The following is a 57169-nucleotide window of genomic DNA, read 5'->3' as shown; positions in this document are numbered from 1 at the left end:
ATCGTCGCCTTGGTAGGCCGTTACCCCACCAACTAGCTAATGCGCCGCAGGCCCATCTGTAAGTGATAGCTTGCGCCATCTTTCCGTATCTCCTCATGCGAGGTGACACCCTATCCGGTATTAGCATAAGTTTCCCTATGTTATCCCAGTCTTACAGGCAGGTTGCCTACGTGTTACTCACCCGTCCGCCGCTAGGGTCCGAAGACCCTCGCTCGACTTGCATGTATTAGGCACGCCGCCAGCGTTCGTCCTGAGCCAGGATCAAACTCTCCAATAAAGTTGAGTTGATTCTAAACTTCAAAACAGTTTTGCTTGGCTAGTGATTCTATCTAGTTTTCAAAGAACTATTCTATCAAGTCGCTCTCGCTTGTGTGTTGTTGCCTTGAGGCGACTTTATTAATATAGCACAGGCGATTCAGAAAAGCAACAGTAAATTTTTATTGAAAAAGTTCACTTTCGCTGAAACGACCGGAAGATCATCGTAACACAATTATCTAACCGAATTCAATAGAAAATCAAGGAAATACTGTTTAATAAATACTACTATCTTTTTTACATAAACAAATCGTTAATTGAAATCAGAAAGGACTGCCCACATGTTGCGGATTATCAGTTACAACATTCATAGCGGAAAAGACTTCTTTTGGAGAAAACGGCTAAAGGCAATGGCAACGACCCTTGTAGAGCTAAAAGCTGATGTTATTTGTCTGCAAGAAGTTCATCAAAATAAGCGATTTGGTTTTCAAGCGGATTTTTTTCAAGAGGAATTGGCTATGAAATCCGTTTTTTCACCCTCTATCCCTTTCGAAGGAGGAGGTTATGGAAATGCACTTTTTACAAATTTAACACTTGAGGAAGTGGTGATGAAAAAACTGCCCGCCCAAATCGAAGGGAGAAGCCTCTTGCAAGTAAAGCTGACAAAAGAAGCTTCCCGTTTTCATATCTGGGCTACTCACTTAAGCTTGGATAAGAGAAGTCGAGAATTGCAGATGCGATATCTTTCGAATGAAGTGAGTATGCAATCAGAGCCGCTCCTGCTTCTTGGCGACTTCAATACAACGAAGCTAGCGTTGCCAAACAACTTATCGGATGCAGCCAAAATTGTCGGTAAAGCCTTGACACCAACTGTCCTCGTTCCACCGTTACGATTTGATTACATCTTGGCTTCAGCCCATTGGAAGGTACAGGATTACCATGTAATTGATGTTAGATGGTCGGATCATCGGCCGATTCAAGCTACACTAACACTGTCTGATGGGTCAGTTCTTGAAGAATAAGTGGTTTGAGATCGATTAATCTAACTGGCTGTCGGATCGGTTGCGTGGCACCAACCACGAGAAGAGGGACAAGCGAATCTTGCCTGTGCAAGGAACCATGACTTCCCCCATTCAGATGGGTTGGGGAACAATCACTTTTGAATTCGTACATGGGAGCAGCCGTAATCACGATCAGGGGAATCTCCTGGGAAAACAAACTTCCGTAAAGCCTTGAGAGCGCATCCGGATAATTGTCAAACCAGATCGTTCCTTGAGTATCTTGTTTCAAGTCTAAGACGTCCCAGTTTCCCGAGATACTCCATGTTTGTCCGTAGCAATCTTGATAGGGACCTTGTTTCGTGAACGAAAGAATTTGTTGTGTAGCTGTGCTCATTACACAAGCTCGTTTGTCTTCCTTCCATGCGATCAAATCGATTCGTGTTTCCGAAGACAGGCTTCTAATGATTCGGTTCTGCAAATTTTCATGAAGCGGATAAACGTAAGTCATCCGTTCATTATTACATATCACAATTTCATGGTGTTCACGAAGCTCTTCACCCAGTGGATAAATCGAAAAGTCGGCCAGTAATTGTTCTAATGGGATATTATGATCCTCAGTAGGGCCAATTAATGTCTGCCCGTGATCAGATATCACCAAGATGATATTGCGCTCAATTGCTTGCTGCCAGGAATCAAACGAGTCCAGAAAGCGTACAAATTGCTGATCCACATCCTCCAAAAAGCTCTCCGCCTCTGCTGGGTCTTTATGTAGCATATGATCATTATCAGGAAGATAGACAAACGTAAAATCAGGCTGCTTCCCGCTTTTTATCACTTCCAGCAACACGTCAATCGCATACCTGTCATTAATGCCTAAGGACTCCATAGCAGAATGAGCCCAGCTCCACGGGGATTGGCGAAAGATTGCGGGAGAAACGAGCTTTCCTAAGCTCATAATACTTGGGCCACTCACCTTCTCCTTCAAACAAAAGTTCGTTGCCATGTTCAACACAGTGGGAAGCTTTGGCGTATAATATTGATGCCCTCGGTGTGCGATTACATTGATGGATCCCGCGGTGAGTCCACGTTCCTCTATTTCTTCATAAATGGTTTTGATTTTTTTACTAAGGTGTTTTTCATTCAACCCATATAATACGTTGTGCGCACATTTATCCAAGCCGACCGCCATAACAGGGGACATTCCATTGAAGTAATTCACGATGGTTTGCTCTTCTGGATCATACCACACAAGACCTGGTACTTTATGCACATCCGGGTATTCTCCAGTTACAATTGAACAGTCAATGGATGCGGTCATCGTAGGAAATACCGTCACACAATCACGGATATATTGCCCATGGTCCATTAGAAACTTTAAGGCTCGCGTTTTTTCTTTGGCCACACAACTTTCCAGGACAGCTGGCATCATGGCGTCAACGAGAAACATGATGATTTTTTTCACAGTTCACCGCCCCACTCTCGATTTCTTGTACTTTTTAGTCTTGGCGAAATGCTCGCTTCTATTCGCAACGGCAATAATCACCAGTGATTCTCATTGGGTGCCGATCGTGTAAAAAAAAAAGCCCTTACCTTTTAAAAAAGGCAAGAGCTCTCTGTTAACTTACTTGATTGACAAATAACTGAATCACATAATCGCTAAGACGCTGCATTTCTTCACTGGATTGCTCGCTTGGATTGATTACCCATTTAAACATGGCGCCTTCGTAAAAGGATACCAGTAGCTGGCTATGGCTCCACAAATCAATATCCCCTTTTATCTGCCCCGATTCTTTGGCAAGAAGAAATTGACGGTAGATATAATCCAAGCGCTCTCGATGAATTTTGACGAGAAAATTCTGCAATTCGGGATACAAAAAAGTCAAAGACCAGATTTCTCGATGAATTCGATTTTCCACGAGCGCTTTCAAGCTGATTCCAATTGCTTCCCGAATTCGTTCAAGTGGATCATTGAGCTGATTCAGGTTATGAAACGTAATGTTAGACACCTTCTGATGAAAATGCGTCGCGACTCGGATGAGCAATTCTTCTTTATTCTTGAAATACCAGTAAAAAGAACCTTTGCTGACCCCAATCTTTTCGCAGATTTTGTCAATGTGGACCCCAGTCACGCCGTCTGTATTAATGGCATTCGTGGTTTCCATGATAAAAGCATCGATTAATTCGGGCCTTGCCTTTGGCATCCTTTTGGCTTCCTTTCTTATTTGGCTTGATAGCTCAGAGCAGTCTGCCCATCAGAAGAATGAAGACTCATTTGTTTCCCTAAATAAGGAGCTAGGTTTATATAGCCGTCACCTTCTAATTCTGGTTTGCCAAGCAAGCTGGCCAGAACTCCTTTGCGAATGCTTACCCCTTGTTTGCCCTTCTGAAAAATCGGCGATGCCGAATAGAAATCCACACCGTTAATGGAGATGCCCTCGCCTAGAATCTCGCGAATGTCAAAGCGTTTGACGTCCAAAGAGCGAAGAGCCTCGATGACTTGGGCTGTATCATCCTTCACCACGATATCGGGAGTAAGTCCGATATGATTCACTTCCGTATGTTTCGGTGTGAAGTACTCTTGCAAGGTGATCTTCAAGGCATTGCCATCTTCAAATGGAATAATTTGTTGAGCGACTCCTTTACCAAACGTCTTGGAGCCAACCAGCTTCGCCTTTCCATTGTCACGAAGGGCACCACTGAGCAATTCGGATGCGGAGGCTGTTCCTTGGTTAACCAAAATGCGTACAGGGAAGTCGACCGTACGTCCATTATGAACCCACGTCTCAATTTGAATACCGCTTCGGTCCTCTGTATACATCAAGAGCCCATCTTCCATGAATAGACTCGCTACATCTCGAGCGGCAGACAAATACCCTCCGCTATTGTCTCGAAGATCTATTATCAACCCTTGAAGTTGTGGATTTTGGGACATGATCTTGTTTAAACCATCGCGAAACTGAGTTCCCGCTTCCGAACCAAAGGTGGTTAAACTAATGTATCCGATTGACTGCTGGAAGCGCTTGGCGGATACCTCCGGCAAGACAAGAGCCTCCCGTGTGAGCATAATGTCCATGTTCTTTTTAAGGGAAGGTCTGTAGATGTGAAAAATGGCTTTCGTCCCTTCCTCACCTTTTAATCCCTTATAGACCTCCTCGAGCGTTTTACCACTCAATCGAAAGCTGTCTACACTAAGAACAATGTCCCCTGTCTTCATCATCGCTTTGGCCGCCGGAGAATCCGGTATGACTTCTTTTACGGCAAATTCCCCATTCACGATACGGAAACGAACCCCAAAACCAACAAACTCATTTTCCACAGCTGACTGGAAGCCTTTCAGCTGTTCTTTTGAAAAATAATTGGTGTAAGGATCGTTCAATGTATCAATCATCCCGTCAATGGCCCATCGATTCAGCTCGTCCCAATCCAACCCTTGTTTGGTGTGCCAGTCTAACAATCTGGTTTCCAACTCGCCCATGGTGTCATCCTCCGCGACACTTGTGAGCGTGATGTGTTTGACTTTGGCTGCCTCCTCCGTTACTCCCTTTAGGGCTCCTTTAACCAGTTGAGGTTCTTGGGGACGACTCAGATGATTTTCTGTTAAAAACTGGTAGACCTTCTCTGTCGGTTCCAGCGGAAAAGTCTCCGCGGCTTGTACGTTGGAAATACTAAGCAATAACACACAGAGGGTCCCAGCTATACTTTTGGTCCAAAATTTCATGGATTGTTCACCGTCCCGCTTACAGCCTCTTTTGGTAGACGAATCGTTTGATCGTATGGCTGGTATGATTCATATCCCACGTAGGCGACATATTCTTGGGTATAGGTTTCCTCGTAGCGCCATGTACGAGAGTGCAGCATTCCTGACTTGCGATCAATATAATATTTCGTGATAAAAGCAGGAATATCCTTAACTGTCTGGATGTTTAGCTTTTCCTGATTGATTCGATCTTGCAGCTTTTTGCCAGGAATCCATTCGGTTATGACGTCGTAATCGCCAATGGTTTGCAAGGAATAACGCGCGCCCAACCGTTGAAGCCTGAAATCAACATCTTGCTTTTGGAGCCATTCATGGACATAGTCCATCTTGCTCTCTTTTGGCCCGCTCCACTTATTTTCGTCGAAATCGTACGAATAGTAGCGCTGGGCTCTATTATCGGAATACATCTCAATCTTATCGAAGACGAGCTTTTCAGGAGATTTATAATATCCGTTAGTGTGTGTAATTTGTGATCGGTTGTCCACCTGATCCGTATAGTGAAAGAGATAACCGCTTAGATTCGATTCTCCGGTTGCTTGATAGCCTGGAATGGCATCCAGTTTTTGCATGGCGCTCTGGAGTTTGTCAGCGTATTGTTTTTGCTGGTCAAGCATTTGCATCTCATCTTGGAGCGTTTGATACAGATGTTGATTTGCGATTGTATTCTCTTCTGTCTTCAATCCTTCAACCATCTGTTTGGCTTGATCGATATGGTTGGTCGCAATGAGATAATAGACAGCATTCAGTACAGCAGATTTATCACCTTTTATGGCTTGATAACGAGTGATGGCCTCCGGAACTTTACCGCTTCTGGTTTCCAGAGCTGCAAGATAAATGGCAATCGTTTCTTTGCCCTTTTCATCCAGTTTATCCTCGTAGGAAAGCAGTTTGGTTAGAACCTCTTGAAAAACCGAAGGGTCATTGGGCTCTATTTGCAGGGACAAATCATATAGATTGGCAGCAAGCAAACGAAGCGTCTCTTGGGATTGCTTGTCTGGTTTCAACGTCAGGTATTGATCCAGCGCAAGGAAGGCATGGACAAGGTTTTGAGACAAAGGCTCGTATTGATTCCAGCTTAAGTAATATTGAACGCCAAGCTGGTTCGAAAAATTGGAGTTTGCCAGCTTCTGCAGTTCCTCGAAGGTTTTCTTCTCATCCTCATGATCCGCGATCAAATTCACGTTGTTGACGTACGTATTTTCTGCATCTGTGAGGGTACTTCCGTAATCTTCAAACAAAGGATAAATCTCCGTAATTTCTGGAACTAGCGGAAATTTGGAATTATTGTAATCCAAGAGAGGTAGAATCGGATGCTCTTGCAGATACTCGTTCAATCGATTTACGACGACAGCCGCTTCTCCACGTTTCAACTTGCCATCGAGGGAACCGGTAAACAGCCCCCATTTATGCATAAGCTCCTCTGTGGATTGATCCTTCTGGTTGACGATGAACAAACGCATGAGATCAGCCGCTTCCGAACGAGAAATCGGCTCTTCAGGATGCAGCTTCTCAGTTGGGAAAATTCGTTGAAACGCGTGATCCCCGAAAAGACTGTCGTATACGAGCGCAACCCGTAAAACCGATGGATATACCCAGGTCATACGATCAACATCCGTGTAAGGGAGGTACGGCTGACGAAAACCATCTCCCCACCCGATCTCATCTTCTTCCGTTAGCAAGGTAAGGGAAAATAAATCTTGCTCTGATTTCAAATAGCATCGGTCAATCAATGTCAAAAACTCTCCGCGTGTCATATACCGCTCAGGCTGGAATTGTCCCGTTTTACCCATTCCTGAGATGAGCCCGTTTTCTTGGTTTTCGAGAATCGCTTTTTTTGCCCAGTGATTCTCGATATCTGTAAAAGTCGTTTTCGATGGCTCATTCGCTTTCGCTACGCCAGGGAACGTCAGCACGGCGCACAACAGGAATGCAGAAACAGTTTGTACAGTCTTTTTAGACGAGAATCCGCCCACATTCGTCACAATAAACCAATCCTTTCGCCCGACGCCATTCATCTACTTTTGCAAGTGACAACGGAAGAAAACATCCCGTGCACATTTTTCTTTTTACTTCCACTATCGGATTCTTTTTGTTTTCTTTTATGCGGTAATATTCGGCAAGATGCGCTTGCTCAAGTTCTTGCTCCAAGCGAACCCGCTCAAATTGTTGCTCTGAGATTCGCGAGTCCAGTTCAAAGCGTGTCCCTCCCGCTTCCTCCTGAAACCGTTCGTACGCCTTTTGCGCCATCCACAACTCCTGTTCAGCCAACATTCTTGCGATTTGATCATCCGGGGTGTCGGTTACGGGCAGCGCCTCCAGCTTGGAAGTCAGCTGTTGAATCGTATTCACATGTACTTGTTCCTGCTTCGTTAGCTCGTCGAGTTCTTGATTGGCGTGTGCAATCGTCTCGTTAACCTTATGCCATTCGAATAGCTTCTTCGCTGGCAGCATCCTATTCACCTACTTCATTCACGATCAGACTCATCTAGACAATAAACTTGAACGGGTCTGTATGTATTGTTGAGGAAATCACTTCTGTCTCGCTGCCAGCTTCCCGAAGCTTCTCGATCAAATAGCTGGCCACCTTCTGCTTCATGATTTTCTCGATGTTATGTCCGGCATCAATGATGTGAAGGCCATCCGCTTGAGCGTCATGAGCCATATGGTAGTAAACATCACCTGTAATCATAACGTCTGCCCCGCGGAATTTTGCTTTTCCAAGGTAGGAATTACCGTCTCCGCCGACAACCGCTACTTTTCTCACCTTCGCATCAAGCGGTCCTACTACCCGAAGTCCGGTAAGCTCAAAGCGTTCTTTTACCAAAAGGGCTAGTTCATGAAGGGTCAAAGATGAAGGTAGCTTGCCAATTCGACCGATCCCTAGCTTCTTACCAGGCAGATCCAACGAATAAATGTCATAGGCGACCTCCTCGTAGGGGTGAGCCTTCTTCATCGCCTGAATCACCGCGTTCTGTCTAGATGCTGGCAAGACAGTCTCCAAGCGTACTTCCTCAACACGCTCCAGCTTGTCAATTTCGCCAATGAATGGATTCGTTCCTTCCCCAGCCATGAAGGTTCCGGTTCCCTTCGTCTGGAATGTGCAATGACTATAATTCCCGATAGCGCCAGCGCCAGCACGAGAGACCGCCTGAAGCACTGCCTCCGCGTGATCAACAGGCACGTAGACAACCAGTTTTTTGAGTGGATCGTGGGTATGTTCATCCAACACTTCCACGTCCGTCAACCCAATAGCCTCAGCCAGCCAATCATTAATGCCGCCTTCTGCTGTATCCAGGTTGGTGTGAGCCGTGTAGACGGCGATATCGTGTTTGATCAGCTTCTCGTACAGTTTGCCGGCAGCAAGATCAGTTCGGAGGTGCTTCAGCGGACGAAAAATAACCGCATGATGAGCAATAATCAAATCGACCCCTTCCGCAATCGCCTCATCAACGACCTCATCAAGGACATCCAGCGCGATCATGATCTTCTTCACTGGTTTTTGTACTGTGCCGATGTGCAGACCGATTTTGTCGCCTTCCATTGCCAAATGCTTGGGGGCTAGTTGTTCGATGTATTGGATGATGGTTTGTCCATTTGCAAGCATTGAATCACCTCATTAAGCCAATTGATTTCTTGTTGTACTTCTTGCAGTCGTTCTTGTGTCTCGGCACGTTCGGATTGAGAAATCTGTGTTTGAATTTTATGCCACTTGTCGCGTTCTCTTTCTAATTTTTTCAAAAGAACAGGAGATTTCTCTTGCCAGAGCATTGGTCCCAAACGCATAAGTTCTGATTGTGAACGGGATTGATTCCGATACGGAAGATCCGGATCTCCAAGATCAGCTACCAAAACCTCGTAAATAATCCCATCCTCCTCCAGAATTCGTTCATGAACCAGTTGCCATCCGTTAGCAATCAACCACTTGCGGACCATATCTTCTCCTACGTTCGGCTGAAGAATGAGGCGGCTAACACCTTCCAGTTTCTCTTTGCCCGCTTCCAGAATCGAAGCGATTAACTGGCCCCCCATTCCTGCAATACATACCACATCTACTTCGTTCTTATGTATAACGGCTAGCCCGTCTCCTCGGCGAACCGAAATCCTGTTGGTCGCTAGAATTGATTCTACCTGTCGCTTGGCGGCAAGGTAAGGGCCTTCGTTCAACTCCCCAGCCACTACCGATGAAGCGATGTTATTGAGAACCAGATAGGAAGCAAGAAGAGCGTGATCAGAACCGATGTCTGCCACTTTCGCCCCCTCTGGGCAATAACTCGCAATGGTTTGTAATCTGTCTGAAATCATTATGGATGCCATGTGTTTTTCACCTTCCGTACCCTCTATAATATCCTATTTGGGGGGAAAAGCCCAAGAAAAGACTTCGTCTCTTTTCGCTCTGTGGAAGTTCGCAATGAAGTTTGAAAGTCCGCTCTCTCAATCCGAAAGGGAGTCGCCAAACGCTTCGCGCCCCTAAAGGGGTTGGATGACGACTCTTTTTCCTTTCTCCTTTCCTTCGCTAGGCGTCACTTCCAAGGAGGCTGTAAGTAGACGAAGTCTTTTCTTTACTTAGCTTACATAATAGGAAGAATTCCAATGACCTTACGTAGGTAATGTCTTTGGAATTCTTGATTTAACTAATGAAAAACCCCCTGCCTTTCTGAAAAAGACAGAGGGTTATCAATCTTAACAGCCAATCTCGCGCGCAATTACCGTACGAAGAATCTCGGAGGTTCCTTCCCCGATTTCCAACAAACGGGCATCACGGAAGAATCGCTCCACTTGATATTCACGCATATAGCCATATCCACCATGAATCTGGATCGCTTGATGCGTTGCATTCATCGCGATTTCAGAAGCGTACAATTTTGCCATAGCCGCTTCCTTCGTAAATTTGCGTCCATTATCTTTCAACCAGGCCGCTTTATAGACCATCGTACGAGCTAATTCAATCTGCATCGCCATATCAGCCAATTTGAACTGAATAGCCTGATATTTGGAGATTGAGTTCCCGAACGTTTGACGTTCCTTTGCGTATTGCAGGGCCTTGTCGTAGGCCGCTTGAGCGATCCCTACCGCCATTGCGCCAATTCCAATTCGCCCGCCATCCAAGGTAATCAGGAACTGCTTGAACCCTTCTCCTTCTTTTCCAAGGATGTTCTCATGCGGTACCGTGACGTCATCAATTACCAGTTCAGTCGTGTTGGAGCTATGCAGTCCAAGCTTCTCATAGTTATTGATGACACTAAATCCGGGAGCGTCAGTCGGTACGATAAAGGCAGTGATTCCTTTTGATCCCTTGGACTTATCCGTCACAGCGGTAAGCGCCAGGAATTTCGCATAGGAAGCATTGGTGATAAAGCATTTGGAACCATTAATTACCCATTCATTCCCCAACTGCACGGCACTGGTACGAGTTCCGCCAGCGTCAGACCCCGCATTAGGCTCCGTCAATCCAAAGGCTCCCATACTTTGACCCGAACAAATCTGTGTCAAATAGGTGCGCTTCTGTTCTTCTGTCCCAAATAACGAAAGCGGTGCTCCCCCCAGGGAAATATGAGCGGAATACGTAATTCCGGTCGATGCGCAGGCGCGACTGAGCTCTTCAGTTACCGTGGCAAAGCTAATGTAATCTGCGCCACCGCCACCGTATTCCTCGGAGAACGGTAGACCCAAGAGATTCAAATCAGCCATCTGTTTCATGATATCGGCAGGAAACTGCTTCGTTTTATCCCGTTCATCCGCTCCCGGAGCCACCACTTCATTCGCAAATTCACGGATCATTTTCTGCAACATTTTTTGTTCCTGATTCAAATCAAATTGCATAGACATACGTCCTCCTTCAAATTATTGAAAGCGTTTGCCAAAACACCATCCATGACTGAGCGCTTGCTCAGTTTGATTATTTACATTATACACTATTTTAGGATTTTTCGGAAAAATATTTTTTCAGAAAAAAGAAAAGACTTCGTCCCTTTTCCCCTCTCATCGGGGGACTGAAACGTCGCTCTGTGGAAGTTCGCAGTGTAGAAATTAAGGTCCGCTCTTTCACTACGAAAAGGGAGTCGCCAAACGCTGCGCGCCCCTAAAGGGGTTGAGTGGCGACTCTTATCCCTTACTCCGTTCCTTCGCTTTGTATCACTTCCAAGGAGGCTTCAAGTGGACGAAGTCTTTTCTCGATCGGGCTTACGCGAATGGAAGGAAAGTTCAATCACTTTACCTCTGTAAAGCAATTAAACTTTCCGATATTATAAAAAAGCTTCACCCTCTTTAAAGGCGAAGCCAGCGAAACCAGTATGACCGTGTAAAAAAGATAAAACCTGAATTAAGAAAGACCTTAATAAACAACAGAAGCTGGATGACGTCGTGTTTGGCAGTCGTTACATACAGCGAGGAAATCTCTGATCCATAAAAGTAGAAGAGTCCACAAAAAGCGAGGACGGATGCGATCTGACGATTTCGATCGCTGAGCAAAAATCCTAAACCAATCATTAAGATCGCGATTGGCACCCAGTATAATTCCGCCATCCACCACGTGTAATTTCCTTCTAGACGATCAGTCGTCACATAGCCGTATAGCAGACCAAATCCCAATATTCCGATGTAAAGCAAATACGAGAACCTGAAAATCAGCCCATTGATACACCATAACAGACAGATTAAGACCATAAACAACATAAAAGCCGTCCGAGAAATGTTAAATTCCCTGATAAAATAACTACCTGCCAATATCAACAAAATGAAGGACAGCGAAAGAAAAATATGCGTAAGGAACGGCGATCTTTGTCTAAATATTACGGCTAACATGTACAATATCAGGATAAAAATGGAAGAAGTGGCAATTTGCATTAGTGGACTAAAACCGCTAAAATGAAAAGCAAGCAAGATCAATCCAGCTATCAGAACTGCTCCAAGGAGCCAGTACCCTACCATTTTCCACGAGATAGAAGGCTGAATGACGACTCCATTCTCAAGGTACGCATAGTTGGAAGCGATTTCTTCATTACCAGTTCCTTTTAAACTTCCTCTCCCATAAGATGCGGTTGGAGCAGACTGATTGGTGACTATACTCCCCTTGTTCGATGAGAAAAAGCCTTTCTTCTTTTTGGGTGGTTGTCGATCGTGTTCTCCTTCACCTTCTGTATAGAGGTTTAACAAAAAAATACAATAATGCTCTGGTAATAGATGATTTTTTCTCCAGTTTTCAATTTCAGCGATGATGATCTTCTTTTTCTGATCACTCAAATGTTTTTCCTCCTTGATACAGCCGACAGCAACACGCTATCTGAAAAAGAAACGCCTACGCAGCGTAGAAAAGCAAAACGTAGGCGAATCCAACACTTATTCTTTTTATCGGCTATTCAAGAAAATCTTTTAAGCGTTTGCTGCGACTTGGATGACGAAGTTTGCGAAGTGCTTTGGCTTCAATTTGGCGAATCCGCTCACGAGTAACGCCAAAGACCTTCCCTACCTCTTCCAACGTACGTGTACGACCGTCGTCTAGACCGAAACGCAAGCGAAGAACATTTTCTTCACGATCCGTCAGTGTATCCAGAACATCTTCCAATTGCTCTTTTAACAGCTCATAGGCAGCGGCGTCTGATGGAGCGAGCGCATCCTGGTCTTCGATAAAATCGCCAAGATGCGAATCGTCCTCTTCCCCGATCGGCGTTTCCAATGATACAGGTTCTTGAGCAATTTTCATGATCTCCCGTACTTTTTCCGGAGTCAGATCCATTTTCTCCGCAATTTCCTCTGGAGCAGGTTCGCGACCGAGCTCTTGCAGCAGCTGGCGGGAGACGCGAATCAGTTTGTTGATGGTTTCTACCATATGCACCGGAATACGAATCGTTCTCGCTTGGTCGGCAATCGCACGAGTAATCGCTTGACGAATCCACCAAGTTGCATAGGTACTGAATTTATAGCCTTTGCGGTAATCAAACTTCTCTACCGCTTTAATCAGACCCATATTTCCTTCTTGAATCAAATCCAGGAACAACATTCCGCGTCCGACATAACGTTTGGCGATACTGACAACCAGTCGCAAGTTCGCTTCAGCCAGGCGGCGTTTTGCTTCCTCGTCCCCTTGTTCAATCCGTTGCGCCAGTTTGATTTCTTCTTCAGCAGAAAGCAGAGGAACGCGTCCAATCTCTTTTAAGTACATCCGAACAGGGTCGTTGATCTTAATCCCAGGCGGTACGGAGAGATCATCATAGTCGAACTCCTCGTTGTCCTCATCCTTAATCATCATCTCATCGGTATCTTCTTCGTTGTTGGATACTTCAACGCCTTGATCCCCGAGATATTCGAAAAATTCATCAATCTGGTCAGAGTCTTGATCAAATCCAGAAAGTCGCTCCATAATTTCCTTATAGGTAAGTGAACCTCTCTTCTTGCCAAGTTCAACGAGTTGTTCTTTTACCTGTTCAATTGATGAAGCTTCCATGTCTGAAGTGATGTTTTGTTTGTTCATCTACTTTCCCTCCTTCCCCGGGAATGTGTATGGATTCTACCCTTCTTTTAAAGCATTTTCCAATTCAACAATCTTCATCCCTACGATGGCAGCTTGCTTGGCGAGCTGTTTACATGCATCTTCGTCTTCGGCCATTGTCGTCTGCATGTTTAACCTGCGTTGTTCTTCACGCAGCTGTTCCAACTCTAAACGCTTGGGGTAGTTGTTCACTTGTCTGATGTAGTCACCGATCTCTTGTTCAGTTACGTTCACGTTGTGCTCCATCATGGCCAATCCCGAGGCTAATTGCTTACACTTTCCATCTTCCACATAATGAATAAATCGTCCTGGGTCCTCAGTGTTCCCTTCCGCATAATAGGCAAACAAATAAGCGGCTAAAGCGTTATGCTCATCAACTTGAAACTCAGCTGTACATTCACGTTGTACCCGATCAGCGACGGTTTGATCTCGCATCATGTAGTACAATAGCATGCGCTCAGCGTTCAAATGAGCGGGAAGTAACGATTTGGTAGCCGTAAATTTGCCATTATTTATACTATTATTCCATGCAGGAGTAACTTTATCCCTTGGAGCATGGAATTTTTGTTGTTTGAACACTTTTCGTGATTCCAGTTTAATCGCATCAAGCGACAGGGAGAATTCCTCCGCCAGTTGCCGTTCATACATATCACGTTCCACGGCATTGCTTAACTGCGTAATAATTTGCAAAGCCTCTTGAATATATTTGGCTTGGTCACTTTCATCTTGTATTACGTGCTTTGAGCGTAAATGTTTCAGTCGAAACGCCGTAATCGGCATTGCCTGAAGAAGAACCTGTTGCGAAAACGCCTCCGAACCGTTCTGACGGATATACTCATCCGGGTCAATCCCTTGCGGAAGCGGAGCAACACGTACGGTACAGCCAACTTGTTGCATGAGGTCGATCGCTTTGGCTGTCGCTTCTTGCCCTGCGTTATCTCCATCATAGGAGATGATCACTTGAGCTGCGTTACGGCTGATTAATCTCGCTTGATATTCAGTCATAGAGGTTCCAAGTGTGGCTACTCCATTCCCAAAACCAGCTTGCCATGATGAGATGACATCTAGGTATCCTTCGTATAAAACGATTTGGTTTCGTTTTCTTGCGATAGGTCTAGCCCGATGGAGATTGTATACCAGCTTGCTCTTTTGAAACAGTGGAGTCTCAGGGCTATTCAGATACTTAGGTTGTCCATCCCCTAACGCCCTGCCACCAAATCCGACGACTTCTCCTTGAGTATCTTGAATAGGGAACATAATGCGCCCGCGATATCGATCATAATATCGTTCAGATTGCTCATTCACGGAGATCAGCCCCGCTTCTACCATCAAGGGTAGAGGGAACTCTCGTTTCTTCAAGAACTGTGTTGTAAAATCCCAAGAATCCGGAGCAAAGCCTATCCCGTATTCTTCGATGGTCTGGTCTGTAATACCGCGTTTTTTCAGATACCGTAATGCTTCCTGCCCATAAGGTGTAGCCGTTAAGACATGATGGTATAGTTTCGCCACGAGGCGGTGCGCTTCATACATTTGAACCTTAGAAGCGTTCTTGGAACCATCGTCCTTTTTCTGGTTAGGGAGCTCAATACCCGTACGACTGGCTACTCTTTGCAAGGCTTCCGGAAACGTGAGCTGATCAATCTGCATCAAAAAGCTAAACACATCTCCGCCCGCTTTGCAGCTGAAGCAGTGGTAAAACTGACGCTCGGGACTTACATGAAATGAAGGGGTCTTTTCCGAATGAAACGGGCAAAGACCAACTAAGCTTCGCCCGCTTTTCTTGAGTTGAACATATTCCCCAACAAGATCGACAAGATCTACTGAAGAACGAACACGATTTACAATTTCTTCCGAAGTGGAATTCATGATTGGTTTCCACCTTTTAGCCTGAGGCATTGGAACTACGAAATTCTTAACAGAAAATCACAATGGAGTAATTTAATTCGTCAAATTTCGGCAAAATCCTTCTGGAAAGTTTTTGTTTTTTTCTAATGTGCCACTCTTGCCCTCTTGTTAAACAAGATCGGCTTAAATCGCTACATGAAAAGGTTTGCTAAAGAAATTTCGACAGTTGGAGTCAAATTCCTTTTTCCTTTTTCTACTTTTTTGTATTTTTAATTTGATTATGTCGAATAATCTCCAGAATAATATTAGCAGTCTCTTCCACCGCTTTATTGGAGACATCGATGACCGGACACCCAATTCGATCGATGATCTTTTTGCAGTAATCCAGTTCCACTTTTATCCGGTCGATTGTCGCATAATTCGCTTGGGTAGTTAGGCCTAGCGCTTTTAAACGTTCTGAACGAATCCCGTTCAATTGCTCCGGTGTGATAATTAAGCCGATACAACGTTCTGGCGGAAGCTCGAACAGTTCTTCCGGCGGTTCTATCTCCGGCACAATTGGAACATTGGCTACTTTCAAGCGCTTATTGGCGAGATACATCGATAACGGAGTTTTGGAAGTCCGCGATACGCCGATCAATACGACATCTGCGCGCAAGAGACCACGTGGATCACGTCCATCGTCGTATTTCACGGCAAACTCAATCGCATCAACCTTGCGGAAGTATTCCTCGTCCAATCGACGGACTAATCCCGGTTTCCCTGTCGGCTGTATTTTCAGCGACTTCTCAAAAGAACTTAAAAGCGGTCCCATTATATCAATGACCGGAACCCCTGCATTTGCGGCCTTTTGCAGAATATAGGCCTTCAAATCGGGTACTACCACTGTAAAGACAACCATAGCATTCAGTTCTTTGGCCGATGCGATAATCTCGTCAACCGCTTCTTTGTCTTCGATATACGGGAACTTTTGAACGTGTATCGTACTCTGGTCAAACTGGCTGGCAACCGCTCTTACTACCAGTTCTGCCGTTTCACCGATTGAATCAGAAACGACATAGACAAGCTGTTCATCCTGATTGGGTTGCATTCGTTCCCCTCCTAAACAACAGGCTCTTGACCAAGTTCAACAAACACTTTGGCAATTGTTGTTTTGGTCACACGCCCCAATAATTCGTAGCTTCGCTGATCATCCTGTAGTTGTCTGACTACCGGCATTGAGTCAATTTGAAAATCAATCAGTTTCTTAGCCGCCTGGAATAAACTTTCCTCCGGCGAGCAGGTAACGATATTCGGCATCCGTGTCATAATAATACTGGTTGGAATATCCTCCAACGCCTTGTTCCCCAAGGAGGCGCGCAAGAGATCCTTACGAGACACGACCCCTGCCAAGTACCCTTTCTGATTGACTACGTACAAGGTCCCCACATCTTCAAGAAACAAGGTAACAATCGCGTCATAGACGGAGGCTGATTCTTGAACAACAATGGGAACGGCTTTGTAATCATTGACAATAAGCTTGTGTATCTGTTCACTCATGACTGAGTTGGCCGGCCTTCCCGCATAGAAGTAGCCGACTCGAGGCCTGGCATCGAGATAACCCGACATAGTCAAGATTGATAGGTCAGGACGCAGGGTAGCTCTTGTCAGATTTAGACGCTCGGCAATTTGCTCCCCTGTAATCGGTCCTTTATCCTTCACAATCTGCAGAATCAATTCTTGTCGTTTTGTCAGTTCGATGATGGATCACCACCGGTTCGTTAGCATTACTATCCCTAGTATTACTCTATCAATGCGTATTTTCCTGCAAATAAGTTAAGAAAAGCGAAAAAACCCCCGAAATTCAGAGGCTGGTGTCAACTTCTAACCTTAAAGCTTTTCCACCTGGTCAAGAAAATTCCTGCTTTTTAGCCGAAAATCCAAATGTTCATCCATAAATCGTCTAAGGACATGCTTCAATTGATTGCGCGTCGAATCCTTCACTTCAATCTCACCAAGTCGCTCGAGGTCAAATATCTGAAATAATCGCAATAATTTCCATACAGCGGGAGTTATCGTCATCGCATAAGGATCCTGAGAAAGACAATTCGGACAAAGAATCCCGCCCTGCGAAATACTGAATGAGTAAGGCTCCCGTTCTTCACCACAACTTGCGCAAACGTTAAGCTCTGGGCGAATACCTGCGATAATCAACATCTTACTCTCAAAAATTCGGCAAAGAATCTCAGGATCCCGTCCCTCATCCAGATATTGCAAGGTGAGTTGCAACAATTGAAACAGGTAGGGATTCGACTCTCGTTCGGACGTGAGCCGATCCAGGAGTTCCGACAGATAAGCAGCATAGGCGGTCTTCCACAAATCCTGCCTGAGATCCGAATAGGAATCGATTATGTCACCCTGGGTCAGCTCAGGCATTCCCGTTCCTGGCCCTTTTTTACACAAATAGTATCCGTAAGTAAAAAGTTGAGACACGGCAGCTAGGCGACTCTTAGGTTTTTTGGCACCTCGAGCCATTACTCCTATCTTGCCGTGTTCTCTGGTAAAAATGGTAATCACCTTACTTGCTTCTCCGTAGTCGACACTACGGAGAATAATGCCTTCCCATTTTACAAGCATGCAGTTGATTCACCCGCATCTGATGGTACAGATTCCAGTGGTTCCTCTTCCAAGAAGCCGACAGAGTCGGAATGCTCCCGATAGAGGAGGTATGCATGGATATCACCTGTTGAAGCGAAATAACTCCAAGAAAAGTTGCGAAGCATCGTGCAACATCCTTTCCATTTCGGATTTATCCACTTCCACTCTTAGAATCTGCCCGAATCTAGTATTCTATCCCTTGGAATTTTTAACACGAATAAACCTTATTCTTCGTCGTAAAAACCGAAATTGCGAAGCATACGTTCCTGATTGCGCCAGTCTTTTTTCACTTTGACCCAAATCTCCAGGAACGTTTTGTTGCCAAGCAATCGCTCAATATCGTGACGGGCACGCTTGCCAATTTCTTTGAGCATCTCGCCTTTTTTCCCGATCAGGATGCCTTTTTGCGAGTCACGTTCAACGTAAATGGCCGCATAGATGTACAAGGTCTGCCCATCGTCTCGACGTTTCATTTCCTCAACCGTAACGGCGATGGAGTGAGGTATTTCCTCGTGTGTGAGATGAAGGACTTTTTCACGAATCAGCTCAGCCACCACGAAACGTTCTGGGTTATCCGTTACCTGGTCAGCCGGATAGAACATCGGCCCTTCTTCCATCTCTTCATAAATGGAATCGAGGAGCGCTCCGGTGTTGTTTCCTTCTCGAGCTGAAATCGGAACAATCTGTTTGAAATCATACAACTTCCGATAGTCATCAATGATCGGAAGAAGCTGTTCCGGATGCACCTGGTCGATCTTGTTGATTACCAGGAATACTGGGGAATTCTTGACTTGCTTCAAGCGCTCGATAATGAAATCGTCGCCTGCGCCGCGTTTCTCTGTCGCATCCACAACAAACAGAACCAAATCCACCTCGTTTAAGGTGTTTTCCGCAATCTCCACCATATAGTTGCCTAATTTGGACTTAGGCTTGTGAATTCCGGGGGTGTCGATAAAAATAATTTGTCCGCGTTCCGTTGTATGTACGGCCCTAATTTTGTTGCGGGTTGTTTGCGGCTTATTGGACATAATCGCTATTTTTTGACCGACGATATGATTGAGTAAGGTTGATTTTCCTACATTCGGTCGTCCAACGATGGCAACAAAGCCAGATTTGAACGGTGCTTTGGTTTTACTTCGATTATCCACGTAAATCCTCCTTGGTAAATGCCCCTGGAAGAAGCTCTTTTACCGTTGTCACGGTGATATCTCCATGCAAGTTGGTCAGGATCACTTTCATGTCTGGCGGGCATAGTTCCACCATGACTTGACGGCATGCTCCACAAGGCGGGACAGGCTGATCGGTATCTGCCGCAACTGCCAACGCCTGATACTTCTGATCCCCCTCGGAAAAGGCTTTAAACAACGCTGTCCGCTCCGCGCAGTTACATAGCGGATAAGCGGCATTCTCAATATTGCATCCCTTGTAAACCTTGCCTGATTCACTTAACAAGGCAGCCCCGACGGCAAATTTGGAATAAGGTACATAGGCCATTTTTCTTGCTTCCAGTGCTTGTTGGATTAAATCCTGGTCGTTCATTTCGCACACCTCACTTATGTATCCCTCATTTCAATCTCCGGCAGGGCTGTTGAATCTCAGGCGGTCTTCTCACCGGAAATGACAAAAACGCAAGACTTCTTCAAAAGGTAGGTCAAAATATTGTACTTCTTTTCAGAGTACCAGCGCAAGCCATCCGTCAGTAGGATTCGAAGATTACATCAAAAGGGTTATTTTTTCCCATAAAGGCTTGGCAAACACACAACACCCAATAATCACCGCAAAAACCACCGACATCAGGACGGCTCCGGCTGCGACATCTTTAGAGATTTTGGCTTTCTCCTGCCATTCCGATGTAACAAGGTCGACCACAGTTTCGATGGCGGTATTCACCAGCTCCAAGGAAAGGACGAGTGAAATACAAAAAAGGACCAGCAGTACATCTCCACGCGGGATCTTGAGCCACCATGACAACAGGAGGACAATGAACGTAACCCAACCGTGGATTTGCATATTTCGCTGAGTCCTAAAGGTATATACAATTCCGCTCCATGCAAAACGAAAGCTTCGAATTAATCGCAGCCACTCTTTCAACGGAATTCCCCTATCTGGTCAAACCGATTTTGGCCAAAATTTCTTCTTGTCGTCCAAACATTTCTTTTTCTTCCTCTGGGGAACCGTGATCATAACCCAACAGGTGCAAGAACCCATGTACGGTTAAAAAGCCCAATTCACGCTCGAAGGAGTGCCCATATTCTTCCGCCTGTTCCTTAGTGCGGGGAATGGAGATAATGATATCCCCCAATGCATTCGGGAAATCATCCAGGTCTTCTTCATCGATAAAAATATCTGGCTCCCCTTCTGTGGACTCATTCATAGCGAACGAAATCACATCAGTGGGACGATCAACTCCGCGGTATTCACGATTGATTTCATGGATGCGCGCATTGTCGACAAGCGTGACGACCACTTCTCCTTTTACCTCTTCCAATTCCGCCGCGGCAATAAGGCAGCGCTTGATCAATTCTTCCTGCTGTTCAGTAAGGATTTCGGACTGTTCATTGATGACTTCAATCTCTAATGCTGCCACAACAACTTCCCTCATTTACTTTAATATTGGTGATGACTTGTTATTTAACTGATTTATTTATAGCCGTGATCTGCTTCCTCACGGGCGTAAGCTTCGATAATTTTTTGTACAAGCGAGTGGCGCACTACGTCAGATTCTTGGAAACGAATAAAAGCAATATCCGGAATCAGCTTTAGGATGCGCTCCGCTTCCCTGAGACCTGATTTCTTTCCTTTGGGCAGGTCAATTTGCGTAATATCGCCGGTTACGACCATCTTGGATCCAAACCCAAGTCGAGTCAGGAACATCTTGATCTGTTCAGGTGTGGTGTTTTGCGCCTCGTCCAAAATGACAAAGCAATCCTCCAACGTGCGTCCGCGCATATAGGCGAGCGGAGCAACCTCAATCAAACCGCGTTCCAGCATCTTGGCTACCTGCTCTGTCCCCAGCATATCGTACAATGCGTCATAGAGAGGACGAAGATACGGATCAACCTTCTCCTGTAAATCCCCCGGCAAAAATCCCAAGCTCTCCCCAGCTTCTACTGCTGGACGAGTGAGCACAATCCGTTTGACGCGACCGCTCTTTAAGGCATTCACAGCCATGACAACAGCCAGATAGGTTTTCCCTGTACCAGCGGGACCAATTCCAAAGACAATATCGTGTCGCTTAATCGCAGAAAGATAGTGCCGCTGTCCCAGTGTCTTGGCTCGAATAATTTTGCCGCGTTGCGTACGGGCAATTTCTTCGTCATACAGGTGCAGAAGCTCTTCCGCTTTATTCTGATCGGATAACTGCATTGCATACGATATGTCCCGTTCGGACAAGGTGATGCCGCGCCGAATCAGTTGGAGAAGAATGTCAAACAGCGCCGCCAATTTCTCCACTTCTTCTTTTTCGCCACTGATCGCTATTTCCCCACTTCTCGTACTTATCTTTGCATTGGTGCTTTGCTCGATTTGCTTGAGATACGTGTCATGTGGACCAAACAACAACAGTGCTTCGGATGCATCAGCAAATTGGATTCTTACCTCATCTTGAACGTGCAAAAGGTCTCCATCTCCTTACGATCAACTTAGTTGGGTTTGTCCGCTCCCTCGTTCGGGTCGGGCGGAAGTTGAGTAATCGGCTGTTCTTCGGCAATGTCTTCGATGACTGAATAATGAATACTCAAATAAACTTTACCATTCTCTTCTTTTGCGTGCAAAACTTTTTCTTCTTTGATCGTCGCATCTTTCCCAGCTCGCTTCAACACATCTTGACGGCCCATCTCTTTGGCAATTTCAATTGCCTTCTCCTGAGTCAACTGAAACTGCTGCTCCTCGACTTCTTGTCTAGTCTCTACCTTCCAGCCAAGCGGAAACTGGAACCCTTTGAACGAAAAATCATACTTCTCTTCTTTCGTATCAAAGTGTTGGAACGGTTGGATTCGAAACGGCCAGATTCGAACAGCGTAATTGCCAGCGCGTAAAAAGTGATTGTCTTCTGTCAGCCCCGTATAGGAGAAACGTTTTTGCGCGAGGGGAACCGTTACGTCCGAGAGATACCATACCTCCCCTTCCACCTTCCCTTGAGCAGGCACAATTCCCTGGCGCGTGTCATTGCCGATAATACCCGAGATTAATATCTGTCCTTTATTGACATACTGATTGACGTTGACCACAATCTTGCCTGCTTCTGCCAACACACTGTGAACCACCGCTTTTTTGCTGGCGACAAGATGACGGGGACTTAGCGCCTGCGGCTTTTCTTGCTTCTCCTTCTCCACCACCTGGATGATGGCCTTGGTTCCCTTGAGTTCCACACCAATCCACGAGGCTTCCGGGAGGGCTTGCAAGAGCTCGCGTTGCAAAGCTTGTGGTTCACTTAGTTTGACCTTCCACGCCCCTGGTTTAATCCCGATTTTTGCGGCAGCGAGATTTACTTCTGTGGGTGTCATTTTGTGGACGCCTATGACATCAACACTCCAAATAAAGCTGGAGAGCATGTACACTCCGAGAAAAAAAAGAATAAACCCGATAGCTAGTCCGGCGCGCAACCTCATTTTCACCAGCCAAAAGGGGAATCCTCCACGATGTAACACATGGCAGCGACAGCCTGTCTGACGCAGCAACGGACGCAGTCGAAAATAATCGCGAATCAAAATATCGCATTGGCCCACCTCCGTTCCTTGTCGTGTGATATTCCACAGATGCAAGCCATCTCGAATGGCAAGGTTGATCAATCGCTCAAACCTTTTGCCCCGAACGATAATCGTAACATGTCCTTCCATCCAGTCTCGCAATGTATTGCGCATGCGTACGTCCCCCTAAACCTTAATTACTGCTCCAAGAATTTCACTCCCGATATTCTCCCTTCGAGCAATACCTCTTCAGGAAGAATCGCTCGTATCACCAATTGTTCGCCAACAACCAGAAGTTGCCCGTTGGTTAGAAGCAAACGAAGTTCCTTATCACTGAAGTGAAGAACTCCGCGGTGGTTTTCTATATACATTTGCAAATGACCAATCATCGTAATACGCGGGACTTCTAGCACTACATCTTGGGGTAGGTCCAACACGCCCACAGCCAGTCGGCGCAGTCGGCGGCTCCATCGTTTCATCTACAAGCCCCCTTCTTGCTGGCGCAATGACGCCATTTACTTTCTCTTATAACCCTATGCGGGAAGGGGGCAAACTCATGCGCAATACGCAAAAAAACTCTGATCAAATAGACCAGAGTTTCTTTATAAAACTAATTACTGGCGGCGCCCTGGTGAATAGGGCTGCTTGGAACGAGGCGGCGAAAAAATAATCGACCACTTCATCGCTTCACGCGGATCAAGCTTCTGTGTTGAACGCTCTTGAGTCGTTTCTTTTGACTCAATTTCATGGAAGCGCTCCGCTGATACGCTCATTACTTCACTTGATTCTGTACTGACCTCTTGTGAAGGAGTAAACGGATTATCTAGATTTTCATCTAGGGGTGTGTCTGGTGTATAGGTCTGAGACGGTTCGTATGTCCCTCCTTGTCCCGCAGACGGTGTAAAAACAGGCGTGAATACAGGCCGCGGGATTGGACGACGGGAATTCTTTGGCTTCTTGCGGTTTTTACCAAAAAAGAGATATCCCAGAGCAACCAATATGACCGTCCCGAATTTACCGAATATGGCGAACACCAAACCCAAAAGGTCGAACAACAGGTCGAATACATCCATGGTATCCGCTCCTATCGTTTATCGTCTTCGATATCTTTAGCTATATCGTTCGTATGTCCAAAAGATTGACGCATAGAGGTGTCTGCTACAATATTTTGCAGGTTATAGTAGTCCATAACCCCTAGTTTGCCTGCTCGCAGCGCTTCGGACATGGCAAGCGGTACTTCCGCTTCTGCTGCAACTACATTGGCTTTCATCTCTTGAATCTTCGCTTTCATCTCCTGCTCAAGCGCAACGGCCATTGCACGGCGTTCTTCCGCTTTAGCTTGGGCAATTCGCTTGTCCGCTTCCGCTTGGTCGGTTTGGAGTTGCGCCCCGATGTTTTTACCTACATCTACATCGGCAATATCGATTGACAAGATTTCAAAGGCGGTACCTGCATCCAACCCTTTATTCAAAACAGTTTGGGAAATTCGGTCTGGGTTTTCCAGAACGTCTTTGTGCTCCTTGGAGGAACCAATCGTCGTAACAATCCCTTCACCGACACGGGCAATAATGGTTTCCTCACCCGCACCACCGACAAGACGATCGATGTTGGCGCGAACAGTTACTTTGGCTTTGGCTTTCACTTCAATCCCGTTCATAGCAACAGCTGCAACGATCGGGGTCTCGATCACTTTGGGATTAACGCTCATTTGTACAGCCTGCAATACATCACGACCCGCAAGATCGATTGCCGCAGCACGCTCGAAGCCAAGCGGAATCTCCGCACGCTGAGCAGCAACGAGGGCGTCTACGACACGGTCGACGTTACCTCCAGCCAAATAGTGACTCTCCAACTGATTCTCATCCAGTTCCAACCCTGCTTTTCTTGCTTTAATCAGCGGATTCACAATGCGGGCTGGAATAACTCGACGAAGCCGCATAGCGACTAGTGTGATAATACCGATTCGCACCCCCGAAGCTAATGCGGAAACCCATAACATTACCGGCACAAAAGAGAAAAAGATACTTAATACCACGATTCCTATTGCAATTAATAATATAACGGGAAGTAAGCCTGCATCCATTCGTTATCTACTCCTTCATATTCATTTCTTGCTCTTGCACGACGACACGGTTCCCCTCCACCTGTACCACAACGATAGGGGTTCCTGCCGCAATAAATCCACCTACACTCACCGCATCGACTCGATCCGTATGAATCCGAACGATTCCCGCTGGACGAAGCGGAGTTAACGCGATGCCTTGTTGATCGATTAAGCGACGTTGGTCTTTTGGAGCCACGTATCCTTCTGCATTGTGCTGTTCGGTTTGAAGAATAAACTTGTTCCAAAGTCCCCTGTGACCGAAGTATTTGGCCAAGACATACCCGACAATTACCGCGATGATGACAGCCATGCCTAGGGAAATCAACCCTTGCTCGGTGTTGTAAGCGGAGAGCACAATTCCAGTAACCAAGCAGACAAAACCAATGATTCCGATAATTGCACCCGGTAGAAAAATCTCGAGAATCATCAGCAGAATGCCTAACACAAACAATCCAATGTCAAGCCAGCTGGCAAACCCAGCAACGAAGTGACCGAAAAAGTAGAGTCCAAACGAGAGAATACTTATGGTTCCAAAAACTCCGAAGCCAGGAACAAACAATTCAACAACCATTCCTACCAACCCTATAATAAATAGCACACTCATCACAGCTGGGCTGGTAACGAATCGGGCTACTTTTTCGCTGAGTGTCGGATCAATCTCCTTCACTTCATTCTCATGAACACCTAAGAATTGATATAGCCCTTGTTTGTCTTTTACAATTTTGTCAGCATACCCTACTTCCAACGCTTTCGTCGCATCAAGGGAAAGCACGGACCCTTTGCTCTTCACACCAGGGATTTCCTTGTCCAGTTCGACCATCGCCCGAGCGATATCTGGATCGCGGTGATTCATCTTGGCCGCTCCAGCCATCATTTCTGACCAGGCTGAGATGACCTTGACCCCTGCTGTATTCCCTTGAAGGTTAATTGGCGCCGCTGAACCCATGCTGCTTCCAGGCGTCATCACAATTTGATTCGCATTGAGAGCGATGTACGTTCCCGCGGAAAACGCCTGATTGTCAATATAGGCAACCACCTTAGCCGGATTCTCTCGAACCATCCGCCCTATCTCGCCAGCCGCTCCTATCTCGCCACCTGGGGTGTCTATATCCAGGACGATGGTATCTGCTCCTTGCGCATGCGCTTCTGATAACGCTCGCTGCAAAAAGCTCTCCAACCCTCGCTCAATCCCCTGTTTCACTGGAATCACAAATACATGTTTGGAAGATTGCGCCTGTACAGCTTGCTGAAAGGGGACAAGCAGCAGACCTATTGCAAAACAAACGATTAGAGCCCAAGCACTTGTACGTATTAGACGACTTATCACTCTTATCCTCCTTTCCTTCACCAACTGGTAATACGATACAATCGCAAGTAAGTTTCAAAGAAAAAACCCTCTCGACCTTAAGTGAGCCGGAGGGTTTGCCATTCTTAACGATAAAGCTTGCTGCCGTTGTCCCGAAATTCTTGTGATTTTTGTTGATACCCTTCCACAATTTCAGCTTGAGCAGCCGCGCCAAAGCGCTCACGAATGTCGTGGGTAATACTCATACTGCAGAACTTCGGTCCGCACATTGAGCAGAAATGAGCCGTTTTCGCCCCTTCTGCGGGAAGTGTCTCGTCATGATATTCAATCGCTCTCGCGGGATCAAGAGAGAGGTTGAACTGATCCAACCACCGGAATTCAAAACGAGCCTTGGAGAGAGCGTCGTCGCGTCTTTGGGCACTTGGATGTCCTTTGGCCAAATCAGCTGCGTGGGCTGCAATTTTATACGCAATCAGTCCCTCGCGAACGTCTTGTTTATTCGGTAAGCCCAAGTGTTCTTTCGGTGTCACATAGCACAGCATGGCGGTTCCGAACCATCCGATCATCGCAGCCCCAATAGCGGATGTGATATGGTCGTAACCCGGCGCAATATCTGTAGTCAACGGGCCCAAGGTATAGAATGGAGCCTCTTGACAAACCTCCATCTGTCGATCCACATTCTCCTTAATTTTATGCATAGGGACATGTCCAGGCCCTTCGATCATCACTTGTACATCGTGCTTCCAGGCGATCTTCGTGAGTTCCCCCAGCGTCTCCAGCTCAGCGAACTGAGCCTCATCGTTCGCATCGGCGATTGAACCTGGTCGCAAGCCATCGCCAAGCGAGAAGCTGATATCGTATTTTTTCATGATTTCACAAATTTCCTCAAAATGCGAATAGAGGAAATTCTCCTGATGATGCGCGAGGCACCATGCCGCCATGATCGAGCCTCCTCTAGAAACGATACCGGTTACCCGATTGGCTGTCATCGGGATGTGATGGAGACGAACACCCGCATGAATGGTGAAGTAATCAACTCCCTGTTCCGCTTGTTCAATCAACGTCTCACGGTATACGTCCCAAGTTAGATTTTCGGCAATTCCGTTTACTTTTTCCAGCGCTTGATAGATCGGAACCGTGCCTACCGGAACCGGGGAGTTGCGAATAATCCATTCTCTGGTCTCGTGAATCTGCTTGCCTGTCGAGAGATCCATGATCGTATCGGCTCCCCAGTAAGTTGCCCAAATCATTTTTTCCACCTCTTCCTCAATCGTTGAGGAAACCGCAGAGTTCCCGATATTGGCATTCACTTTCACGTGGAAATTGCGCCCGATAATCATCGGTTCACTCTCAGGGTGATTGATATTCAAGGGGATGATGGCTCTTCCTTCAGCTACTTCCCGACGCACAAAATCTGGCTCCACACCCTCGCGGATCGCGATATACTCCATTTCAGGCGTGATAACCCCACGACGAGCGTAATATAGCTGCGTGACGGTACGGCCCGCTTTGGATCGCAAAACCTTTCGATGAATGCCTTGATATTCTTCCACATCTTGTCGTTCCAGCACCCAATTGAGGCGCTTTGGTTGCAAGCCATGGTGAATATTCATATTTACGCTCTCATCCGTGTAGACTCCACTTGTGTCATAGATCTGCAACGGAGCATTTTCCTTCATCTCCCCGTTTATACTTCGAGTAGGATGCAGGGCGATTTCGCGCATGGGCACCTGAATATCTGGGCGGCTCCCGGATACATAAAACTTGCGACTGTTGGGATACTGACGAGGCGTAGTAATGGCGGAAAGGGATTCTTGATAATTTGACATGAAAAAACCTCCTCTGTTTGTAGAATCGGATCACCGCCAGACGGAGGACTGTCAAATAAAAGACCGCACGACAAAAGTATCGGCGGTCCAGCGCGTACATCATTTCTCCTCAAACACCGAAAACAAAAAGTGTACAAGAGTGCTCATGCACGTATGTATGAATCGTTCCTCCGCTGGCATTATCCAGTTCAGGTATGACGGTCGATAGCAGATTAGCTATCCTCTCAGCCTGGTTCTCCCAAGCTCCCGTGTAAATTGTTGTGATTGCAAAAATAACGGTAACATACCCGTTCATCATCTGGCAAGATCAAAATTGGCTATTTACAGCAAAATCAAGCTCAGCGTATAATAAGCACAATTTCATGTAGAGTTTACGCTAGGGGTGCCCACAATGGGCTGAGATGGGACTACAGTTCCAGACCCTTATTACCTGATCTGGATCATGCCAGCGTAGGGAAGCAAACGATGAATGACGTCCATACACGAGTCGGTTCCCTCGATTCGTCTGCCACCTTATCTTTCATCTAGCTTCGTTGCGTTGCCGCTTTCCGGATTAGGAAGGCGGCTTTTTTGCATGTAAAAAAACATCATGAGGTGAAAACATGAACAAAACTCAACGCTTGACCAGAATGGCCGTACTCGTTGCCATCGGAACCATCAGCTCGAACATTGTCTCAATCCCCACTGGAATCGCCAAAGCATTTCCAATTCAGCACGCGATTAATGTGATCGCAGCTGTCATGCTTGGCCCTATTCCTGCGGTAACCGTCGCGTTCGCTATTGCCTTGCTGCGGAATCTTCTTGGTGCGGGTACACTACTTGCGTTCCCTGGCGGCATGATCGGCGCACTCTTGGCCGGGCTAGTATATCAACGAATAAAGCGCACTTGGGGAGCATGGATTGGCGAAGTCTTCGGTACTGGAGTTATTGGATCATTCTTATCTGTTCCTTTTGCTCAACTGTTCATGGGCAAATCCGTGGGCGCTCTTGCGTTTTTGCCCTCATTCCTGACTAGCACGATTATCGGCGCTTCCATCGGATGGATTGTCGTTGGAGTGATACAGCGTTCGACCAATCCTCTCATCCAACGAAACTAATACCAAAAACCCCAATCCTCATGAAAGGATTGGGGTTTTCCGCAAAATTATCTATTAGGATAATTCTTCATTTACTATCGTTTGAACGGTAGTACCGTCTGCTTTACCTTTTACCTTGGGAATAACAGCTCCCATTACCTTGCCCATCTCTTTTTTAGAGGTGGCTCCTACCTGAGCGATTGCTTCACGTACGAGTTGACGAATCTCCTCAACGCTTAGCTGCTCTGGTAAATAGGCAGTAAGAATCTCGATTTCCTCACGGGTTTTGCTCGATAAATCATCACGGTCTGCTTTTTCAAACTCTTGGAGGGAGTCACGGCGTTGTTTTAACTCACGGGTCAAGATGGTCAGCACATCGTCGTCGGACAATGCCTTCCCTTTGGTAATCTCTTCGTTTTGAATAGCGGCTTTCACCATGCGAATAACGGAGAGTTTCAGTACTGCTTTATCCTTCATCGCTTGCTTCATATCTTGATTGAGTCGCTCCATTACACTCATGATTAGCCCTCCACCTAGTAAAACTTGCGTTTGCGAGCAGCTTCGGATTTTTTCTTTTTAGCTACGCTAGGCTTTTCAAAGTGGCGGCGTTTACGGAGTTCAGCCATAACACCGGACTTTGCGCTTTCACGCTTAAAGCGGCGAAGTGCGCTTTCCAAAGATTCATTTTTACGAACGCGAATTTCTGCCATCTGTAATTCCCTCCCTCCGTGTGAAACAGTGGGACAAACTGTTCGAGCACAGACTGTCAAATTACATTATAGGCTATATGCTTAGGTCTGGTCAACCTATTCTTGAAACTAATGAAAATCCGTTGATTTTATTTCATTTCTGGCCTGAGTCAGTCATGAAGGCAACATAGCGAAAAAGTCTTCACCATATCATAAAGTGAGCATCTGGTTAGCTATAGGGAGATTGAGTCTTGCTTCCGTATTCAATGCGTGGTAGCATGACCTCGAATCAAAAACATGAACAACCATCTAATTGGAAAATCTGAAGGGATGAACACCCATGAAACCTATTACGTTTGCCGAGCTTGCTAAAATGTCGGAAGGAATCCTTCTCCAAGGTGACCCCTCTGCGACCATCACCTCCGCCCACTTTGACACTCGTCAGCTTGAAGCGGGGTCGCTTTTTGTGCCAATTGTGAGCAACCGTGACGGACATGACTTCATCATGCAAGCAATTGAGCAAGGAGCCGCAGCCGTACTTGTTAGCAATCAGTCCAAACTCCCAACAGAGCTCCCATCCCAAACGGGGGTCATCCTCGTAAATGACACGCTGAGAGCTTTTCAAAAACTGTCTGCCGCTTACCGACGTCAGTTCAACATACCCATTGTAGCCGTAACCGGGAGCAACGGAAAAACCTCTACCAAAGATATAATCGCCCATGTGCTAAGCGCCAAGCATTCCGTTTATAAAACCTACAAAAACCTCAATAATCACCTTGGTGCCCCTTATTCTTTGCTTCAATTGGATGAAACTCACGAGTCAGCGGTACTTGAAGTGGGAATGAATCATCCAGGTGAGATTGATCTATTGGCATCGCTCGTACAGCCCAAATACAGCGTGATTACGACGATTGGTGACGCTCACCTTGAGTTTTTTGGGACGCGGGAGAAAATAGCCCTCGCCAAAGCGGAACTGCTGCCTCATACCGACAAAGACGGCCTGGTGCTGCTTAATGGAGATAATGAATTCCTACATAAAATCCGCCATCTGTATGACGGAGAAGTCTGGTTTTACTCGGTTGAAGGCAGAGCCGATGTCTGGGCAGATCATTTCGTTACCGACGAACATGGAACACGCTTCACTGTCCATTTGCCTGATCACATAAGCTTTGCGGTAACCCTTCCCTTGTTCGGGAAACACAATGTATCCAATTCCCTTCCTGCCATCGCCATTGCAAGCCGTTTAGGCATGTCTCCTGAGGAGATTCAAGCCGCCCTTGCAACGGTTGCGATCTCTGCCATGCGTTTTGAGGTGAGCAGGACAGACAGAGGGACCATCCTGATTAATGACGCGTACAATGCCAGTCCTTCATCCATGGTGGCAGCTATTGATACCTTCGCAGAAATACTTCCTTCTCACCAAAAAATCCTTGTTCTTGGCGACATGTTTGAATTGGGTGAGAATAGTGAAGAGCTGCACGCGGAGGTTGGCGACTATCTGAATCGTTATCGCAACCAGTTCGAGAAGGTCATTACAATCGGATCGTTAACAGAAAGCATGCATCAAGCTTTTAAGGGAAATAAGTTTCATTTCACTTCAAAAGAAGAGGCTTTATCCGCTCTTCAGCCATACTTAACCAAAGAATATGCCATTCTGTTCAAGGCTTCACGGGGAATGAAATTAGAGACTCTCCTCGAAAGTGTGAAAGAACGATCGTAAAAAAAGAGCTGCTTCTTTATGGAGGCAGCTCTTGCTTTTACTTTTGGCATACGTAGACAAATGCTGGCGGTAGGTTGCCCACGACCAGTTTGATCTTTACTTTGGAAAATTTTCGTTGAAGGCTTTCTTTCATTTGCAGGGAGTATTGAAACGTGATGAACAGTCCGTCTTGTTTAAGCGAAGAATGAACCTGCGTCATAATGGTCTCACGCTGTTCCAAAGAGAAGTTAGCAAAGGGTAACCCGGAGACAATATAATCTGCTTCTTGAACACCCTCTGACGCTAATACTTCAGATAGCTCGCTGGCGTCTGGAAAACAAGATACATCGTTGAGTTGTTCACATAGCCGCTGACGGAGGTACTCGTCCTTTTCAAAAAGAACGAAACAACTCTCCTTACTTCTCCTCTGCTGAATAGCTCGCGTAAATACCCCTGTTCCCGCACCTAATTCCACAATGACCTTGCCGTCTTCCCACTGAATAGGTTCTAACATCATCCTGGATAAAGCGGATGAGCTTGGAGTAATGCTTCCAATTTGTCTAGGTGAACGGATAAATTTGAGGAAAAACAGCAGTTTGTCGTAGACTTGCAAAAAACGTGAAGAATTCGCAATCATTTAACACACTCACCTACTTCATGGACAATTACGCACAAAGCTACATCGTTTTCTGTCATGAATGTTGGAATGTTTGCTGTTTTTTTATCGGCGATTGATTATTTATTCTAGACAATTTGATAATACCCTTCTCATAATGATGATAAATATTACCAATTGAACCGCTCAGGAAAAATCAAAAGGGACTGCTTCATGCAGCCCCCCTTCTACCATTCTTTACTATATACCTTCTGCAACTACCACATTGCGTTTCTTGTCTTCATTTCGTTCAATCGCCAGTTGCACCAAGCGGTCGATTAATTCGCTATAGGAAATTCCAGCTTCCTGGAACAACATTGGGTACATGCTAAAAGGAGTAAAGCCTGGCATTGTATTGACTTCATTGATGTATAGCTGTTGATGCTCATCATCGTAGAAGAAATCCACCCGGGAAAGACCTGAACCGTCAATCGCTTGAAAAGCCCGCTTCGCCATGGTTGCAATCTCCTCTGATAATTCTTGGGAGATCTTAGCCGGAATCTGTAATTCAGTTCCCGCTCCTTTATACTTGGCTTCGTAATCGTAGAATTCTTTAGCCGCAATCACTTCCCCAACGACTGAAGTGATCAATTCTTCGTTCCCTAATACGCCAATTTCCACCTCACGCGCCTTGACGAATGCTTCAACGACAATACGGCGGTCAAATTTTGCAGCCACTTCCAATGCCTGTATCAAGCTCGCCTGGTCTTTCGCTTTCGAGATTCCCACACTGGAACCCATATTCGCTGGTTTCACGAAACATGGATAGCCGATTTCTTGCTCGATGTGGTTAATCACACCTGCTTGATCTTTCTCCAATTGTGAACGAAGGACGCCTACGAACTTTACTTGAGGCAGACCGTACTGGGCAAAAACATTTTTCATCATCCATTTGTCCATACCCACCGCAGAAGCCATAACCCCTGTGCCTACATAAGGAATATCCGCTAACTCAAGCAAGCCTTGAATCGTTCCATCTTCTCCATTCGGACCGTGGATAACTGGAAAAACGACATCAATTTCTTTGCCAATCGCAAGCACCGGTGCCGCACTGGAAGCCGCAGTTGCCGGAAGACTTGCTTTGGCATCGGAACTGGTCAATCTTAAATTTTCAACACTCTCTATACGATCGGCCACTTGATCTCCCTTGATCCACTGGCCGTCCAATTGTACGTAAACAGGCGTAATCTCATATTTGTTCGGGTCGACAGCCTTCATAATCGACTGTGCTGTGCGCAGAGATACCTCATGCTCCGATGATTTGCCTCCGTAAATAATACCTAGTCTAATTTTACTCCCCATGATGTAATGCTCCCTTCTTTCCCCACAAAAAGCGAATCCACTCTGTTCTGAAATTCCTAACATTGTATGCATACTGCCCAATGTTGGCTCATAGTTCATTGAACAGCATACTAAAGGGACAGCGTCATGACAAGTACAAAAGGAATCACCTTGCTTCCACTCCAAACATAAAATATGGATACAATCTAAGTGCGCTTCCCGTTCATGGAACTTTTCTTCAACGCGGAGGGATTTACCATGAGAGAATATTTGCTCTACTGCACCAACTGTCTAAGCTATACGCTTTTGCACGGCTACGAAAAAGAGACAGGAAATTTTCTTGGAGAATATTCGCTTTTACTCAACGAGTACACACGAAATAATTGGGTCGTCAATAAATTCCTTTTGTCCCATCTGGAACATTCGATCCGCGTCATTCCTTCTCAAACAGAAGAATACAAGAACATCATTTGTACCGATTCTCATTTCTTAGAGGACGATATTGACAAATATGTGGAGGAAAGCCTCGCTTGGCAAAAATTCGAGGAGCGGAATAAACAGAGTGAACGCTTGTTAGGCAGAATCCAGCTGCATTTGGCGGAGCATCTCGTCCGTTCCGAATTGGAAAAGATAACAAAAACAAGCAGCAGTAGCCCAGCGGAAGGCCAGGTCCTGCTCGGACAAGAGCTTGGCATGAAAAAAGCACTAGAAATTATCCGAAATATTATCCTTGACAAACAGTTTCCTCAAGGATGATTCCTAGCCTAGAACAGCGAAAAGCGCCGAATCCTAAGGGATCGGCGCTTTTTTTGACGTGTTGCGATCTGGCAACACGCCATTTCTACTTAATTAATAGTAATTACTATTTCCGATCGCGCACTTCAAAAATCGCAAACTTCAGGTAGTGCCCCTCATCCGCCCCGGAGATTTGCGGGTGATCCTTCCCAGCGCCACGCCATTCGACCAGGCGCAGAATTTTCTTCGCATCGTAAGCCGCTTCCTGAATCGTATCGAGGAACAACTCAGGCGACATGTGGTACGAGCAAGACGCGGTAACCAAATAGCCTCCGTTGCGAACCAGCTTCAGTCCGTGCAGGTTAATGTCTTTGTAGCCTCTCACCGCTCCTTTGACCGCTCCACGCGATTTGGCAAAGGCAGGCGGGTCAAGAATGACAACATCCCAGAGATTGCCCGCTTCCACGTTTTCTCGCAGATAATCAAACGCATTAGCTACCACAAACTCCACACGATGTAACATTCCGTTCAGCGTCACATTGCGCTTGGCTGTTTCAATGGCATGTTCCGATATATCGAGCGCCGTTACTTTCTTGGCGCCATGTTTGCAGGCATTCATCGTAAACGACCCCGTGTGAGTGAAGCATTCGAGCACCTCTGCTCCGTTCCAATACGGGTTTTTCATGATTTTCCCGCGTTTGTCCACAGGTTTCTTCACTACTTCGCCTTGTTCATCACGCAATGCTTCAACGCCTGCACGCGCCTTCCCTTGCTTGTCATAAAGAGGTTCGCCATCTTGGCCGATTGTCTGCAGTCGAATTCCATGCGTCTCACCCCATCCGGTCATGAGAGGGGCAACTGCGGCGCGATTCTCCCGTTGATCGTAGAAAAAGCCCGTTTTCTGCCCTTCCACGATATCCACGATGTACTTGATCCCATTCTCTTCAATCGTGATCTCTCTTGGACACTCTCCGTATAGAACTTCCTTTGTCTGTTCGAGGCCTTCCAGTTCACGGACAGGCACATCATTGCGCAAATAGATGCCTTGTGGCTCAAAGACTTCCAACAACGCTTGCTTGATCAGATCGCGTCGCATTTCCATACCTAGCGACAAAATTTGTACCACGAGCACATCTTCATAACGATCCACGATCAGCCCAGGCAAGAAGTCAGCTTCTCCATAAATGACGCGACAAGCGCGTGGATTGGAAACGAATCGGTTACGGTGTTCTTTCGCCTCTTGAAAACGCTTGATGAAAAACGCCAAATCGATCTCTTCCATCGGATTGTAGCTCAGAATCCGTACAATCATCTGAGAACTTGGATTGATATATCCTTTCGCCAGGAAATGCCCCTGATGATTGGCTACCTCAACAATATCACCAGGATTCACTTCTCCTACAATCTCTTTCACTTCGGATTGAAATACCCATGGGTGTCCTGCTTCAAGTCGCTTTTTGCGGTTGCGTTCCAATATTACTTTGGCCATATTGATAAAAGCCTCCTTGTCATGCTTGTCTAATTCTTGGCATACCGTATACTATCTGCTATAGAGAGGGGAATCGTATCGGTGAAGGTGGTAACAGAAATCGTTATCCCTTTTAGCTTGGGACTAAGTTTCTTCCTGTTTGGTATGTATGCGATGCGCGCAGGATTTCACAGTCTAGCGGGCAAGCAGATGGAATCTGTTCTGCTCCGATTTACTCGGACACCTGTTCATAGTTTCTTCTCTGGTCTATTTTCTACATTTGCCTTGCAAAGTTCAAGTGCGGTTACAGTGCTCACGATCTCGCTGACTCAGGCGGGCATTATTGGTTTTGCCCAAACCGTCGGGATTATCCTGGGTACCAACGTAGGTACAACCGTAACCACCGAATTAATCGCCCTGAGGTTGGAGGATTTCGCCGTACCCATTCTTCTAATTGGAGTGGCCTTGTGGTTAATGCCTAACAGAATTCAGCGGAGTATCGGCCTAATTCTTGGTGGCTTTGGACTCGTATTCCTTGGGATTGATACCATGCAAGTAATGGCCAAGCCGTTAGAACATTCCGAGACCTTTCGTACCCTGTTTCTGGAGAGTTCTCATTCCATCTGGATTGGGCTTGTCACCGGCATCATTTTCACGGCACTGATTCATAGCAGTTCAGCCACTACCGCCATTACCATGAGTTTAATTACTCACCAGATTTTCACGATGGAGACCGCGCTTGCCATCGTACTTGGATCCAATGTTGGAACCTGCTTTACTGCCATTATTGCCAGTATTGGGACCAATTCAGCCTCGCGTCAGGTTGCTTGGCTGCACACGCTGTTCAATCTTGCCGGTGCTCTTGTTTTCTTGCCTTTTTTAACACAGCTTGCTTCGATTTCGGCTTGGATTACCTCGGATCCTTCGATGCAGATTGCCCATTCGCAAACTATTTTTAACTTAGTGTGCTCTCTGGTTGCGCTTCCCTTCGCCAAACAGATTGGACGGTTTATTCAGTGGATGATCAGGTAAGTAGCCCCGATTGCAAAAGAAAAAGCTCCTTTCCACCAAGAAAGGAGACAATATTTCCTTGTTCAGTATACTTTTTTTCAAACTTTTTGCCAACATCAATCTCTGGATCATTGAGGGCCAATGCCTTCTTAACCACTTACACCAGTTGATACTGTGGCTTGCAACCGCTTAAAATCAGGACGAACGATATAATCTGTGAGATATGCTGACCTTTTTGCCCCCCTGATTCGATGGGTGTTCAGATGATCGATAATTCCGCGAGCAGAGGTAATCCCGATACCATGTCCGTAATACATACCATTTCCCAGGTATACCGTATTCTCGCCTTGCCAATCAATATGCTTCGGATCAACCTCAGGATTTTTGAAATAGCGAATATCTCCTGGCAGGGCATATTGATCATGTATCGACACAAGCTGTAAATCCTTATCGTAATTCCCCATAAATAAAAATAGGTTTTGAAACAATTGATTAAAGGTTGCTTCGTGTATGGTTTCCAGCACTCCCTTATAGTAAACAATGATGACTGATGTTCCACACTCAAAGGCATAGCGCCACCCCTGTCTGAAAATGTCACGTATTCCTGTCGATGGCAAAACACCTTTTTTTAGCAAGAACCCTCCATTGCTCGTTTTCTCCCAATATTGTGGATTACATTTTGTTTTCGTAAGGGTAGCAAAGCCAGCGCCAGATCCGTTCAGCGCATACGATGCCTTCACGAAATTGGTTCTTGTGACAACTTCAAAATGTAATTGCTCAACATTCTCATACTCATAAACTTTTTCGCTCTTTGACATGGCGTTTAGTACATTAATCCCGGTTTTATCCAAATGCCATTGTTTTGCTAATTGGTTCACCTCGATGGTAGCATTGGGTACATGAATCATATGGATTCCCCCGTAAATAGCCTTTATCCCACTTTATTCAAAAAGAAGTGGGTATGTACCAAGGAGCTTTTAAATAGATGGGGAATCCACTGAGAAGAAAAAAGAGATAACGAAGGAGAAAATCACCTCGTTATCTCTTTGCGATAAGATTAAGATTAATGGCTAATCTTTGCTTTTGGATATAATGTCGTTCCACCAATGTTCACTTTGATATCGTCGGATAATGGAACATTGTGTTCATCAAGGATCGTTCTCCACCATTCCCACGCAAGGCCTGTACATTCTTTCGCGAAGATTCTTATATTTTTTGAATTCGGCGGAAGAGGTATCACGGTTGAGAAATGAGCGGTTTTGTCTTTGTAGTTTCCATCCCAGGTTTTGTGGGCTAACACTTCCTTGCCATTTTCATCAAAGGTAAATTCATCCCAAGCAACTTCAAATTGAGCAACATAAGCGCCAGAATGATCAAGCGTTATTTTCCCTTTCGAAAATTCTGTAGTTGTAGTCTCAATATAATCGGTTTGGTTATGAACAGCCGCTACCGCGTTATCTTTAAGGAACACACTGGTATAGGAAATCGGGTATGCTGGGTTTTTCGGACTAAATTCAGCATTGTCTTTAATAATATTTCGAATTTCATTAAAGTCTTTGGTAACAACCTTGTTATGCTCTCGTGAGTCCCCGCCTAAAACAACTGCCGTAAAGGAACTGTCCTCAAAAATATCTTTGTACTGTCCGCTTGTTTCTACATTGTTGTTCTGAAGCAGCGCTTTAAATGCGGCTTGTACGTCTTTGCTTTTCGAGGTCGTTTCTAATTTTACATAAATGGTTCTGCCGTAAGCTACGTTGGACACCATAACAGGCGGGGCCTCATCACTTACGCCTTTACTCGTTAACTCCTGAAAAGTAACACGATTGTCAAATACATCTGACGGATTGTTCGGCAGTTCAGCATTTACAGTGTAAAAAATTTGCTTATAGGCCGCAACCATCACTTTTTTCTCTCCGCTTGCAATGGCGTTAAAGTCAATTCCCAGAGAGTTATCCAAAACCTTCGCGTTAACGTTCAAAGCGCTTGCAATTTGGGATTTGCTATACACCATCGACTCCGCATACTGTATTCTTGCAGGTAAAGTATGAGTTGCTGAATATTTGTCATTCCAAGTGGACACTAACTCATCGATGGCTCCAGATACGTTGCCGTAAGTTGGATTTTCAACGGTAATGGTATTTTCTCTTTTCATCCCAGGCAAATCGATACTAATATTCAACGGCTTTCTTTTGCACACTAAAAGATTCGGTTGATTATCCGCAAAAGCCTGGTTTGCCAATTGCAACGCTCCTGGATAAGTGCGATTCGTCATGGAATCCATTATGGAAATATCCACTGGTGAAGTGGTCAGTGATTTTTTCGCTCGTTCGATTACGATAAATTTACCGTTTGAGTTGATCCCTTCTTTTGGGACAAAACTTTCTACTTTATCCCCATTTACCGCTAAAACTTCGTTGTTATTATAGTTTAAGTTCGCAATTCCAGTATCAACGTCACTGGGTTTGCTCGTTTCACAAGGTAAGCTAGTTGGCAATGTTTCAGCGGAAGTAATAAACGGATAATTCATGATGCATAAACTAACCGCTAAACTTGCCACTAATTTAGCTCCTTTAAAGAGATTAAAAATTTCCAAAAAAACTCCCCCCTTTATGGAAAATTATATCATAAAATGGAGGGCTCGTATAAAAAAAGCAGTTGGCACACTTCTATGCCAACTGCTTCGTTATACCCATTTTGTTTATTTACACATTAATTCCTAGATGAGCCAGCGCCTTTTGCAGGACGATCTCGTTGTTTTTATAGCCTTTTTTCTGTTGATTCGCCCATGCTTCCAGCGGGGCATACCAGTGAACGGCTTTAATTTCTTCGACTTGAGCCGTTAAATCTTCGGTTAATGCCTCAACCAGATAATAATGCACTTCTTTATTGATGATCTCAGCCGTTGCCGGATGATTGTACGTGTAATGGACGATTTCGATTGGCTGAATCAAACGCCCTTGGACACTCGTCTCTTCCAAAATCTCGCGTAAAGCCGTTTCTTCAATCGTCTCGCCCGGCTCCTGCTTGCCTTTGGCGAGTGTCATTTTCCCGTAACGGTCTTCGATTAGCTGAATGAAGAGCTGGTCACCTTGATTGCTGTAAACAACCCCGCCTGCGGAGATTTCGATCATATGGCGGTTTCCCCCACGATAGAAGGCGCTTGATTCTCCAATACCCGTACCAGGGTGCCTTTGCAATACTCAGAGCCTGCTTCGTCGATTTTGACCTTGCAGACTTTGCCGATCATCTCTTCTGTACCTGGGAATACAACGTTCAGGTAGTTATCGGAGTAACCCATCATCAATCCGCTGGTTGGGTCTTCTTTATACGCTCGCTCTGGAATCACTTCCAGCACATCACCTACGTAATCTTTAGCATAATCCATGGTCAACGCAACGTTCAGTTCGATCAGTTTAGCAACACGCTCTTTTTTCTCTTCTTCCGGCACTTGATCCGGCATACGCGCTGCTGGTGTTCCTGTACGCATGGAATATGGGAAAACGTGCAGCTCCGCAAAACCGATCTCCTTGATGAAGTTGTAGCCGTTGATGAATTGCTCTTCTGTCTCACCTGGGAAGCCTACGATCACGTCTGTGGTCAAAGCGACACCTGGAAGAGCCTTGCGAACTTTTTCCATGCGTTCTTTGAATTCCGCTGTCGTGTATTTACGGCGCATGCGGCGAAGAACCTCATCGTCACCCGCTTGTAATGGAACGTGCAGGTGGCGGCATACTTTATCCGAGTTGTTGATCACTTCCAACACTTCATCGCTGAGTTGGCTGGCTTCAATGGAACTGATTCGGATACGCTTCAGGCCTTCAACCTGTTCGAGGTCACGCAAAAGCTTAGCCAGGTTGTAATTCTCCAGATCCTCACCATAACCACCTGTGTGGATACCTGTAAGGACGATCTCCAGGTAGCCTGCTTCCACCAGATTCTTCGCTTGCTCAATGACACTCTCAGGTTGGCGCGAACGCATCAAGCCACGCGCCCATGGGATAATACAGAAGGTGCAGAAATTATTGCAGCCCTCCTGGATTTTCAGAGACGCGCGCGTACGGTCTGTAAAAGCGGGAACGTCCAGTTCTTCAAACGAACGGGCTTTCATGATGTTGGCAACCGCGTTGATCGGTGTGCGCTCCTGCTTGATTTGATCCACGTATTCAATCAGTTTCTCGCGACCTTGAGTTCCCACGATGATATCCACACCTGGAATATCCGCAATCTCGTTAGGAGAGGTCTGCGCATAGCAGCCTGTAACGGCTACGATTGCTTCTGGATTACGGCGAATAGCTCGACGGATGACCTGACGACTCTTCTTATCACCGGTATTGGTAACGGTACATGTATTAATCACATAAACATCAGCGGCCTCTGTCTCGAAATCGACACGGTTGTATCCGTTCGACTTGAACAACTGCCAGATCGCTTCTGTTTCATAACTGTTCACTTTGCATCCTAATGTGTAGAAAGCAACACTGCCCATTGCTCTCCCTCCTTTCTAAGCTGCTCAACGCATGTAACTACTGCTTTACATGGTGAGGCTCAAACAACCTGTGACAGTACAAATCTATTCAAAATGATAGGAAACCGCCGCCAGCACATACTGACTCGCCGTTTCCGTTCTCAGAATTCGCGGACCTAAATGCACAGAGACAAAACCAGCTGCTTCAGCCTGTGCCACTTCCTCCACAGAAAAACCGCCCTCTGGTCCGATTAATACCAAAAGAGAATCCCCGGGCGAAAGCGTAGAAAGCACTTCTTTCACACCTACAGCCGCTTCCTTTTCATAGGCGATGATTCTTGCGGAGTAGGATTTTCCTTGTTCCAGAATGGATTTAAAGCTTGTAGGGGACAACACTTCCGGCAAAATTGCCCGATGGGATTGCTCGGCTGCTTCCTTGACTATTTTTTGCCAACGCTCCAGCTTCTTGCCTTCTTTTTTCTCATCCAGCTTCACAACCGTGCGCTCTGACGAGAACGTCTGGAAAGCGTACGCTCCCATCTCTGTTCCCTTTTGCAGAATCCATTCCAATTTATCTGCCTTGGGCAAACCTTGTCCAATCGTGACCTGAATCGGCATTTCCCTATGCTCATCTAGCAGTTCGACGACTTGGGCACGTACTTCTTTTGGATCGATTTGTGTCAACCGAACAGAAGCTACGCGACCTGCTCCGTCACTGACCAGAATCTGATCGCCTACTTCTGATCGCATGACTTTCACAATATGATGGACGTCATCGCCAGTAATCACCACTTGCTCATCCATCCATTGATCAGGCGCGATAAAATATCGTTGCATGATGGGCAACCTCTCTATTCTATCTTGTTTTATGCGAAACGTCTTAACTCTTTTTATGGAAACGAGGCGAGAGAAATAATCAAGCTCGTTTTTTCGCAATGATCACTACCCAATCATCAATGTACTGGGTCTCAATAACTTCGAGATTAGATGCTGCCAACGCTTCCTTCACGTCTTGCTCACGCGCTTGAATAATACCGGAGGCGATAAATGTCCCGCCGGGCAACAAGACGCGGTGTACATCATCCGTAAAACGAACGATTACTTCTGCTAAGATATTGGCAACAACCACTTCCACTTGGTTCTCAATGCCATCAAGCAGATTGTTCTGCTTCACTGTAATATGTTCACTGCACTTATTTATCTTAATGTTTTCTTGGGCAGAGCGAACGGCTACCTCATCCAAATCCATCGCAAGGATTGAAGAAGCACCCAGTTTAGCTGCCGCAATACTCAGGATTCCTGTTCCCGTTCCGACATCATAGACGCGATCTTCGGGTTGCAAATAATCCTCAATCGCCCGAATGCAGAGTACAGTCGTAGGGTGTGTACCGGTTCCGAAAGCCATTCCCGGGTCCATCTCGATGATGAGCTCGTCGTCGCTCTTGGGAACATACTCCTCCCAAACCGGAGTGATCGTGATTCGCTTCGAGATGGTGACTGGCTTATAGTACTTCTTCCACGCGGTAGCCCACTCGTCCTCGTGAACCTCCGTTGTCGTAATTGTTCCTGTTCCCAGTTCCAATCCGTACAACAAAAGTTCATTCAATCGGTCTTTCAGTGCATCAACGGTCTCGCCCAAATAGCTGTTGACCGGTAAATAGCCTTTCACATAAACACCTTCACTCGGAAAATCGTCGGGGGATAGATGATAAATCTCACCAAAAGGAGTATCCCAATCTCGGTGCAAGACTTCTGGGTCCTCAATTACAACCCCGTTGGCTCCAGCCTCGTACAATAAGTTAGAGACTGCCTCCACTGCTTCTGATGTCGTATGGATACAAATTTCTGACCACTTCATCTTTAACCATCCCCCGTTACTTCCGATTGTTTCCTCAATTATTCTCCGCGAAACGCTCGTTTCATTTTACCAAAAAAGCTTTCATCCTCGTGCGGGATCTCCAATGGAGTTCCATCGCCTGCTCCAAACTCGCGCAGCAATTCTTTTTGCTTGTCGGTCAGTTTGGTAGGTGTCACGACACGTACTTTGATATGCTGGTCGCCTGTGCCGCTGCCTCTTAGGTGAGGCACCCCTTTTCCACGAATGCGGAAGAAGGTTCCCGTTTGAGTGCCCGCTGGTACTTTCAGCTTCACTTTGCCATCCAATGTTGGCACTTCAATCTCATCGCCCAAGGCCGCTTGCGCGAAATTAATCGGTACCTCACAGTAAATATCATTTCCTTCACGCTCGAAAAAGTCATGGGATTTCACGCGCAGCACAACATACAAATCTCCTGCCGGTCCGCCGTTAACTCCCGCTTCCCCTTCACCCGCAACACGCAATTGTGCTCCGTCGTCCACACCCGCTGGGATGTTGAGATGGATTTTGCGGCGAATTTTCACGCGACCGGTTCCACGGCAATGCGAGCATTTCTCCTTGATAACTTTCCCTTTGCCTTCGCACGTCTGACAAGCGCGGCGGTTTACCATGCGACCAAACGGCGTATTGGCCACAACCTCTTGTTGGCCTGTTCCATTACAGGTTTTACAGGTTTCTGGAGTCGTTCCTGGCTTCGCGCCACTGCCATTACAAGAATCGCAATTGGCTTCACGTGGAATCTCAATCTCGGTTTCTTTACCAAACACCGCGTCCTTGAATTCGATTTGCAGGGCAAACTGCAAGTCAGAACCCTTGCGTGGAGCATTCGGGTTGGATCGTCTGCCTCCACCACCGCCAAAGAACATGTCAAAAATATCCCCGAAACCGCCCATTCCATCAAAGCCAGCGCCACCGCCGCCAAAGCCTTGAGTCGGGTCCTGATGACCGTAGCGGTCGTATCCAGCCCGTTTCTGCGAATCGGAGAGAACGTCGTACGCTTCTTTTACTTCTTTAAACTTCTCTTCAGCGTTTGCTTCTTTATTCACATCGGGATGGTATTGGCGGGCCAGCTTGCGGTACGCTTTTTTGATTTCGTCCTCGCTGGCATCCTTGCCTAAACCAAGCACCTCATAATAATCGCGTTTCATTTGTTTTCAATCACTCCCGTATCCCAAACAGTCAAAATTAACTATAGCATGCCTGTCAAGTCGCATCAATGTGTGAACCTGCCCGTTTGCATTTGACAGATCATCAACTGATTTCAAAACCTGCGTTCATTAGAAAAAAAGTCAAAGCCATCGATACTCTGACTTTGACTCTTCTTCCTGTGACTTATGTGAATAACGTCGTTTATTTCTTGTCGTCGACTACTTCATAGTCAGCGTCTACAACATTGTCTTTTGGAGCGTCAGTTCCTGCTCCACCTTGAGCTTGCTCGGCTGCTTGTTGCGCTTGTGCCGCTTGCTCATACAGTTTAACAGAAAGCTGTTGCACAATCTCAGTCAATGCTTCCGTAGCTTTTTTGATTTCTTCTGTGTCTGTGCCTTCGAGCGCTTTTTTCACGCGATCTTTGGCTTCGTTCGCTTTATCGATTTCAGCTTGATCCACTTTGCCTTCCAGATCTTTCATGGTTTTCTCGGTTTGGAACACCATTTGGTCAGCTTGGTTGCGGATTTCAACTGCTTCTTTACGTTGTTTGTCTGCTTCCGCATTCAGTTCCGCATCTTTTACCATGCGGTTGATCTCATCATCGTTCAAACCGGAGTTGGACGTGATCGTGATGCGTTGCTCTTTGCCTGTTCCCAAGTCTTTGGCGCGTACGTTCACGATACCGTTCGCATCGAGGTCAAAGGATACTTCGATTTGCGGGATACCGCGTGGTGCTGGCGGGATTTCAGCCAATTGGAAACGACCCAGTGTTTTGTTGTCCGCCGCCATTGGGCGCTCCCCTTGCAACACGTGAATCTCAACAGAAGTTTGATTATCTGCCGCAGTAGAGAATACTTGAGATTTGCTAGTTGGGATCGTCGTGTTGCGATCGATCAGCTTGGTGAATACGCCACCCATTGTTTCGATACCCAAGGAGAGTGGAGTTACGTCCAGAAGAACGACGTCTTTTACGTCACCAGTGAGTACACCCGCTTGAACAGCGGCACCCAAAGCTACTACTTCGTCTGGGTTAACGCCTTTGTGCGGCTCTTTGCCCAAGAATTTCTTGATCGCTTCTTGAACAGCAGGGATACGAGTAGATCCACCAACAAGGATAACGCGGTCAATCTTGTCTACAGAAAGACCGGAGTCTTGCAATGCTTGACGAGTTGGTCCCATTGTACGCTCAACCAAATGAGCAGAGAGCTCTTCAAACTTCGCGCGAGACAGGTTCAATTCCAAGTGTTTTGGACCTGTAGCGTCTGCAGTGATAAATGGAAGAGAAATCGTGGAAGTCAGTACGCCAGACAAGTCTTTTTTCGCTTTTTCTGCCGCGTCTTTCAAACGTTGCAGCGCCATGCGGTCTTTGGACAAGTCAATGCCGTTTTCCTTTTTGAACTCGTCTACCAGGTAGTTGATGATTACTTGGTCGAAGTCGTCTCCACCCAGTTTGTTGTCACCGGAAGTCGCTTTTACTTCGAAGAATCCTTCAGAAAGCTCAAGGATGGATACGTCGAACGTACCGCCGCCCAAGTCATAAACAAGAACGGTTTGATCTTCGTTTTTCTCCATACCGTACGCAAGCGCAGCCGCAGTTGGCTCGTTCACGATTCGAAGTACTTCAAGACCGGCGATTTTACCAGCATCTTTGGTTGCTTGGCGCTGAGAGTCATTGAAGTAAGCAGGCACAGTAATAACGGCTTGCGTTACAGGTTGGCCAAGATATGCTTCAGCATCCGATTTGAGCTTTTGAAGAATCATCGCGGAAACTTCTTGTGGCGTGTACTCTTTGCCTTCCAAGGTTTCTTTATGATTGGTTCCCATCCAACGTTTGATGGAGATAACCGTGTTGTCAGGATTCGTGATCGCCTGACGTTTTGCCGCTTCACCGACAATGCGCTCGCCATTTTTGAACGCCACAACTGAAGGGGTTGTACGGTTGCCTTCCGGGTTAGGGATTACGACTGGCTCTCCGCCTTCCATTACGGCTACACAAGAGTTAGTGGTTCCAAGGTCAATACCAATTACACGACTCATCGTTTATTTTCCTCCTCAATCAATGCACATCTATTAGTTTAAGAATTTACTTTAACCATTGCTGGACGAACTACACGGTCTTTGAACTGATACCCTTTTTGCAGCTCTTCCACAACAATTCCCGATTCATAATTCGGGTCTTGTGCTTGCATAACCGCTTGATGCTTGTGCGGATCAAACGGAGCGCCTTGCGCTTCAATTGGTTGCAAGCCTTCTTGATCAAACACTTGCACCATTTGGCGATAGACCATGTTCACGCCTTGCAGCAAAGATTCCACCGTCAAGGTTTCTTTGTCAACGGCAAGCGCGCGCTCGAAGTTATCGAGGGCTGGCAACAGGTTCTCAATCACTTTAATAGAAGCGTATTTCGCCAAATCCTCTTGTTCTTTACGGACACGGCGACGCAAGTTTTCCATGTCAGCCATTGTACGCAAATAACGGTTGTGGTTTTCTTCAGCTTGTGCTTTCCAATGTTCTGCTTCACTCAGCGCATCGGCAACATGTGCCTCTTCCTGAGTGGTCGTTCCTTCAGCTTCATTGCTTGATTCATTTACTTCTTCATCTTGCCATGTCGTGGATTTATCTTCTGTCAAGCGGATAACCTCCTACCTTACAACAATCCTTCTATATGTAAGCGGGTGAGTATTCCCGCCACATTGCGTCATTCATGTAACGAAACGAGCTTTGGCGCTCTATCGCTTGAACTGGTCGGTCAAGATGTGTGACAACCCCTGTGCCAGATAGTCAAGGACAGAAATCACTTTGCCGTACTCCATTCGAGTCGGCCCCAAAATCCCAATCGCTCCAACTGGCTTACCATCCAAATAATAGGAAGTGGTAATAATACTGCAATTCTTCATCGCATCCGCATCATTTTCCTGCCCGATCCGAATCGTCAACCCAGAATCCGAGTGATTAAACAGATTCACCAGCTGATCGTTCTGTTCCAAAAGCTCCAAGACGTCTTTTACCTTCTCGACATCTCGAAACTCCGGTTGGTTCAGGATCTTGGTTGCGCCACGCATGAAAACGCGGTCTGCCGCTTCATTGCTAAAGGTCTGTTCAATCATAAACAGCATCTCTTCGTACTGCTCAACATGTCGTCGCATTTCAATCGCAACTTCCTGATATAGATGCTGGCGAAGCTGCCATAATGGTACATCTTGTAGCTTGCTGTTTAATATATTGACCAGCTTTTCAATTTCCGACCCGCCAATTTCGGCAGGCAGATTAAATACCTTGTTCTCAACACGACCCGTATTCGTCACAATAATCGCTACGGCTTGTTGCTCATTGATCGGAATGATCTGGATGTGCTTCAAACGATGTTCAAAAATCTCTGGCCCCAGCGCAATCGACGTATAATTCGTCATCTGAGAAAGAATCGCTGCTGTATGCTCGATCACTTGTTCGAAGCGCGTAATCCGGTCAGCAAAAATTGACTTCAAATTCGTCAACTCAACCTGATTCAGATTACTTGGCAGCATAAGATTATCGACATAAAAGCGATAACCTTTGGTAGAAGGAACCCGTCCAGCAGATGTATGCGGCTGTTCCAAAAAACCCAGTTCCTCCAAATCAGACATCTCATTGCGAATCGTCGCTGAACTGAATCCAACATCCTCCCGTTTCGAAAGCGTACGAGAGCCAACAGGTTCGGCCGAATGAATGTAATTATCGACAATCGCATTGAGAATCAAACGTTGACGCTCTGACAACATAATTACTTTCGCCTCCCCTTGTTAGCACTCTTCATGGTTGAGTGCTAAAGTCTATAATAAAATTATCAAGTGGCGATTCATTTGTCAACTTATCTTGGCGAAAAATCTGTCGTTTTTTACCTACGGAAGAAACTCCAACTTTTATCCACGTAGAAACCTTGCAAAAACCTCATTGCCAAGCGGTAGCGCTTTTTTCGTCAGACGTAGGAAGCCATCATGGATCTCCAGCATTCCTTTGACGATCTCCTCTTCCACGATCTCCCCAAACTCTTGCTCCATCGTACGACCAAAGCGTTTCGCGAATCTAGCAAGATCAACACCCTGAATGAGTCGCAGTCCCAGAATCATCTGATCTTCCATCGCTTCATTCAAAGGAACAGCAAACTCTTCTACACGCGGAAGATTCTCTTGAGCAAGCTCGACATATTTGGCCAGCGGGCCTGCGTTGACGTGACGCATTCCTCCTACATAACCATGCGCACCAGCGCCTAATCCATAGTAGTCATTGTTCAGCCAGTAGGTGCAGTTATGCTTGCTTTCCATCCCCGCTTTGGCAAAATTACTCACTTCATACTGCTCAAAACCATGCTGTGCCAGCTTCTCGATCAGAAGCAGATACATCTCAAGCTCGGTCTCCTCTTCTGGCAGAGGCAGCTTACCCTTTTGATAAAGGGTGTGAAACAGGGTGTTTTCTTCCACCTTCAGACCGTAGCTGGAAATATGAGTGAGCGGTAGCTGCATCGCTTTCTCGATGGAGGTGTTGAATTGTTCCAAGCTTTGGTTCGGTAGCCCAAACATCAAATCAACCGAGATATTATCGAAGCCTGCAGCCACCGCATTGTCAATACTCTGGTAAACCGTAGGCACATCGTGGATTCGTCCAATCTTTTTCAGCAGCTCGTCATCAAACGATTGGACGCCAAAGCTTAATCTGTTCACCCCAAAGGAGCGCATCAGCTTCAGCTTCTCCAGATCAGTTGTCCCTGGGTTGGCTTCCATGGTGAATTCCAGCTTGCTTGAGAAATGTTTCCCAAGATGTTGTTCCACCGATTCCAGAAAGTATCGCATCTGGTCGAGTTCCAAATAGGAAGGGGTTCCTCCCCCGACAAAGATCGTGTTGATTTCATCGGGCGGTGTCTCTTCAAAAGTTCTCGTCATCTCTTTGCGCAAAGCGTCAAGATAATCCCAGACGATTTGTGGATTGCTGGTGACGAACGAGTTGAAATCACAGTAATAACATTTATTCGTACAGAATGGAATATGCAGGTAAACGGACTTAGGGGGCATGTTTTCCCCTCCTTGCTTGCAAAGAATTGTCATACATGCATCGAGTCAGTCAAATCGGATCAGAACCGATGATGCCCTACTAAACAGACGACCTGACGAGAGGACGTCAGGTCGCTTGAGTACTTATTTCTTTTCATCCATGCGTAGAACCGCCATGAATGCCTCTTGAGGAACTTCGACGGAACCAACGGCTTTCATCCGCTTTTTGCCTTCTTTTTGCTTCTCCAAGAGTTTGCGTTTACGGGAAATATCCCCGCCATAACACTTGGCAAGCACGTTTTTACGCATCGCGCTGATCGTTTCACGAGCAACAACTTTTTGTCCGATTGCTGCCTGAATTGGCACCTCGAATTGTTGACGTGGAATGAGTTCCTTCAGCTTCTCACAAATCACTTTACCACGCCCATAAGCCGTGTCTTTGTGTACGATGAAGGAGAGAGCGTCAACCACTTCGGCATTAAGCAGGATGTCCATTTTCACAAGCTTGGACGCCTTGTAGCCGGCCATTTCGTAATCGAAGGAAGCGTATCCGCGTGTGCCTGATTTCAACAGATCGAAGAAGTCATAGACGATCTCGGAAAGCGGCATGTCGTATTTTAGCTGGACGCGATTCTCTCCAAGGTATTGCATGTCGATGAAATCTCCGCGTTTGCCTTGGCAAAGCTGCATGACGTCACCCACGTAATCTTTCGGTACCATCACCGTAGCCGTTACGTATGGTTCCTCGATCATTTCGATCTTTTGAACCTCTGGCATTTTGGAAGGGTTGTCTATCTCGATCATTTCACCGTTTGTTTGCGTAACGCGATAGATTACGCTTGGTGCGGTGGTGATCAAATCAATATTAAATTCACGCTCGATGCGCTCCTGGATGATCTCCATATGAAGAAGTCCCAAGAAGCCGCAACGGAAACCAAAGCCCAACGCTTGGGAGGTCTCTGGCTCAAACTGCAACGAGGCATCGTTCAGTTGAAGTTTTTCCAACGCGTCGCGAAGGTCGTTGTATTCACTGGTATCAATCGGATACAAACCGCAGAATACCATTGGATTGATTTTGCGGTAACCAGGCAATGGTTCAGCAGCCGGACGGCTGGCTTCCGTGATGGTATCCCCCACACGAGTGTCCCCAACAGTCTTGATAGAAGCTGCTACATAGCCTACGTCCCCTACAGTCAGCTCATCCACTGGCGTCTGACGAGGTCTTGATGTACCAATCTCGGTTACTTCATAAGTAGAGTTGGTGGCCATCATTTTGATTTTCATACCTTTGCGAAGTGTGCCGTTCACAATTCTAACAGATGCGATTACGCCGCGGTAGGAATCGAAGTACGAGTCAAATATCAATGCTTGAAGAGGTGCGTCCGGATCGCCTTCTGGAGCCGGAACCTTTTGGACAACAGCCTCCAGTACATCCTGAATGCCAATTCCCGCTTTAGCGGAAGTCAGACACGCATCGCTTGCGTCCAATCCGATTACATCTTCCACTTCTTGCTTGACGCGCTCAGGCTCTGCGCTTGGCAAGTCAATCTTGTTAATGATCGGGATGATTTCCAAGTTGTTATCCAACGCAAGGTATACGTTGGCGAGCGTCTGCGCTTCAATTCCTTGAGCCGCATCCACGACCAACAATGCACCCTCACAGGCCGCCAAGCTACGTGACACCTCATATGTGAAGTCTACGTGCCCTGGCGTGTCGATCAAATGAAGAATATATTCCTCACCGTCTTTTGCTTTGTAATTCAGTTGAACCGCATTCAATTTGATAGTGATTCCGCGTTCCTTTTCCAAATCCATGGTGTCAAGGAATTGCGCTTCCATCTCACGCGCGGTCAAAGCGCCGGTCAACTCAAGAATGCGGTCGGCAAGCGTTGATTTCCCGTGGTCAATATGCGCGATAATAGAGAAGTTACGAATTTTTTTCTGTCTTTCACGACGATCCATGATATTATTCCCTCCCACAAAAAGTGGACAATATAGAATGTCCCACCCGACTAAACCATTCTGTCTCATCGAGGGGGCAACAATACGTATTGAAAACCCTGTGATTCCAACGTAATGGTTGCACTTAGAGTCGAAGCATCCGTTCAATCCGATTGATCTTTCGAAAAAGTGCGCTAGATTACAGTATAACAAAGCATGAATGCCTGATCAACCAGCAATGGTATTCATCAAAAAAGGATGCTTCTCCTCCCAAGATATGCTAGATTGTTTATAATGATCAAAACTCTAAGAGCCCGACTAAAGGAGCGATTCAATTGTTTCAACTGGACCGTCTTGTATACGTAACTTCCCGTCCAGAGGAAGTCAAACAATCTCTTAAAGATCGTGGGTACTCCGAAGTAGCATCAGGTACCTCATACCCTGGAGTAGCGACGCGAATTTATCCCTTCACTGGCGGAGGATTTCTGGAAATAGCCTTTATCGAGGATGAACAAGCGGTCTTAACTACAGAGGGCGGACAGGCTTTGAAGCAATTCCTCACCGAACAAGGCGACGGCTTTCATACACTCGTTTTGGAAACAGACGATTTGGACTATGTCATCTCAGCATTACAAGCAGAAGATTATCCAGTTCAGGAAATTCCAGTACAGCGTGTAGTAGACCCAAGCGGCCAGACGGTTTCGTTTAAAATGGTGGGCAGCTATCCGCACTTGCCTTGGTTCATTCAATACGACAAGCCGCGCCAATCACCTGTTGGATTCCCGCATGCGGCTATTATTCGTTCCACAACGCTAACCGCCGACGTGAATTTATTAGAGAGAATCCTCAGAATCGGCCCAATGATCGTGAATTATCCGAACACTCACGCTGCCGTGTTCCCACTCGCCAATGCATCTCTACGCATTGAAGCAGCGGATGATTATTCATTTGGCTATTTGGAACCACAAGGGCTGTTGTTTGATCAACCGACCATCAAACCTGAATAATCGGTAGATAACGAAACCAGGAAGGTCATTTGCCTTCCTGGTTTCGTTTGTGTATGCCTAATTGCCTAGGAGCTGGTTCATTAGAAGTGAAATACAGTACTTTGGATATTTATTACGTTTTTAACTGTAACCAACCTGTTTTTCCCAAAAATTACCTGATATAATGAAAGTTGTACAATAGAACAGCTCCTCAAGGGTGATCGGCTCATCCCCACACGAAAGGGGGTGAGGCCATGACAGTATTCCAAGCATTGACGCTGATGATTTCCTTCGCATCGCTCGTTGTGACGATTCTGTCCTTCTCAAACAAAAAGAAGTAGATCACCCTTGAGCCCAACAACTCGGTGATCTACTCCTCAGTGCTTTATGGAGCCGCCCCTATGAGGGGACGTCTATTGTACAGGGCCGCAGGTGTTCCCGCACTTGCGGTCCTTCTTACTTAGTGATGTCATTTCCCCTTCTGTATTCTAACAAATACTAGTGGAAAATGCTACCATCTATCCGATGACAGTTAGTTCTTTCGGGAACGTTGTCAAAACTTCTACACCATTCTCCGTCACAATCACATCATCTTCTATTCTTACCCCCGCTAAACCTGGGATATACACGCCAGGTTCAATGGTGAAGACCATTCCCGCTTGCAACATGTCTTGATTCTGTTCATGTACAGAAGGATACTCGTGCACGTCAATACCCAATCCGTGACCCAATCGGTGAATAAAGTATTCACCATAACCTCTGGCAGCGATGACGTCGCGTGCAGCTCGATCGACACTCGCTAATGTAACACCTGGACGAACCGCATCAATACCTGCAAGGTTACCCGCTAGTACTGTTTCGTAAATTTCTTTGAGCTTGCCATTCACTTCACCCACCGCGAAGGTACGGGTAATATCTGAGGCATAACCATCCACATAAACCCCTAAATCAAACAGCAGAAGCTCTCCGGCCTGGATCTTGCGGCTACCGGCATGACCGTGCGGCAATGCGCCTTTCTCTCCCGCCAATACAATCGTTGTAAACGCAGGTGATTCCGCCCCCAGCTTCTTCATCTGGTATTCCAGCTCGGCAACGATCTCAACCTCAGTGACACCTGCTTGCACTTTCTTTAGCCCTGCACGCAGGACATCCTCCACTACTTGAACCGCTCGCTTCATTCGTAGCACTTCATCCGAGGTCTTGATCATCCGCATTTGTTTCAGCGGTTCATCTATATCGATGTATTCAGACGCGTGAATGACTTCTTGCATGGCTTCAAAACGTGTCAAGGTAAAATGACTTTTCTCCAGTCCCATTCGTACCAAAGAGACCGGTAAGGCTTGCTTCAGCACTTCATAAGCGTTCTGGGTATCCGTATGCGTAAGGATGTTCTGCATTCCAGTCGCTTCGGCTGCCGCTTCCCTGTCAAGCGCTGGCACGATCAATACCGGCGCCTCCCCACGGACTAGTACCAAGCCCATGAAACGCTCATGCGGATCGCTATGGAAGTGGGTTAGATAGTAAACGTGCTTAGGGAGTGTGATCAAAATAGCATCCAGTTGATTCTGTTCCATAAAGGTATGTAGTTTGTCGATACGCGTCATGTTCATATGTATTCACCTATCCCTCTATAAGATATTGAGTTGATTTGCACCACATGCCGAGAATATCATCTTCCGTAAAAAAAGAGAAGGGAGCATGCAAGTTTTCGCCCCCGGTATGCAACCCTAGAGATGAGGTGACATTATGAATCAGATTCTTTTACCTGATCAATCCATCCTTGAGTATATTGATCAGGGGACAGGCCATGCTCTCCTATTCATCCATGCGCCATGCATCGGTCATGTGAACTTCCAATACCAGGCCCCATTAGCCCAAGATTTTCGCTTAATCATTCCCGATCTGCCTGGACATGGCGGAAGCTCCCCAATAAAAGGGAAACTCTGTACCGAATCATTGGCTCAACTTATTGATTATCTGGTTGAGCAATTGGAGCTAGATCAATTCACACTCTGTGGCTACTCACAAGGAGCCTCGCTAGCCTTGGAATATCTGCTTCGTTATCCCCATAAAGTAAGTTCCGCCATTCTGGTCAGCGGATATTCGGAAGTGAACACATTATTCCTGCACACTCGGTATCTTACGGCTCAAGCTCTCTCACAGATGGGTGCCGTCGGGGTTCTCGCCAGAACAATCAGTTCCTCTCACCTCTCCGATGAACATGAACAACAGAAGTGGATCGAACACATGCGTCGAACCGATCCCCACACTCTACATGAATTATATGTCACCGGTCATCATTATAACTGCTCACAACAGTTACATCAGATAAAAACACCCGTACTGCTCATCTATGGCGGCAACGATGAGCCCATGCACACTTACGCCAAACAGCTACATCAGGGATTGAATCATTCCTTTCTGCACTTCATTCCTGACATTAGCCACCAGGTAGTTACCAAAGGAGCGGAACAATTGCACGAGCTCCTTCGTCCGTTCGTCCAGTCACACGCTATCTCAAACGCAAAGAGCCCTGTCTTCGTTTGAGCAGGGCTCCTTTGCAATCGGCTCTGATGTATTCCTCGCCTGCTTGCATTCCTGATTAGTTTTTCATTCGTGGGTCGAGGGCATCTCGCAAGCCATCCCCAATGAGGTTGAACCCTAATACCGTCAACATGATAGACAGACCCGGGAAGATTACAGTCCACGGCGCTTTTTGGATATATTCACGTGAATCCGCCAGCATTTTACCCCATTCCGGCTCAGGCGCTTGTGCACCCAATCCTAGGAAGCCTAGTGCAGCCGCTTCGATAATGGCGGTAGCTACACTCATGGTTCCTGTCACTATCACCGGTGCAAGGCTATTAGGCAGAATGTGCCTCAGCAAAATGCGGGAATCCTTCATTCCCATCGCTCTCGCGGCGGTAATGAATTCTTCTTCCTTTAAGCTGAGTACCCTGGAACGAACCAGTCGCCCAAATGTCGGAACGTTAATGATCGCAATCGCCAGCAAGGCATTCTGAAGAGACGGACCTAAGATGGAAACAATGGCAATCGCCAGCAAAATACTAGGGAATGCCAGCATGATATCAAAAATTCGGGAAATCAGCTGATCCGCCCACCGTCCATAATATCCCGCAACAAGTCCGAGTAAGGTTCCAGCCACAATTGAGCCTAACACCGAGAATGTCCCAACCCATAAGGAGATTCGGGCTCCGTATACAATCCGGGTCAGCATATCCCGACCATTGTAGTCTGTTCCAAACACATGCTCAGCAGATGGCGCTTTGTTGCGATTCACCAATTCCCCCGCATCGTATTGGTAATGGGTAATCACGGGCGCCAGAACTGCGATAATAATAAAGAACAGAATGATAACCATTCCAGTAATCGCAAACTTGTTGCGAAACAAGATCCTCATCGCATCTCGCCAAGGAGAGGAGACTTTTTCAGTCTTCTCAGGAATGGTTACATTTTGTACAGTAGGTGTCATTTCTGCCATTTCTCGTGCCTCCTCCTAGCGATATTTAATTCGCGGATCAATGTACGCGTACAGCAAGTCTACAATCAAATTAATACAGACGAAGAGTGTGGCAATGACCAGGATCCCTGACTGAATGACCGGATAATCGCGGTTTCCAATTGCCGTATAAATATATCGTCCGACCCCCGGCCATCCGAAGATTGTCTCCGTTAAGATCGCCCCACCCAACAAGAGTCCTGTCTGTAATCCAATAACCGTTAATACTGGGATAAAGGCATTTTTCAGCGCATGCTTGTAAATGACAAAGAAATTGCCAAGACCTTTGGCGCGAGCCGTACGCATGTAATCAGAACGCATTACCTCCAACATACTGGAGCGCGTAATACGGGCAATTATGGCCATTGGAATTGTTCCCAATGCGATACCTGGAAGGATCAAGTGTTTGATGACATCCGTCAGCTGATCCCAACGTCCAGCTAACATGGTATCCAGTATATAGAAGTGCGTGATGGCATCGACCGGATCACGCGGATTGTCACGACCAACAGTAGGAAGCCACTTCAGCTCCTGAGCAAAATACCATTGCTCCATCAAACCAAGCCAGAAAACTGGTATAGATACCCCTATCAAGGCAATCAACATGGCCATAAAGTCAAACCATGAATTCTGTTTCCACGCAGAGAGTATCCCTGCATTCACACCAACGAACACGGCAATCAACATACTGACAATCGTCAGTTCTGCTGTAGCAGCCAGATATCGTGGGATTTCCGATGAGATCGGCGCCTTGGTTAACAAGGACTGGCCCAAGTCACCAGATAAAATCTGTTTGCAAAAATCAAAATATTGTACATACAACGGGTTGTCCAACCCCAATTGAGCACGTAAAGCCATAACTGACGCTTTACTCGCTTTTTCTCCCAAAATCATTTGCGCCGGATCTCCAGGGATAGCGTGAATAATAGAGAAAACGACGATAGACATTCCTATAAGTACCGGGATGAGCATAAATAACCGACGCATGGTGTAGGCTAGCAAGACGAACGCCTCACTTTCTCATTCAAATAGAACTTACGCGAAACAATGAAGGAAAGCATAAGATACGAATGGGTAGGGTAAGAAGAGGAGCTCCCCTTACCCTATCTCAATTCGTAAATGTTCAGTTTTATTACTGCATGTCAACTACATCCATGCTTTCTGTTCCAGTTGGAGAAGGAACAAAACCACTTACTTTCTTGGAAGCTGCGATTGCTTGATTAGAGTGAACCAATGGAATCGCTGGCGCATCTTTGAAAATCAACTCTTGCGCTTTTTTGTACAACTCAGTACGTTTTGCTTGGTCGGTTTCGGTTTGGGCTGCCATTAACAGCTTGTGAACATCTTCGCTTGCATAGCGGGTGTAGTTATTGCTGCCAATGGTGTTTTTGTCAAGCAAGGTAGCAAGGAAGTTGTCTGGATCTCCATTGTCGCCAGTCCAACCAATCAAGAACATTTGAGACTCACCTTTTTTCAATTTGCTAAGGTAAGTTGCCCACTCAAACGTGATAATTTTGGTTTTAACACCGATTTTATTGAAGTCCTGTTGGATCGCTTCCGCCGTTTTTTGTGCGCTAGGCATGTATGGACGGCTTACCGGCATCGCCATGAATTCAACTTCAAAACCATTCGGATATCCCGCTTCAGCAAGCAATTGCTTGGCCTTGTCGAGGTTGTAATCACGATC

The 57169-nt window shown here is 46.3% G+C and carries 55 protein-coding genes, 1 rRNA gene and 1 riboswitch (1 of these 57 only partly in view); of the genes, 8 read left to right on the top strand and 48 right to left on the bottom strand.

The window, feature by feature from the left end; translation table 11 throughout:
- Positions 1-277: ribosomal RNA gene (locus tag ACQCN2_RS03530) — 16S ribosomal RNA — on the bottom strand; the annotation flags it as partial.
- Between the two features lie 319 nt (positions 278-596).
- Here ACQCN2_RS03530 and ACQCN2_RS03525 point away from each other — a divergent pair.
- Positions 597-1277, top strand: coding sequence for an endonuclease/exonuclease/phosphatase family protein (locus tag ACQCN2_RS03525; protein WP_426927497.1), 681 nt, complete (start codon positions 597-599; stop codon positions 1275-1277).
- On the opposite strand, the gene ACQCN2_RS03520 is transcribed toward ACQCN2_RS03525, so the two are convergent.
- From ACQCN2_RS03520 to thiC, 26 genes are all read right to left on the bottom strand, one after another.
- A complete protein-coding gene (locus tag ACQCN2_RS03520; protein WP_426927496.1) occupies positions 1237-2718 on the bottom strand; it encodes an alkaline phosphatase family protein in 1482 nt (493 codons plus the stop codon). The genes ACQCN2_RS03525 and ACQCN2_RS03520 overlap by 41 nt on opposite strands.
- A 154-nt stretch (positions 2719-2872) precedes the next feature.
- On the bottom strand, positions 2873-3457 hold the full coding sequence (locus ACQCN2_RS03515) for a TetR/AcrR family transcriptional regulator (protein WP_426927495.1): 585 nt from the start codon (positions 3455-3457) through the stop codon (positions 2873-2875).
- Between the two features lie 17 nt (positions 3458-3474).
- Positions 3475-4974, bottom strand: a complete 1500-nt coding sequence (locus ACQCN2_RS03510; RefSeq protein ID WP_426927494.1) for a S41 family peptidase — start codon at positions 4972-4974, stop codon at positions 3475-3477.
- Complete coding sequence (locus tag ACQCN2_RS03505; protein ID WP_426927493.1) at positions 4971-6995, bottom strand: S-layer homology domain-containing protein; 2025 nt, start codon at positions 6993-6995, stop codon at positions 4971-4973. Before ACQCN2_RS03505 ends, ACQCN2_RS03510 begins: the two co-directional genes overlap by 4 nt.
- Entirely contained in the window at positions 6967-7464 is a 498-nt protein-coding gene (locus ACQCN2_RS03500; protein WP_426927492.1) for a C4-type zinc ribbon domain-containing protein, read from the bottom strand. Before ACQCN2_RS03500 ends, ACQCN2_RS03505 begins: the two co-directional genes overlap by 29 nt.
- A gap of 34 nt (positions 7465-7498) precedes the next feature.
- Entirely contained in the window at positions 7499-8617 is a 1119-nt protein-coding gene (locus tag ACQCN2_RS03495) for a Nif3-like dinuclear metal center hexameric protein (protein WP_426927491.1), read from the bottom strand.
- Entirely contained in the window at positions 8572-9327 is a 756-nt protein-coding gene (locus ACQCN2_RS03490) for a tRNA (adenine(22)-N(1))-methyltransferase (protein ID WP_426927490.1), read from the bottom strand. The genes ACQCN2_RS03495 and ACQCN2_RS03490 overlap by 46 nt, the downstream gene beginning before the upstream one ends.
- 366 nt (positions 9328-9693) lie before the next feature.
- Positions 9694-10833: an acyl-CoA dehydrogenase gene (locus ACQCN2_RS03485; protein ID WP_426927489.1), complete on the bottom strand. Its 1140-nt coding sequence runs from the start codon at positions 10831-10833 to the stop codon at positions 9694-9696.
- 444 nt (positions 10834-11277) lie between these two features.
- The gene (locus ACQCN2_RS03480; protein WP_426927488.1) at positions 11278-12252 is read right to left on the bottom strand and encodes a hypothetical protein; all 975 of its coding nucleotides are present in this window, start codon (positions 12250-12252) and stop codon (positions 11278-11280) included.
- A 112-nt stretch (positions 12253-12364) separates the two neighbouring features.
- Entirely contained in the window at positions 12365-13480 is a 1116-nt protein-coding gene (rpoD, locus tag ACQCN2_RS03475) for an RNA polymerase sigma factor RpoD (protein WP_426927487.1), read from the bottom strand.
- Between the two features lie 36 nt (positions 13481-13516).
- Positions 13517-15367 (bottom strand): DNA primase, encoded by a 1851-nt coding sequence (dnaG, locus tag ACQCN2_RS03470; RefSeq protein ID WP_426927521.1) that lies wholly within the window; start codon positions 15365-15367, stop codon positions 13517-13519.
- A gap of 229 nt (positions 15368-15596) precedes the next feature.
- A complete protein-coding gene (locus ACQCN2_RS03465; RefSeq protein ID WP_426927486.1) occupies positions 15597-16433 on the bottom strand; it encodes a pyruvate, water dikinase regulatory protein in 837 nt (278 codons plus the stop codon).
- Positions 16434-16444: 11 nt separating this feature from the next.
- Positions 16445-17077, bottom strand: coding sequence for a transcriptional regulator CcpN (gene ccpN, locus ACQCN2_RS03460; RefSeq protein WP_426927520.1), 633 nt, complete (start codon positions 17075-17077; stop codon positions 16445-16447).
- Positions 17078-17212: 135 nt separating this feature from the next.
- Complete coding sequence (gene recO / locus ACQCN2_RS03455) at positions 17213-17959, bottom strand: DNA repair protein RecO (protein WP_426927485.1); 747 nt, start codon at positions 17957-17959, stop codon at positions 17213-17215.
- Positions 17950-18105 (bottom strand): YqzL family protein, encoded by a 156-nt coding sequence (locus ACQCN2_RS03450; RefSeq protein WP_426927484.1) that lies wholly within the window; start codon positions 18103-18105, stop codon positions 17950-17952. The genes recO and ACQCN2_RS03450 overlap by 10 nt, the downstream gene beginning before the upstream one ends.
- Before the next feature lie 99 nt (positions 18106-18204).
- Positions 18205-19128 carry a GTPase Era gene (era, locus tag ACQCN2_RS03445; RefSeq protein WP_426927483.1) on the bottom strand — a complete coding sequence of 308 codons (924 nt, stop codon included), beginning with the start codon at positions 19126-19128 and terminating at the stop codon, positions 18205-18207.
- The gene (locus tag ACQCN2_RS03440; protein WP_426927482.1) at positions 19121-19519 is read right to left on the bottom strand and encodes a cytidine deaminase; all 399 of its coding nucleotides are present in this window, start codon (positions 19517-19519) and stop codon (positions 19121-19123) included. Before ACQCN2_RS03440 ends, era begins: the two co-directional genes overlap by 8 nt.
- A 174-nt stretch (positions 19520-19693) precedes the next feature.
- The gene (locus tag ACQCN2_RS03435; protein ID WP_426927481.1) at positions 19694-20071 is read right to left on the bottom strand and encodes a diacylglycerol kinase family protein; all 378 of its coding nucleotides are present in this window, start codon (positions 20069-20071) and stop codon (positions 19694-19696) included.
- A gap of 10 nt (positions 20072-20081) precedes the next feature.
- Positions 20082-20582, bottom strand: a complete 501-nt coding sequence (ybeY, locus tag ACQCN2_RS03430) for an rRNA maturation RNase YbeY (protein ID WP_426927480.1) — start codon at positions 20580-20582, stop codon at positions 20082-20084.
- Positions 20583-20620: 38 nt separating this feature from the next.
- A complete protein-coding gene (locus tag ACQCN2_RS03425) occupies positions 20621-21595 on the bottom strand; it encodes a PhoH family protein (protein WP_426927479.1) in 975 nt (324 codons plus the stop codon).
- Between the two features lie 26 nt (positions 21596-21621).
- On the bottom strand, positions 21622-22842 hold the full coding sequence (gene yqfD / locus ACQCN2_RS03420; protein WP_426927478.1) for a sporulation protein YqfD: 1221 nt from the start codon (positions 22840-22842) through the stop codon (positions 21622-21624).
- A 23-nt stretch (positions 22843-22865) separates the two neighbouring features.
- Complete coding sequence (gene yqfC, locus ACQCN2_RS03415; protein ID WP_426927477.1) at positions 22866-23147, bottom strand: sporulation protein YqfC; 282 nt, start codon at positions 23145-23147, stop codon at positions 22866-22868.
- Between the two features lie 135 nt (positions 23148-23282).
- Positions 23283-23741 carry a hypothetical protein gene (locus tag ACQCN2_RS03410; RefSeq protein WP_426927476.1) on the bottom strand — a complete coding sequence of 153 codons (459 nt, stop codon included), beginning with the start codon at positions 23739-23741 and terminating at the stop codon, positions 23283-23285.
- Between the two features lie 11 nt (positions 23742-23752).
- A complete protein-coding gene (gene floA, locus ACQCN2_RS03405; RefSeq protein ID WP_426927475.1) occupies positions 23753-24751 on the bottom strand; it encodes a flotillin-like protein FloA in 999 nt (332 codons plus the stop codon).
- A gap of 7 nt (positions 24752-24758) precedes the next feature.
- Positions 24759-26099, bottom strand: a complete 1341-nt coding sequence (locus ACQCN2_RS03400; RefSeq protein WP_426927474.1) for an NfeD family protein — start codon at positions 26097-26099, stop codon at positions 24759-24761.
- 104 nt (positions 26100-26203) lie between these two features.
- The gene (gene thiC / locus ACQCN2_RS03395; RefSeq protein WP_426927473.1) at positions 26204-27907 is read right to left on the bottom strand and encodes a phosphomethylpyrimidine synthase ThiC; all 1704 of its coding nucleotides are present in this window, start codon (positions 27905-27907) and stop codon (positions 26204-26206) included.
- Positions 27908-28275: 368 nt separating this feature from the next.
- Positions 28276-28381, top strand: a riboswitch (TPP riboswitch).
- 128 nt (positions 28382-28509) lie between these two features.
- Between thiC and thiW the strand changes: the two genes are divergently transcribed.
- Positions 28510-29004 (top strand): energy coupling factor transporter S component ThiW, encoded by a 495-nt coding sequence (gene thiW / locus ACQCN2_RS03390; RefSeq protein WP_426927472.1) that lies wholly within the window; start codon positions 28510-28512, stop codon positions 29002-29004.
- A gap of 54 nt (positions 29005-29058) precedes the next feature.
- Here the strand turns inward: thiW and ACQCN2_RS03385 are convergent, their stop codons facing one another.
- Both ACQCN2_RS03385 and rpsU read right to left on the bottom strand, forming a co-directional pair.
- Positions 29059-29502, bottom strand: a complete 444-nt coding sequence (locus ACQCN2_RS03385; RefSeq protein ID WP_426927471.1) for a GatB/YqeY domain-containing protein — start codon at positions 29500-29502, stop codon at positions 29059-29061.
- A 14-nt stretch (positions 29503-29516) separates the two neighbouring features.
- Complete coding sequence (gene rpsU / locus ACQCN2_RS03380; protein ID WP_426927470.1) at positions 29517-29693, bottom strand: 30S ribosomal protein S21; 177 nt, start codon at positions 29691-29693, stop codon at positions 29517-29519.
- Positions 29694-30012: 319 nt separating this feature from the next.
- On the opposite strand from rpsU, the gene ACQCN2_RS03375 reads away from it, so the two are divergent.
- Complete coding sequence (locus ACQCN2_RS03375) at positions 30013-31392, top strand: UDP-N-acetylmuramoyl-tripeptide--D-alanyl-D-alanine ligase (RefSeq protein ID WP_426927469.1); 1380 nt, start codon at positions 30013-30015, stop codon at positions 31390-31392.
- A 37-nt stretch (positions 31393-31429) separates the two neighbouring features.
- Here the strand turns inward: ACQCN2_RS03375 and ACQCN2_RS03370 are convergent, their stop codons facing one another.
- Complete coding sequence (locus ACQCN2_RS03370; protein ID WP_426927468.1) at positions 31430-32008, bottom strand: class I SAM-dependent methyltransferase; 579 nt, start codon at positions 32006-32008, stop codon at positions 31430-31432.
- Positions 32009-32227: 219 nt separating this feature from the next.
- The gene (locus tag ACQCN2_RS03365) at positions 32228-33328 is read right to left on the bottom strand and encodes a D-alanine--D-alanine ligase (RefSeq protein WP_426927467.1); all 1101 of its coding nucleotides are present in this window, start codon (positions 33326-33328) and stop codon (positions 32228-32230) included.
- Positions 33329-33565: 237 nt separating this feature from the next.
- Between ACQCN2_RS03365 and ACQCN2_RS03360 the strand changes: the two genes are divergently transcribed.
- The gene (locus ACQCN2_RS03360) at positions 33566-34063 is read left to right on the top strand and encodes a hypothetical protein (protein WP_426927466.1); all 498 of its coding nucleotides are present in this window, start codon (positions 33566-33568) and stop codon (positions 34061-34063) included.
- Positions 34064-34169: 106 nt separating this feature from the next.
- On the opposite strand, the gene ACQCN2_RS03355 is transcribed toward ACQCN2_RS03360, so the two are convergent.
- Positions 34170-35531, bottom strand: a complete 1362-nt coding sequence (locus tag ACQCN2_RS03355; protein WP_426927465.1) for a class I SAM-dependent rRNA methyltransferase — start codon at positions 35529-35531, stop codon at positions 34170-34172.
- A gap of 81 nt (positions 35532-35612) precedes the next feature.
- Between ACQCN2_RS03355 and ACQCN2_RS03350 the strand changes: the two genes are divergently transcribed.
- Positions 35613-36542: a Na/Pi cotransporter family protein gene (locus ACQCN2_RS03350; protein WP_426927464.1), complete on the top strand. Its 930-nt coding sequence runs from the start codon at positions 35613-35615 to the stop codon at positions 36540-36542.
- A 128-nt stretch (positions 36543-36670) separates the two neighbouring features.
- On the opposite strand, the gene ACQCN2_RS03345 is transcribed toward ACQCN2_RS03350, so the two are convergent.
- The 12 genes from ACQCN2_RS03345 to lepA all read right to left on the bottom strand — a co-directional run bounded on the left by ACQCN2_RS03345 (position 36671) and on the right by lepA (position 50997).
- Positions 36671-37429 carry a protein-glutamine gamma-glutamyltransferase gene (locus tag ACQCN2_RS03345; RefSeq protein ID WP_426927463.1) on the bottom strand — a complete coding sequence of 253 codons (759 nt, stop codon included), beginning with the start codon at positions 37427-37429 and terminating at the stop codon, positions 36671-36673.
- A gap of 155 nt (positions 37430-37584) precedes the next feature.
- Positions 37585-39048, bottom strand: a complete 1464-nt coding sequence (locus tag ACQCN2_RS03340; RefSeq protein WP_426927519.1) for a thiol-activated cytolysin family protein — start codon at positions 39046-39048, stop codon at positions 37585-37587.
- A gap of 175 nt (positions 39049-39223) precedes the next feature.
- Complete coding sequence (locus ACQCN2_RS03335; protein ID WP_426927462.1) at positions 39224-39652, bottom strand: NUDIX hydrolase; 429 nt, start codon at positions 39650-39652, stop codon at positions 39224-39226.
- A complete protein-coding gene (gene mtaB / locus ACQCN2_RS03330; RefSeq protein WP_426927461.1) occupies positions 39649-41007 on the bottom strand; it encodes a tRNA (N(6)-L-threonylcarbamoyladenosine(37)-C(2))-methylthiotransferase MtaB in 1359 nt (452 codons plus the stop codon). Before mtaB ends, ACQCN2_RS03335 begins: the two co-directional genes overlap by 4 nt.
- A gap of 84 nt (positions 41008-41091) precedes the next feature.
- The gene (locus ACQCN2_RS03325) at positions 41092-41823 is read right to left on the bottom strand and encodes a 16S rRNA (uracil(1498)-N(3))-methyltransferase (protein WP_426927460.1); all 732 of its coding nucleotides are present in this window, start codon (positions 41821-41823) and stop codon (positions 41092-41094) included.
- 79 nt (positions 41824-41902) lie between these two features.
- A complete protein-coding gene (gene prmA, locus ACQCN2_RS03320) occupies positions 41903-42844 on the bottom strand; it encodes a 50S ribosomal protein L11 methyltransferase (RefSeq protein ID WP_426927459.1) in 942 nt (313 codons plus the stop codon).
- 38 nt (positions 42845-42882) lie between these two features.
- Positions 42883-44010 carry a molecular chaperone DnaJ gene (gene dnaJ / locus ACQCN2_RS03315; RefSeq protein WP_426927458.1) on the bottom strand — a complete coding sequence of 376 codons (1128 nt, stop codon included), beginning with the start codon at positions 44008-44010 and terminating at the stop codon, positions 42883-42885.
- Between the two features lie 202 nt (positions 44011-44212).
- The gene (dnaK, locus tag ACQCN2_RS03310) at positions 44213-46048 is read right to left on the bottom strand and encodes a molecular chaperone DnaK (RefSeq protein WP_426927457.1); all 1836 of its coding nucleotides are present in this window, start codon (positions 46046-46048) and stop codon (positions 44213-44215) included.
- Positions 46049-46086: 38 nt separating this feature from the next.
- Positions 46087-46641 carry a nucleotide exchange factor GrpE gene (grpE, locus tag ACQCN2_RS03305; RefSeq protein WP_426927456.1) on the bottom strand — a complete coding sequence of 185 codons (555 nt, stop codon included), beginning with the start codon at positions 46639-46641 and terminating at the stop codon, positions 46087-46089.
- Positions 46642-46740: 99 nt separating this feature from the next.
- Positions 46741-47769: a heat-inducible transcriptional repressor HrcA gene (gene hrcA, locus ACQCN2_RS03300; RefSeq protein WP_426927455.1), complete on the bottom strand. Its 1029-nt coding sequence runs from the start codon at positions 47767-47769 to the stop codon at positions 46741-46743.
- A gap of 141 nt (positions 47770-47910) precedes the next feature.
- On the bottom strand, positions 47911-49056 hold the full coding sequence (gene hemW, locus ACQCN2_RS03295) for a radical SAM family heme chaperone HemW (protein ID WP_426927454.1): 1146 nt from the start codon (positions 49054-49056) through the stop codon (positions 47911-47913).
- Positions 49057-49179: 123 nt separating this feature from the next.
- Positions 49180-50997: a translation elongation factor 4 gene (lepA, locus tag ACQCN2_RS03290; RefSeq protein ID WP_426927453.1), complete on the bottom strand. Its 1818-nt coding sequence runs from the start codon at positions 50995-50997 to the stop codon at positions 49180-49182.
- A 314-nt stretch (positions 50998-51311) separates the two neighbouring features.
- On the opposite strand from lepA, the gene ACQCN2_RS03285 reads away from it, so the two are divergent.
- Positions 51312-51983 (top strand): VOC family protein, encoded by a 672-nt coding sequence (locus ACQCN2_RS03285; protein WP_426927452.1) that lies wholly within the window; start codon positions 51312-51314, stop codon positions 51981-51983.
- Between the two features lie 233 nt (positions 51984-52216).
- Positions 52217-52303: a putative holin-like toxin gene (locus tag ACQCN2_RS03280; RefSeq protein ID WP_426927518.1), complete on the top strand. Its 87-nt coding sequence runs from the start codon at positions 52217-52219 to the stop codon at positions 52301-52303.
- A gap of 177 nt (positions 52304-52480) precedes the next feature.
- On the opposite strand, the gene ACQCN2_RS03275 is transcribed toward ACQCN2_RS03280, so the two are convergent.
- Positions 52481-53572: a M24 family metallopeptidase gene (locus ACQCN2_RS03275; RefSeq protein ID WP_426927451.1), complete on the bottom strand. Its 1092-nt coding sequence runs from the start codon at positions 53570-53572 to the stop codon at positions 52481-52483.
- Positions 53573-53708: 136 nt separating this feature from the next.
- Here ACQCN2_RS03275 and ACQCN2_RS03270 point away from each other — a divergent pair, with 136 nt between their 5' ends.
- Complete coding sequence (locus ACQCN2_RS03270; protein ID WP_426927450.1) at positions 53709-54509, top strand: alpha/beta fold hydrolase; 801 nt, start codon at positions 53709-53711, stop codon at positions 54507-54509.
- 55 nt (positions 54510-54564) lie between these two features.
- Here the strand turns inward: ACQCN2_RS03270 and ACQCN2_RS03265 are convergent, their stop codons facing one another.
- The 3 genes from ACQCN2_RS03265 to ACQCN2_RS03255 all read right to left on the bottom strand — a co-directional run.
- Positions 54565-55464: an ABC transporter permease gene (locus ACQCN2_RS03265; protein WP_426927449.1), complete on the bottom strand. Its 900-nt coding sequence runs from the start codon at positions 55462-55464 to the stop codon at positions 54565-54567.
- A gap of 15 nt (positions 55465-55479) precedes the next feature.
- Positions 55480-56484 (bottom strand): ABC transporter permease, encoded by a 1005-nt coding sequence (locus tag ACQCN2_RS03260; RefSeq protein WP_426927448.1) that lies wholly within the window; start codon positions 56482-56484, stop codon positions 55480-55482.
- A 130-nt stretch (positions 56485-56614) separates the two neighbouring features.
- Positions 56615-57169 carry the 3' end of an ABC transporter substrate-binding protein gene (locus ACQCN2_RS03255; RefSeq protein WP_426927447.1) on the bottom strand. It continues 1095 nt past the right edge of the window, so 555 of the gene's 1650 nt are visible here — the last part of the coding sequence; its start codon lies off the right edge, out of view — the gene reads right to left on this strand; the stop codon is at positions 56615-56617.

It is taken from the genome of Brevibacillus ginsengisoli (genome assembly GCF_050113715.1).
In the GTDB taxonomy this organism is placed as follows: domain Bacteria; phylum Bacillota; class Bacilli; order Brevibacillales; family Brevibacillaceae; genus Brevibacillus_H; species Brevibacillus_H ginsengisoli.
This window is presented reverse-complemented; position numbering and strand designations above follow the sequence as displayed.

Bases quoted from the DNA above. Each gene is read 5' to 3' on its own strand.
- ACQCN2_RS03265 (WP_426927449.1), bottom strand. From the start codon at position 55,464: ATGGCAGAAATGACACCTACTGTACAAAATGTAACCATTCCTGAGAAG.
- ACQCN2_RS03270 (WP_426927450.1), top strand. From the start codon at position 53,709: ATGAATCAGATTCTTTTACCTGATCAATCCATCCTTGAGTATATTGAT.
- hrcA (WP_426927455.1), bottom strand. From the start codon at position 47,769: ATGTTGTCAGAGCGTCAACGTTTGATTCTCAATGCGATTGTCGATAAT.
- ybeY (WP_426927480.1), bottom strand. From the start codon at position 20,582: ATGAGGGAAGTTGTTGTGGCAGCATTAGAGATTGAAGTCATCAATGAA.
- hemW (WP_426927454.1), bottom strand. From the start codon at position 49,056: ATGCCCCCTAAGTCCGTTTACCTGCATATTCCATTCTGTACGAATAAA.
- ACQCN2_RS03355 (WP_426927465.1), bottom strand. From the start codon at position 35,531: ATGGCCAAAGTAATATTGGAACGCAACCGCAAAAAGCGACTTGAAGCA.
- recO (WP_426927485.1), bottom strand. From the start codon at position 17,959: ATGCTTGTAAAATGGGAAGGCATTATTCTCCGTAGTGTCGACTACGGA.
- ACQCN2_RS03275 (WP_426927451.1), bottom strand. From the start codon at position 53,572: ATGAACATGACGCGTATCGACAAACTACATACCTTTATGGAACAGAAT.
- prmA (WP_426927459.1), bottom strand. From the start codon at position 42,844: ATGAAGTGGTCAGAAATTTGTATCCATACGACATCAGAAGCAGTGGAG.
- floA (WP_426927475.1), bottom strand. From the start codon at position 24,751: ATGGATGCAGGCTTACTTCCCGTTATATTATTAATTGCAATAGGAATC.
- ACQCN2_RS03370 (WP_426927468.1), bottom strand. From the start codon at position 32,008: ATGATTGCGAATTCTTCACGTTTTTTGCAAGTCTACGACAAACTGCTG.
- ACQCN2_RS03375 (WP_426927469.1), top strand. From the start codon at position 30,013: ATGAAACCTATTACGTTTGCCGAGCTTGCTAAAATGTCGGAAGGAATC.
- ACQCN2_RS03410 (WP_426927476.1), bottom strand. From the start codon at position 23,741: ATGGATGTATTCGACCTGTTGTTCGACCTTTTGGGTTTGGTGTTCGCC.
- ACQCN2_RS03465 (WP_426927486.1), bottom strand. From the start codon at position 16,433: ATGCAACCCAATCAGGATGAACAGCTTGTCTATGTCGTTTCTGATTCA.
- ACQCN2_RS03490 (WP_426927490.1), bottom strand. From the start codon at position 9,327: ATGGCATCCATAATGATTTCAGACAGATTACAAACCATTGCGAGTTAT.
- ACQCN2_RS03525 (WP_426927497.1), top strand. From the start codon at position 597: ATGTTGCGGATTATCAGTTACAACATTCATAGCGGAAAAGACTTCTTT.
- dnaJ (WP_426927458.1), bottom strand. From the start codon at position 44,010: ATGAAACGCGATTATTATGAGGTGCTTGGTTTAGGCAAGGATGCCAGC.
- ACQCN2_RS03335 (WP_426927462.1), bottom strand. From the start codon at position 39,652: ATGATCGAAATCTCCGCAGGCGGGGTTGTTTACAGCAATCAAGGTGAC.
- ACQCN2_RS03450 (WP_426927484.1), bottom strand. From the start codon at position 18,105: ATGCTTCGCAACTTTTCTTGGAGTTATTTCGCTTCAACAGGTGATATC.
- ACQCN2_RS03325 (WP_426927460.1), bottom strand. From the start codon at position 41,823: ATGCAACGATATTTTATCGCGCCTGATCAATGGATGGATGAGCAAGTG.
- ACQCN2_RS03385 (WP_426927471.1), bottom strand. From the start codon at position 29,502: ATGAGTGTAATGGAGCGACTCAATCAAGATATGAAGCAAGCGATGAAG.
- ACQCN2_RS03280 (WP_426927518.1), top strand. From the start codon at position 52,217: ATGACAGTATTCCAAGCATTGACGCTGATGATTTCCTTCGCATCGCTC.
- rpsU (WP_426927470.1), bottom strand. From the start codon at position 29,693: ATGGCAGAAATTCGCGTTCGTAAAAATGAATCTTTGGAAAGCGCACTT.
- ACQCN2_RS03340 (WP_426927519.1), bottom strand. From the start codon at position 39,048: ATGAATTATCCGTTTATTACTTCCGCTGAAACATTGCCAACTAGCTTA.
- yqfC (WP_426927477.1), bottom strand. From the start codon at position 23,147: ATGAAACGATGGAGCCGCCGACTGCGCCGACTGGCTGTGGGCGTGTTG.
- ACQCN2_RS03510 (WP_426927494.1), bottom strand. From the start codon at position 4,974: ATGAAATTTTGGACCAAAAGTATAGCTGGGACCCTCTGTGTGTTATTG.
- mtaB (WP_426927461.1), bottom strand. From the start codon at position 41,007: ATGGGCAGTGTTGCTTTCTACACATTAGGATGCAAAGTGAACAGTTAT.
- ACQCN2_RS03495 (WP_426927491.1), bottom strand. From the start codon at position 8,617: ATGCTTGCAAATGGACAAACCATCATCCAATACATCGAACAACTAGCC.
- ACQCN2_RS03440 (WP_426927482.1), bottom strand. From the start codon at position 19,519: ATGAACGACCAGGATTTAATCCAACAAGCACTGGAAGCAAGAAAAATG.
- dnaK (WP_426927457.1), bottom strand. From the start codon at position 46,048: ATGAGTCGTGTAATTGGTATTGACCTTGGAACCACTAACTCTTGTGTA.
- ACQCN2_RS03485 (WP_426927489.1), bottom strand. From the start codon at position 10,833: ATGCAATTTGATTTGAATCAGGAACAAAAAATGTTGCAGAAAATGATC.
- ACQCN2_RS03500 (WP_426927492.1), bottom strand. From the start codon at position 7,464: ATGCTGCCAGCGAAGAAGCTATTCGAATGGCATAAGGTTAACGAGACG.
- thiC (WP_426927473.1), bottom strand. From the start codon at position 27,907: ATGTCAAATTATCAAGAATCCCTTTCCGCCATTACTACGCCTCGTCAG.
- rpoD (WP_426927487.1), bottom strand. From the start codon at position 13,480: ATGAACAAACAAAACATCACTTCAGACATGGAAGCTTCATCAATTGAA.
- ACQCN2_RS03365 (WP_426927467.1), bottom strand. From the start codon at position 33,328: ATGGGGAGTAAAATTAGACTAGGTATTATTTACGGAGGCAAATCATCG.
- thiW (WP_426927472.1), top strand. From the start codon at position 28,510: ATGAACAAAACTCAACGCTTGACCAGAATGGCCGTACTCGTTGCCATC.
- ACQCN2_RS03345 (WP_426927463.1), bottom strand. From the start codon at position 37,429: ATGATTCATGTACCCAATGCTACCATCGAGGTGAACCAATTAGCAAAA.
- yqfD (WP_426927478.1), bottom strand. From the start codon at position 22,842: ATGCGCAATACATTGCGAGACTGGATGGAAGGACATGTTACGATTATC.
- ACQCN2_RS03360 (WP_426927466.1), top strand. From the start codon at position 33,566: ATGAGAGAATATTTGCTCTACTGCACCAACTGTCTAAGCTATACGCTT.
- lepA (WP_426927453.1), bottom strand. From the start codon at position 50,997: ATGGATCGTCGTGAAAGACAGAAAAAAATTCGTAACTTCTCTATTATC.
- ACQCN2_RS03515 (WP_426927495.1), bottom strand. From the start codon at position 3,457: ATGCCAAAGGCAAGGCCCGAATTAATCGATGCTTTTATCATGGAAACC.